50 protein-coding genes (2 of these 50 cut by a window edge) are annotated in these 56514 nt (G+C 67.2%); 23 read left to right on the forward strand and 27 right to left on the reverse strand.

The features are described 5' to 3' along the window. The 7 genes from ASE66_RS23360 to ASE66_RS23390 all read left to right on the forward strand — a co-directional run. A protein-coding gene (locus tag ASE66_RS23360; protein WP_057192165.1) for a DMT family transporter crosses the window boundary here: on the forward strand, nucleotides 1–667 show its 3' portion. 218 nt of this gene lie to the left of the window's left edge; 667 of the gene's 885 nt are visible here — the last part of the coding sequence; the start codon falls outside the window, past its left edge; the stop codon is at nucleotides 665–667. Nucleotides 668–780: 113 nt separating this feature from the next. Further along, nucleotides 781–1548 carry a fumarylacetoacetate hydrolase family protein gene (locus tag ASE66_RS23365; protein ID WP_057192166.1) on the forward strand — a complete coding sequence of 256 codons (768 nt, stop codon included), beginning with the start codon at nucleotides 781–783 and terminating at the stop codon, nucleotides 1546–1548. A gap of 196 nt (nucleotides 1549–1744) precedes the next feature. Then, entirely contained in the window at nucleotides 1745–3715 is a 1971-nt protein-coding gene (locus tag ASE66_RS23370; protein ID WP_320409780.1) for an autotransporter assembly complex family protein, read from the forward strand. Continuing rightward, nucleotides 3715–8037, forward strand: coding sequence for a translocation/assembly module TamB domain-containing protein (locus ASE66_RS23375; protein WP_057192168.1), 4323 nt, complete (start codon nucleotides 3715–3717; stop codon nucleotides 8035–8037). The genes ASE66_RS23370 and ASE66_RS23375 overlap by 1 nt, the downstream gene beginning before the upstream one ends. Nucleotides 8038–8421: 384 nt before the next feature. Further along, nucleotides 8422–9861 carry a porin gene (locus ASE66_RS23380; protein WP_057192169.1) on the forward strand — a complete coding sequence of 480 codons (1440 nt, stop codon included), beginning with the start codon at nucleotides 8422–8424 and terminating at the stop codon, nucleotides 9859–9861. A gap of 211 nt (nucleotides 9862–10072) precedes the next feature. Then, nucleotides 10073–12427, forward strand: a complete 2355-nt coding sequence (locus tag ASE66_RS23385) for an OmpA family protein (RefSeq protein WP_057192170.1) — start codon at nucleotides 10073–10075, stop codon at nucleotides 12425–12427. A 9-nt stretch (nucleotides 12428–12436) separates the two neighbouring features. Continuing rightward, nucleotides 12437–13447, forward strand: a complete 1011-nt coding sequence (locus tag ASE66_RS23390; protein ID WP_057192171.1) for a helix-hairpin-helix domain-containing protein — start codon at nucleotides 12437–12439, stop codon at nucleotides 13445–13447. 5 nt (nucleotides 13448–13452) lie between these two features. On the opposite strand, the gene ASE66_RS23395 is transcribed toward ASE66_RS23390, so the two are convergent. The 5 genes from ASE66_RS23395 to ASE66_RS23415 form a co-directional block, all read right to left on the reverse strand. Beyond that, entirely contained in the window at nucleotides 13453–14340 is an 888-nt protein-coding gene (locus tag ASE66_RS23395; RefSeq protein WP_057192172.1) for an alpha/beta fold hydrolase, read from the reverse strand. A 96-nt stretch (nucleotides 14341–14436) separates the two neighbouring features. Then, on the reverse strand, nucleotides 14437–14889 hold the full coding sequence (locus tag ASE66_RS23400) for a MarR family winged helix-turn-helix transcriptional regulator (protein WP_057192173.1): 453 nt from the start codon (nucleotides 14887–14889) through the stop codon (nucleotides 14437–14439). Between the two features lie 24 nt (nucleotides 14890–14913). After that, nucleotides 14914–16209 carry an MFS transporter gene (locus ASE66_RS23405; protein WP_057192174.1) on the reverse strand — a complete coding sequence of 432 codons (1296 nt, stop codon included), beginning with the start codon at nucleotides 16207–16209 and terminating at the stop codon, nucleotides 14914–14916. Beyond that, entirely contained in the window at nucleotides 16206–17366 is a 1161-nt protein-coding gene (locus tag ASE66_RS23410) for an amidohydrolase (RefSeq protein WP_057192175.1), read from the reverse strand. Before ASE66_RS23410 ends, ASE66_RS23405 begins: the two co-directional genes overlap by 4 nt. Nucleotides 17367–17727: 361 nt before the next feature. After that, a complete protein-coding gene (locus ASE66_RS23415) occupies nucleotides 17728–19698 on the reverse strand; it encodes a lytic transglycosylase domain-containing protein (RefSeq protein ID WP_162262529.1) in 1971 nt (656 codons plus the stop codon). Nucleotides 19699–20045: 347 nt separating this feature from the next. Between ASE66_RS23415 and dapA the strand changes: the two genes are divergently transcribed. Both dapA and smpB read left to right on the forward strand, forming a co-directional pair. Then, nucleotides 20046–20939, forward strand: coding sequence for a 4-hydroxy-tetrahydrodipicolinate synthase (gene dapA / locus ASE66_RS23420; protein WP_057192177.1), 894 nt, complete (start codon nucleotides 20046–20048; stop codon nucleotides 20937–20939). Nucleotides 20940–20991: 52 nt separating this feature from the next. Continuing rightward, nucleotides 20992–21465, forward strand: coding sequence for an SsrA-binding protein SmpB (gene smpB, locus ASE66_RS23425; RefSeq protein ID WP_057192178.1), 474 nt, complete (start codon nucleotides 20992–20994; stop codon nucleotides 21463–21465). 18 nt (nucleotides 21466–21483) lie between these two features. On the opposite strand, the gene ASE66_RS23430 is transcribed toward smpB, so the two are convergent. The 6 genes from ASE66_RS23430 to lepB all read right to left on the reverse strand — a co-directional run bounded on the left by ASE66_RS23430 (nucleotide 21484) and on the right by lepB (nucleotide 25968). Next, nucleotides 21484–21873 carry a nuclear transport factor 2 family protein gene (locus ASE66_RS23430; protein ID WP_057192179.1) on the reverse strand — a complete coding sequence of 130 codons (390 nt, stop codon included), beginning with the start codon at nucleotides 21871–21873 and terminating at the stop codon, nucleotides 21484–21486. Nucleotides 21874–21934: 61 nt separating this feature from the next. Further along, entirely contained in the window at nucleotides 21935–22660 is a 726-nt protein-coding gene (locus ASE66_RS23435) for a superoxide dismutase (RefSeq protein ID WP_413814287.1), read from the reverse strand. A gap of 120 nt (nucleotides 22661–22780) precedes the next feature. Then, nucleotides 22781–23395, reverse strand: coding sequence for an NYN domain-containing protein (locus tag ASE66_RS23440; RefSeq protein WP_057192180.1), 615 nt, complete (start codon nucleotides 23393–23395; stop codon nucleotides 22781–22783). Between the two features lie 176 nt (nucleotides 23396–23571). Beyond that, a complete protein-coding gene (gene era / locus ASE66_RS23445; protein WP_413814288.1) occupies nucleotides 23572–24501 on the reverse strand; it encodes a GTPase Era in 930 nt (309 codons plus the stop codon). Then, nucleotides 24476–25207, reverse strand: coding sequence for a ribonuclease III (gene rnc / locus ASE66_RS23450; protein ID WP_244495040.1), 732 nt, complete (start codon nucleotides 25205–25207; stop codon nucleotides 24476–24478). The genes era and rnc overlap by 26 nt, the downstream gene beginning before the upstream one ends. Next, nucleotides 25204–25968 (reverse strand): signal peptidase I, encoded by a 765-nt coding sequence (gene lepB / locus ASE66_RS23455; RefSeq protein WP_057192183.1) that lies wholly within the window; start codon nucleotides 25966–25968, stop codon nucleotides 25204–25206. Before lepB ends, rnc begins: the two co-directional genes overlap by 4 nt. 338 nt (nucleotides 25969–26306) lie before the next feature. Here lepB and aqpZ point away from each other — a divergent pair, with 338 nt between their 5' ends. After that, nucleotides 26307–27038, forward strand: a complete 732-nt coding sequence (aqpZ, locus tag ASE66_RS23460; RefSeq protein ID WP_057192184.1) for an aquaporin Z — start codon at nucleotides 26307–26309, stop codon at nucleotides 27036–27038. 18 nt (nucleotides 27039–27056) lie between these two features. Here the strand turns inward: aqpZ and acpS are convergent, their stop codons facing one another. Further along, entirely contained in the window at nucleotides 27057–27461 is a 405-nt protein-coding gene (gene acpS, locus ASE66_RS23465) for a holo-ACP synthase (protein WP_057192185.1), read from the reverse strand. 111 nt (nucleotides 27462–27572) lie between these two features. After that, nucleotides 27573–28322 (reverse strand): pyridoxine 5'-phosphate synthase, encoded by a 750-nt coding sequence (locus ASE66_RS23470; RefSeq protein ID WP_057192186.1) that lies wholly within the window; start codon nucleotides 28320–28322, stop codon nucleotides 27573–27575. A 204-nt stretch (nucleotides 28323–28526) separates the two neighbouring features. Between ASE66_RS23470 and ASE66_RS23475 the strand changes: the two genes are divergently transcribed. Continuing rightward, nucleotides 28527–30233 carry an ATP-binding protein gene (locus ASE66_RS23475; protein WP_057192187.1) on the forward strand — a complete coding sequence of 569 codons (1707 nt, stop codon included), beginning with the start codon at nucleotides 28527–28529 and terminating at the stop codon, nucleotides 30231–30233. An 11-nt stretch (nucleotides 30234–30244) separates the two neighbouring features. Here ASE66_RS23475 and ASE66_RS23480 read toward each other — a convergent pair whose 3' ends face one another. After that, the gene (locus ASE66_RS23480) at nucleotides 30245–30955 is read right to left on the reverse strand and encodes an FMN-dependent NADH-azoreductase (protein WP_156412298.1); all 711 of its coding nucleotides are present in this window, start codon (nucleotides 30953–30955) and stop codon (nucleotides 30245–30247) included. A 118-nt stretch (nucleotides 30956–31073) separates the two neighbouring features. Here ASE66_RS23480 and ASE66_RS23485 point away from each other — a divergent pair, with 118 nt between their 5' ends. The 3 genes from ASE66_RS23485 to ASE66_RS23495 all read left to right on the forward strand — a co-directional run bounded on the left by ASE66_RS23485 (nucleotide 31074) and on the right by ASE66_RS23495 (nucleotide 34851). Beyond that, on the forward strand, nucleotides 31074–31961 hold the full coding sequence (locus ASE66_RS23485; protein ID WP_057192189.1) for a LysR substrate-binding domain-containing protein: 888 nt from the start codon (nucleotides 31074–31076) through the stop codon (nucleotides 31959–31961). Between the two features lie 123 nt (nucleotides 31962–32084). Continuing rightward, the gene (gene rpoZ, locus ASE66_RS23490; protein WP_057192190.1) at nucleotides 32085–32474 is read left to right on the forward strand and encodes a DNA-directed RNA polymerase subunit omega; all 390 of its coding nucleotides are present in this window, start codon (nucleotides 32085–32087) and stop codon (nucleotides 32472–32474) included. 172 nt (nucleotides 32475–32646) lie between these two features. Further along, the gene (locus ASE66_RS23495) at nucleotides 32647–34851 is read left to right on the forward strand and encodes a RelA/SpoT family protein (protein WP_057193305.1); all 2205 of its coding nucleotides are present in this window, start codon (nucleotides 32647–32649) and stop codon (nucleotides 34849–34851) included. 7 nt (nucleotides 34852–34858) lie between these two features. Here ASE66_RS23495 and ASE66_RS23500 read toward each other — a convergent pair whose 3' ends face one another. Beyond that, the gene (locus ASE66_RS23500; protein ID WP_057192191.1) at nucleotides 34859–35701 is read right to left on the reverse strand and encodes a LysR substrate-binding domain-containing protein; all 843 of its coding nucleotides are present in this window, start codon (nucleotides 35699–35701) and stop codon (nucleotides 34859–34861) included. Nucleotides 35702–35817: 116 nt separating this feature from the next. On the opposite strand from ASE66_RS23500, the gene ASE66_RS23505 reads away from it, so the two are divergent. From ASE66_RS23505 to parC, 3 genes are all read left to right on the forward strand, one after another. Then, entirely contained in the window at nucleotides 35818–36201 is a 384-nt protein-coding gene (locus ASE66_RS23505; RefSeq protein WP_057192192.1) for a tautomerase family protein, read from the forward strand. A 240-nt stretch (nucleotides 36202–36441) separates the two neighbouring features. Continuing rightward, nucleotides 36442–37170, forward strand: a complete 729-nt coding sequence (gene recO, locus ASE66_RS23510) for a DNA repair protein RecO (protein WP_057192193.1) — start codon at nucleotides 36442–36444, stop codon at nucleotides 37168–37170. Between the two features lie 155 nt (nucleotides 37171–37325). Continuing rightward, nucleotides 37326–39572, forward strand: coding sequence for a DNA topoisomerase IV subunit A (gene parC / locus ASE66_RS23515; RefSeq protein ID WP_057192194.1), 2247 nt, complete (start codon nucleotides 37326–37328; stop codon nucleotides 39570–39572). Nucleotides 39573–39740: 168 nt separating this feature from the next. On the opposite strand, the gene ASE66_RS23520 is transcribed toward parC, so the two are convergent. Continuing rightward, a complete protein-coding gene (locus tag ASE66_RS23520; protein WP_156412299.1) occupies nucleotides 39741–40346 on the reverse strand; it encodes an outer membrane protein in 606 nt (201 codons plus the stop codon). A gap of 87 nt (nucleotides 40347–40433) precedes the next feature. Next, the gene (locus ASE66_RS23525) at nucleotides 40434–41453 is read right to left on the reverse strand and encodes a DUF2336 domain-containing protein (protein ID WP_057192196.1); all 1020 of its coding nucleotides are present in this window, start codon (nucleotides 41451–41453) and stop codon (nucleotides 40434–40436) included. A 254-nt stretch (nucleotides 41454–41707) separates the two neighbouring features. On the opposite strand from ASE66_RS23525, the gene ASE66_RS23530 reads away from it, so the two are divergent. Then, nucleotides 41708–43345, forward strand: a complete 1638-nt coding sequence (locus tag ASE66_RS23530; RefSeq protein WP_244495041.1) for a glucan biosynthesis protein — start codon at nucleotides 41708–41710, stop codon at nucleotides 43343–43345. Nucleotides 43346–43410: 65 nt separating this feature from the next. On the opposite strand, the gene ASE66_RS23535 is transcribed toward ASE66_RS23530, so the two are convergent. The 6 genes from ASE66_RS23535 to ASE66_RS23560 all read right to left on the reverse strand — a co-directional run bounded on the left by ASE66_RS23535 (nucleotide 43411) and on the right by ASE66_RS23560 (nucleotide 48002). Continuing rightward, the gene (locus tag ASE66_RS23535) at nucleotides 43411–44337 is read right to left on the reverse strand and encodes a hypothetical protein (protein ID WP_057192198.1); all 927 of its coding nucleotides are present in this window, start codon (nucleotides 44335–44337) and stop codon (nucleotides 43411–43413) included. A gap of 64 nt (nucleotides 44338–44401) precedes the next feature. Continuing rightward, entirely contained in the window at nucleotides 44402–44764 is a 363-nt protein-coding gene (locus ASE66_RS23540; RefSeq protein ID WP_057192199.1) for a peptidoglycan-binding domain-containing protein, read from the reverse strand. Between the two features lie 88 nt (nucleotides 44765–44852). Further along, nucleotides 44853–46049, reverse strand: coding sequence for a UxaA family hydrolase (locus tag ASE66_RS23545; RefSeq protein WP_057192200.1), 1197 nt, complete (start codon nucleotides 46047–46049; stop codon nucleotides 44853–44855). Further along, nucleotides 46046–46363, reverse strand: coding sequence for a UxaA family hydrolase (locus tag ASE66_RS23550; protein WP_057192201.1), 318 nt, complete (start codon nucleotides 46361–46363; stop codon nucleotides 46046–46048). The genes ASE66_RS23545 and ASE66_RS23550 overlap by 4 nt, the downstream gene beginning before the upstream one ends. Beyond that, nucleotides 46363–47010 carry an RraA family protein gene (locus ASE66_RS23555; RefSeq protein WP_057192202.1) on the reverse strand — a complete coding sequence of 216 codons (648 nt, stop codon included), beginning with the start codon at nucleotides 47008–47010 and terminating at the stop codon, nucleotides 46363–46365. The genes ASE66_RS23550 and ASE66_RS23555 overlap by 1 nt, the downstream gene beginning before the upstream one ends. A gap of 245 nt (nucleotides 47011–47255) precedes the next feature. Then, the gene (locus ASE66_RS23560; protein ID WP_057192203.1) at nucleotides 47256–48002 is read right to left on the reverse strand and encodes an arginyltransferase; all 747 of its coding nucleotides are present in this window, start codon (nucleotides 48000–48002) and stop codon (nucleotides 47256–47258) included. 163 nt (nucleotides 48003–48165) lie between these two features. On the opposite strand from ASE66_RS23560, the gene ASE66_RS23565 reads away from it, so the two are divergent. Then, entirely contained in the window at nucleotides 48166–48996 is an 831-nt protein-coding gene (locus ASE66_RS23565; protein WP_057192204.1) for a class I SAM-dependent methyltransferase, read from the forward strand. Between the two features lie 7 nt (nucleotides 48997–49003). Here ASE66_RS23565 and ASE66_RS23570 read toward each other — a convergent pair whose 3' ends face one another. The 4 genes from ASE66_RS23570 to hemB all read right to left on the reverse strand — a co-directional run bounded on the left by ASE66_RS23570 (nucleotide 49004) and on the right by hemB (nucleotide 53265). Next, on the reverse strand, nucleotides 49004–49477 hold the full coding sequence (locus ASE66_RS23570; RefSeq protein WP_057192205.1) for an RDD family protein: 474 nt from the start codon (nucleotides 49475–49477) through the stop codon (nucleotides 49004–49006). Nucleotides 49478–49537: 60 nt separating this feature from the next. Next, on the reverse strand, nucleotides 49538–50782 hold the full coding sequence (locus ASE66_RS23575; RefSeq protein WP_057192206.1) for a threonine ammonia-lyase: 1245 nt from the start codon (nucleotides 50780–50782) through the stop codon (nucleotides 49538–49540). A gap of 17 nt (nucleotides 50783–50799) precedes the next feature. Then, the gene (locus ASE66_RS23580; protein WP_057192207.1) at nucleotides 50800–52131 is read right to left on the reverse strand and encodes a branched-chain amino acid ABC transporter permease; all 1332 of its coding nucleotides are present in this window, start codon (nucleotides 52129–52131) and stop codon (nucleotides 50800–50802) included. A gap of 135 nt (nucleotides 52132–52266) precedes the next feature. Beyond that, complete coding sequence (hemB, locus tag ASE66_RS23585; protein WP_244495091.1) at nucleotides 52267–53265, reverse strand: porphobilinogen synthase; 999 nt, start codon at nucleotides 53263–53265, stop codon at nucleotides 52267–52269. 275 nt (nucleotides 53266–53540) lie between these two features. Here hemB and ASE66_RS23590 point away from each other — a divergent pair, with 275 nt between their 5' ends. The 4 genes from ASE66_RS23590 to ASE66_RS23605 form a co-directional block, all read left to right on the forward strand. After that, complete coding sequence (locus tag ASE66_RS23590) at nucleotides 53541–54596, forward strand: enoyl-CoA hydratase/isomerase family protein (protein ID WP_057192209.1); 1056 nt, start codon at nucleotides 53541–53543, stop codon at nucleotides 54594–54596. A 1-nt stretch (nucleotide 54597) separates the two neighbouring features. Continuing rightward, nucleotides 54598–55044, forward strand: a complete 447-nt coding sequence (locus ASE66_RS23595; protein ID WP_156412300.1) for a DUF6163 family protein — start codon at nucleotides 54598–54600, stop codon at nucleotides 55042–55044. Between the two features lie 207 nt (nucleotides 55045–55251). Next, a complete protein-coding gene (gene ldtR, locus ASE66_RS23600; RefSeq protein WP_057192211.1) occupies nucleotides 55252–55764 on the forward strand; it encodes a transcriptional regulator LdtR in 513 nt (170 codons plus the stop codon). A gap of 287 nt (nucleotides 55765–56051) precedes the next feature. After that, nucleotides 56052–56514, forward strand: partial view of a L,D-transpeptidase family protein gene (locus ASE66_RS23605; RefSeq protein ID WP_082613685.1) — the 5' end (the start) only. It continues 779 nt past the right edge of the window; 463 of the gene's 1242 nt are visible here — the first part of the coding sequence; the start codon lies at nucleotides 56052–56054; the stop codon falls past the right edge of the window.

Below are 56514 nucleotides of genomic sequence, written 5' to 3' on the forward strand. Positions count from 1 at the left end.
CGCCGGCATCCTGCTGCATGCCATCTATCTCGGCGGCGTCTGGTGGGCGGTACGTCATGGCCTGCCGGCCGGCGTCTCCGGCCTGATCGCGGGGCTGCAGCCGGTGCTGACCGCGCTGTTCGCGCCTTTGATCGTGCGCGAGCATATCTCGCCGATCCGTTGGCTCGGCATCGTCTGCGGCTTTCTCGGCATCGGGCTGGTGCTGGAGCCGAAGCTGGTCGGCGTCGCGCCCGAGGCATTGTCCGCCATCGCACTGCCGATCATCGTCAACGTCATCGGCATGTTCGCCGTCACCATCGGCTCGTTCTGGCAGAAGGCGCGCATCGTCGAGGGCGATCTGCGCACGGTGACGGCTGTGCAGTACATCGCCGCCTTCCTGTTCACGCTGCCCTTTGCCTACATGCTCGAGCCGATGCGGATCGAGTGGAACCTGACCATGGGCCTGGTGCTGGCCTGGTCGGTGTTCGCGCTTTCGCTCGGCGGGATCGGGCTCTATCTCGTGCTGATCCGCCGCGGTCAGGTCTCGCGCATCGCGACTTTCCTCTATCTCGTGCCGCCGGCGGTCGCGGTCGAGGCCTGGCTTCTCTTCGGCGAGACGCTGACCATGATCCAGCTCGTCGGCATGGCGGTCGCCGTGCTCGGCGTCATCCTCGCCAGCCGGAAATAGCGGCGTTGAAGCGGGCGGGACCGATCCTGGGTTCCCGGAAGCCGGTCGATGCTGTAGCCAAAGAGGATCAGGCGGCGCGGTTCCGCCACGCTGAGGACGGGGACGAGACGACCATGGCTGCGACGACCGAGACTCTTGCTGGTGCCTTCATTGCCGCCCGCCGCGGCCACAAGCTGGTCGACATCGCGACCTTGCCGGTCCCCGCCGACGTCGATGCCGGCTTTGCCGCGCAGGCCGAGGTCAACCAGGGCATGGGCTATCCGCTCGCCGGCTGGAAGGTCTCGCTCGGCGAGGGCGGCCGTCCGATGGCCGGGCTGATGCAGGGCCCCTATCTCAAATCCGGCGACACCTATCGCGGCGTGCACGGCGCCGAATTGCGCGTCGAGATCGAGCTCGCCATCCGCCTCGGCCGAGACATGCCGCTGCGGCCCGGCCAGCCCTATACCCGCGAGGAGCTGATCGATCATTGCGACGCCGCTCTCGTCGGCATCGAGATCGTCGAGAGCCGCATCGCCGACTGGACCAATGTGCCGTTCCCGCTCTGGCTCGCCGACGCGATGGGCCATGGCGGCTATCTGCTCGGCCCCGAGGTTCCCTTCAGCATCTTCGACGACGTTCCGGCCCTGACCTGCACGGTCGAGCTCGATGGCGACGTGCTCTATGACCGCCAGGCGCTGCACGCCAATGGCGACCCGCTGGTCACGGCGCTCGCCTGGGCCAACCGGTCGGTCGAAGGGCCGCTCGGCCCGCTCAAGGCTGGCCAGATCATCACCACCGGCAGCCTCTGCGGTGGCGTCCTCGCGCCGACGGTCGGCCCTGTGATCGCCCGGCTCGACCCGGTCACCGCGATCTCCTTCGCGCTGGCGGAACAGGGCGACTGAGGACTTTCGTCAGCGGGCGACAAGCCAACGATTCGTTCAGGTTTTCGGCTGATGGTGCGCTAATTTCGAGCGTCGAATTGTGATCAACTGGAGGCGCGATCACAAAATCAACGCATTCGCTGCGTTCTAGTTGGGTTGCGTTGGAGGTTTGATGCGGTCATGGCGAAGGGGCAGGATCGGCATTGCCGGCGGAGGCTTGGTTGCTTTCGCGGCGATGCTTGTCGGTGAGATTTCGCCGGCGCGCGCCTTCGACCTGTCATCGCTCGACGTCTTCAACCTCTTCGGCAGCAAGGACAAGCCGCCGCCGGTCAGCGCGTCGACGCTGCCCTATGAATTGAAGTTCGAGCTCGGCGATGTGCCGGGTGCCAGCGCGCTGAAGCGCAGCCTGCAGGACGCCTCTCTGCTCTACCGCCTGCGCGAGGATGCGCCGCCGGACGGCGAGACCTTGGCCCGCCGGGCTGCCGCCGACATCAACCCGCTGATCGATGCGCTCTGGGCCCAGGGCTATTTCAACGCGCAGGTCGCGATCGCGGTCGATGGCGTTGCGGTGACGCAGGCCGGCGAGCCGCCGCCGGGCCTCGCGCGGACGGCCGAGGCCTATCGCAATCGCGCGCCGGCGCCGATCGTGGTCACGGTCGATCCGGGGCCTTTGTTCTCGCTGCGCAATGTCGACATCATCCCCGGCAGCCGCCGTGATCCGACTGCGGTGATTTCCGACCCCGGCAAGGTCTCCGGCCTCGTCCCGGGCGCACCAGCCACCTCGTCCTCGATCCGCGCCGCGCAGGCCGCGCTGGTCGATTACTGGCGCGGCAAGTCCCGGCCGCTCGCCCGCGTCGTCGAGGTCCGCCCCGTCGTCGACCACGCCGCCAAGACGATGGACGTCTCGCTCGTGGTCGATCCCGGTCCCGTGGCCGGCTTCGGCGATGTCTCGGTCAACGAGACCGGCGACATTCCGACGGAGGTCATCCGCTCCTTCATCTATCTCGAGCCGGGCGATCCCTATTCGCCCAAGGCGCTTACCGATACGCGCAAGTCGATCGCGACGATTCCCGCCGTCGGCTCGGTGCGCATCCGCGAGGGCACGAGCCTCGACAAGGCCGGCAATCTGCCGGTCTTCGTCGAGGTCAACGAGCGGCCCAAGCGCCTGCTCGGCTTCTCGGCCCGCTATTCGACGATCGATGGCCCGGCGGTGAAGACCTATTGGGAACACCGCAATCTCTTCGGCGGCGCCGAGAGTCTGCGGCTCGAGGCCTCGATCTTCCTGGCGCCGCGCATCGACGGCACCAAGATCCAGAGCTTCGGCGATTTCGAGCGGAGCGATCTCGGCGGCCGCTTCTCGGCGAGCTTCATTAAGCCGGCGCTCGGCGGCAGCCGCAACGACCTGCTGATCGACGCCTCCGCCGTGCGTGAGCGCGTCGGCACCAACCGCTATGGCGGCTACACCGCGCGCTACGCCAACGTCACCACCGCAATCCGCCATCGCTTCAGCGACGTCTTCTCGATCCAGGCTGGCATCGAGGCCGAGCGCGGCCAGACCAGCGACGTGCTCGGCCAGGTCGACTACATGCTGGTCGGCGTGCCGCTGTCGCTGCGCTACGATTCGACCGACAATCAGCTCGACCCGACCCGCGGCATCAGGGCGACCGCCTCGGTCACGCCCTTCGCCGCCTTCGGCGACAATGACGCCCCCTTCGTCCAGAGCAAGGCCTCGATCTCCGGCTATTATGCCCTCGACGAGGACGCCCGCTACGTGCTCGCCGGCCGGATCGGGCTGGGCTCGGTCGCCGGTGCCGATCTCGACGAGATTCCGGCGACGCGGCGCTTCTATGCCGGCGGCGGCGGCTCGGTGCGTGGCTATGCTTATCGCTCGCTCTCGCCGCTCGGGCCGCTCTTCCGGCTGACCGGCGGGCGCAGCCTGTTCGAGGCCTCGGTCGAGGCGCGCATCAAGATCACCAATACGATCGGCATCGTGCCGTTCTTCGATGCCGGCATGGCCTTCGAATCGCAATTCCCGAACTTCAAGGAGAAGATGCAGTACGCCGCCGGCCTCGGCCTGCGCTACTATACGCCGATCGGGCCGATCCGGGTCGACGTCGCAGCCCCGCTCAACCCGCGCAAGGGCGACAAGCCGGTCGCTCTCTATATCAGCATCGGGCAGGCCTTCTGATGGGCACGTTCCGCATCTCCCGACTGCTCGCCGGCCTCGCGGCGCTGGTCATCGCCGTGGCGCTGGTCCTCGTCACCGGCCTCGGCGGCTTCGCCCAGAATGCCGGCGAACGCGGCGTCCTGGCCGATCTGATCTCGAAGGCGCTCTCCACCGACGGCAGCCAGGTCTCGATCGGCGCCGTCGATGGCGCGCTCTCTTCCGATGCGACCATCCGCGACATCGTCATCTCCGATCGCGACGGGCCCTGGCTCCGGCTCGACCGCGCCCGGCTGATCTGGACGCGCTCGGCGCTGCTGCTGCGCCGGCTCGAGGTCAACCGGCTCGAGATCGGCAAGCTCGAAATCCTGCGCAAGCCGGTATCGGAGCCGGGCGCCCCGCCGCCGGCCGACAACGCGCCGATCCTGCCGGAATTGCCGCTCAAGGTGATCATCGAGGCCTTCCAGCTCGGCGAGCTGGCGCTCGGGCCGACCGTGATCGGCGCGCCGGCGCGGTTTTCGGCGACCGGCTCGGCGCGCCTTGGTCCGCCGAACGAGGGTCTCGATTTCCGACTCGCCGGGCGCCGGCTCGACATGGGCGGCAGCCTCGACGTCAATCTGCGCTTCGTGCCGCAGTCGACGCAGCTCCAGCTCGCGGTCAAGCTCGACGAGCCGGCGGGCGGCCTGATCTCGACCATCGCCGACTTGCCGGATCGGCCGCCGGTCAAGCTCGATCTCACCGGCGACGGCCCGCTCGACCGTTTCCGGGCGACGCTCGCCTTCGCCGCCGGCCCGACCATCGGCGCCAACGGCACGGCCGATCTCAGCCGCCAGGGCACGGCGCGCCGGCTGCTGCTCGCGCTCGATTCGCGCATCGCCGGCCTGGTGCCGCCGCCGGTCGCGCCGGTGTTCGAGGGCTCGACCCGGCTCGACGGCACGGTTGCCTTCGCCGATAGCGGCGCGATCTCAGTCGACCAGATGGCGCTGGTCTCGGCGCTGGCGCGGCTCGACGTGAACGGGCTCTACGGCGCCGACAAGAATCTCGACTTCAAGATCACCGCCGCCGCCCGCCCCAATGCCGGCGGCCGCACCGTCGCCTCGGGCGCCGAGATCGCCAAGCTTGCCTTCGATGCGACGATCCGGGGACCGGCCGCCGGCCCGCGCGTCAACGCCAGCCTGCAGGCGGAAGGCGCGAGCGTTCCGGCCGGCAAGCTCGGCAAGCTCGATTTCACCTTCACAGCGACGCCGACCGGCGCGCTCAACGATCCGAGGACGCGCACCGTGCTGGTCTCGGATGGCGAGGCCTCCGGCGTCGCGCTCGCCGATCCCGGTTTGGCGCGCTTCATCGGCGACCGCCTGCGCTTCACCTTGCGGGGCACGGCGTCCGAAGGCGGTGGCGGCGAGTTCGAGACGCTGAAGCTCGCCTTCGGCGGAGCCGAGCTCGGCTATGTCGGGCAACTTGGTCCCGCCCGCATCCTCGGCAAGGTCGAGGCGCGGTTGCCCGACCTCTCGCGGCTCAGCACGCTTGCCGGCCGCTCGCTCAAGGGTTCCGCCGCGGTCACCGCCAATGTCGACGCCGAGCCGAAGAAGCGCCTCTATGCCGTCAAGCTCGACGGCGGCGCCGAGGCGCTGGCGCTCGGCCAGGAGGCACTGGACCGCCTGCTCGCCGGCAAGCTCGCTGTCGGCGGCGAGATCCGGGTGCCCGGCAGCGGTGGCCTCGTCGTCAACGGATTGCGCATCGCCGGCACCCATGTCGCGGCGACCGCCGACGGCGCGCTCGGTGCGCAAGGCTCGAGCCTGCGCGCCAATATCGCCATTCCCGATTTGCGCCGCGCCGATCCGAAACTGTCGGGGCAGGGCGCTTTCGACATGGCGCTGACCGGGCCGCTCGACAAGCTCGACGCGACGCTCAAGGCCGGGATCAGCAATGCGACCGCACTCGGCCGGCCCGTGCCGCGCCTCGCCCTCGATGCGACCCTACGCGATCTGCAGGGCGCGCTCTCCGGCGACGTCAAGCTTTCCGGCGAGGTCGATCGTCGGCCGGCGACCGGTGCCCTGCGCTTCGCCAAGCGCGATCCGGGCGGTTGGATCCTGCCGCAGCTCGACATCGCCATCGGCTCGGTCACGCTGACCGGTGCGCTCGATCTCGACGCCGCCAATCTCGCCGAGGGCAATCTCAAGCTCGCGGCCCGCAATTTCGACGATCTCTCGGCGCTGGCGCTCGCCAAGCTCGGCGGCCGGATCGAGGCCGATGTGAAACTGGCGCGCCCGACCGGCGGCCAGAATCTGGATCTCAAGGCCAGCGCGCAGAAGCTTGTCGCGCCTGGCATTTCGCTCGATCGGCTCGATGCCGATGTCGCCATCGTCGACGCGCTGCGCAAGCCGCTGATCAATGGCACGATCCAGGTCGACCGTGCTGTCGTCGCCGGCGAGCCGGTGAGCGCGATCCGCCTCGTCTCCAAGGGCGGGGCGGACGCCAGCGACATCAGTCTCGACGCGACGGCGCGCGGCTTCTCTCTCGCTTCGAAGGGCCGGCTCTCGGTTGCCGATCCGCTGCGCTTCGATCTCGCCAGCTTCACTGCGACGCGCGATGGCCGCCGCATCGCGCTGGCCAAGCCGGCAAGCTTCACCGCGATCGATGGCGGCGTCGCCATCCGCGATCTCGCCATCGCGCTCGACGGTGGCCGCATCACGCTCGATGGCGAGGTCGGCAAGGCACTCGACCTGCGCTTTGCCGCGCAGAATGTGCCGCTCTCGGCCGCGCGCCTCGCGTCGCCGACGCTCGATCTCTCCGGCACGCTCGACGCCGAGGCGACGATCAAGGGCACGCCCGAGGCGCCGACCGGCCCGTGGCGTGTCCGCATCGCCCGTCTCGTCGCGCCGCAGACCCGCTCGGCCGGCCTGCCGCCGATCGAGATTTCGGGGCAGGGCGCGCTCAACGGCCGCCAGACCAGCCTCGACGCCAGCCTGAACGCCGGCCGCTTCGTCAGCCTGACCGCCAAGGGGACTGCGCCGCTCGGCGGCGAGGGCGCGCTCGACCTCTCCGTACAGGGCCGCGCCGATGCGGCGCTCGCCAACACCCAACTCGCAGCCGATGGCCGGCGACTGACCGGCCAGCTCGCGCTCGATCTCCGCGCCGGCGGCACGCTTTCGGCACCGCGCCTCTCCGGCGGCGCGACGCTGTCCGGCGGCAGCTTCAACGACGCGCTCCAGGGCGTGAAGCTGACCGGGCTCGAAGCGCGCGTCACCGCCAACGGACCCGAGCTTGTCATTGAACGCTTCGGCGCGCAGACGCCGGGCGGCGGCACGCTCTCGGCCCGCGGCAACGTCAAGCTCGACCCCGAGGCCGGTTTCCCCGGTACGATTCGCATCGAGGGCAAGCGCGCCCAGCTCGTCGACAGCGGGCTGGTCCGGGCGGTCACCGATCTCAATCTCGATCTCGCCGGGCCGCTGGCGCAACGGCCGCGCATCGCCGGGCGCGTCGATGTCGTCACGGTCGAGATCACGGTGCCCGATCGCCTGCCGTCGAGTTCGCGGCCGGTCGACGGCATCCGCCACATCAATGCCAAGGGGCAGGCGGCGGCCCGCCTCGCCGCCGAGCGCAGGGCGCGCGCCGTCGCGAGTCGCAAGGGCGCGCGGGCGCCGGCTTTCGACGCCGTGCTCGACATCGCCGTTTCAGCGCCTGGGCGCGTCTTCATCCGCGGCCGCGGCATCGATGCCGAACTCGGCGGCGATCTGCGCGTCGGCGGCACCTCCGGCGCCCCGGCGCTGACCGGCGGCTTCGATCTCAGACGCGGGCGCCTCAGCCTTGCCAGCCAGCGTCTCGATTTCAGCCGCGGGCGCGTCACCTTCTCGGGCGACGTCATGCCCACGCTCGATTTCGTCGCCGAGACCCGCGCCGCCGACGTCACCGCCAGGATCATCATCTCCGGCGAAGCCTCGGCGCCCGAATTCACCTTCACCTCCTCGCCGGAGCTGCCGCCGGACGAGGTGCTCTCGCGCCTGCTCTTCGCGCGCGCCTCCGGATCGCTCTCGCCCTTCCAGGCGCTGCAGCTCGCCCAGACCGCGGCGCAGTTCTCCGGCGCAGGCGGCGACGACGTCTTCGAGAAAATCCGCCGTTCGCTCGGCGTCGACAACCTCGATGTGCAGATGGGCCCGGGGGGCCCGACGGTCGGCGTCTCGCGCGCGATCTCTGACAACATCACGCTCGGGGTGAAGGCCGGTGCCAAGCCCGAGGATAGCGGCATCTCCGTCGGAGTCGACCTGACCCGCCGTCTGAAGCTCCAGGCCGAGACCAATGCCGACGGCAGCGCCGCGGTTGGCGTCGGCGCCGAGTGGGAATACTGAGCCCGCGACTCAACGCGCCCAGTACCTCAACAGATTCGCCCCCTAAGGCCGGGGAATGGGGCTTTCGGAGCCTTCGCCGGCCCGGTTCGGTTAACGCTCTCCTAAGTTCGGCGGTCAAAGCGTGGCTCGGCTGCAACACCGGGGGGCAAAGCGGGTCTGTGGCGGGGACTGTGGCGTGATCGTGGTTGATCGGCGGCCGGGCATTCGTAATGGTGACTGTGCGGCGGGACGTTCCCGGTCGCTGTTTTTCGTCTTCGCCTCCGAACGGTTCGGGGACGCGGGCGAAAGACCGGGATAAGCGGGTTCGCTGGGTAGGTCTCCTGGGGCTGCCAGATGGAACGCGCCGACGCCCGAGGGTCTCGAAACTCTTTTGGAGGTTATCAAATGAAGCTCGTAAAGAGCCTCCTCCTCGGTTCCGCCGCCGGCATCGCCGCGGTTGCCGGGGCTCAGGCCGCCGACCTTCCCTCGCGGAAGGCCGCACCGGTCGAATACGTTCGCGTTTGCTCCGCCTACGGCGCGGGCTTCTTCTACATCCCGGGCACCGATACCTGCCTGCGCGTCGGTGGTCGTGTCCGTGCTGAGTACACGGTCGGCACCCGCTTCGGTAACGGCATGGACGCCTACGGCACCCGCTCGCGCGGTCGCCTGAACGTCGACGCCCGCACCGCGACCGCCTACGGCACGCTGCGCACGTTCTTCCGCTACGAGCTGACCGTCAGCTCGGGCTTCTACGCCGGCACCATCGGCGGCAACCAGGGCATCGTTCCGCCGGGCACCGCCCGTATCGGTTCCGGTGGTCCGGGCACCGCTTCGAACCTCGATCTGGCCTTCATCCAGTTCGGTCCGATCACCGCTGGTCGCGCTCAGTCGTTCTTCGACTTCTATGCGAACGACTACACCTTCTCGACGTTCCGCACGGCTGACTCGCGCCTCAACCTGTTGGCTTACACCGCCACCTTCGGTTCGGGCTTCTCGGCCACGGTTTCGTTGGAAGATCGCAACACCGGCACTGGCCAGCGCGAGAATGGCGCCTTCGGTCGCTTCGCCGGCAACGGTCTGGTTCTCGCTGGCCAGGACTTCCCGGACGTCGTCGCCTCGCTGCGCGTCGATCAGGGTTGGGGCTCGGCTCAGCTGTCGGGTGCTCTCACCCAGCGTAAGGTTGTTGCGTCCAACGCTGCTGCTGGCGTGTTCGCGGTCAACCCGGTCACCGGCGCGATCGTTCAGGGTGCCGCTGTCGGCGCTCAGAACGGTGCGGACGAGTACGGTTGGGCCATCCAGGGCGGCGTGAAGATCAACCTGCCGATGCTTGCGGCTGGCGATGCCCTGTTCCTGCAGGCCGCCTATGCTGACGGCGCGCTCGGTTACCTCGGCTGGGGTGGTCAGTTCGGCTCGGGCCGGATCACCTCTTCCGTGGCTGGCAATCAGCTCGTGATTGGCGATGTTGGCGTGACCCCGCTTGGCAACGTCAAGAACTCGACCGGCTGGTCGTTCGTGGCTGCCCTGCGTCACTTCTGGACCCCGACCCTGCGTTCGGAGCTCGTCGCTTCGTACTCCGAGCTGAAGCTCGGCTACGCCGCTCCGGCCGGTGTCTACGCTGCTGGCGCTCCGATCCGCTCGCTTGATCCCAAGGAGCTGATCGTTGCTGGTAACCTGATCTGGTCGCCGGTTTCGGGCCTCGATATCGGTGTGGAAGTGCTCTACACCCGCACCGAGCTCGCCTCGCGCGTTCTGCCTGTCAACGATGCGGGTGCCCGCGTTGCCGGCTTCGGCATCAAGAACGACGACGCCTGGGCTGGTCGCCTTCGCATCCAGCGCGACTTCTGATCGATCCTCTGATCGCTCAAGGAAAGCCCCGGGGAAACCCGGGGCTTTTTTCGTTTCGGCCGGCCCTTGCAGTGTGGAAACCTTGCCTGATGCTCACAAGGGCCGGGCGGTCCCTTGCTTGACTTGCGGACACGATAGAGCGTGATTGGAGCGGGTCGCGGACGTCGGGATTCGACGTGAGCGATCCCTGGGACGAGGCGGGGATTTCGGCATGGCGCGGCAGGCCGGTTGGCTCTGGGGGCTTGTTCCGCTGTCCTTGATCTGGGCGGCTGCCAATGCGCTGAACACCGAGCCGGTGCGCCGCGACATCGAGGCCAGGGCGCTCGCGTCGAGTGCAGTGGCTGGAGCCGCCTCAGGCGCGCGCAGCGTCTCGGTCCGCGTCAGCGGTCGCGACGTCTACCTGGATGGCGAGGCCGTCACGGCCGACGGCGCCAGCAAGGCGCTCGCTCAACTTCAATCGGAATTCGGCGTCCGGCGCGTGCTCGGCGGACTGACGCAGGTCATCGCCCAGAAACCCTATAGCTGGTCGGCGACACGGCGGGGCGACGTCCTGACGCTGTCCGGTTTCGTGCCGGACGAGGCGACGGCCACGGCGACTCTGTCGGCGGCGCGAGCGCTCGGCCCGCAGCTCAAGGTCGACGATCAGCAGAAGGTCGCCTTCGGCGCACCGGCGGGGTTCGCCGAGCTCGCGGCCGTGCTGATGCGCGATCTCGGCCAGCTCTCCGCCGGTAAGGTCGCCCTCGACGATTCCCGCTATTGCGTCGAAGGCACTGCCGCGACGCCGCAGGGCTTCCAGACTCTACGAGAGAGTGCTTCAGCGGCCGCCCCGAAAGGTTTCACACGCGTCGATTGCGCGCTCAGCCCGCCGACGATGGCGCCTTATCGCTGGAGCGCCGAGAAGAGCGCCTCCGGCTCCGTCACGGTCACGGGCTATTACCCTTCCGACGCGATGCGCCGTGAGATCGGAGCGTTGCTGGGCCGGGCCTTTCCTGCCTCTGGAGCGGTGAGCGACCGTATGCTGCCCGCCGTCGGCGAGCCGCCCGCCTTCGCCGCCAGGGTGGCGCGCGCCATCGCCGATCTCGCTCGCCTGCGCAGCGGCAAGGCCGAGATCGAGGGCGACGCCTATCGCATTTCCGGACAGGGGCCGGATCAGCACGAGGCCTGCGAGACGCTGAAGCTGAACATCGCGCAGGGCGATGGCCCTGATTCGGTGGCGCTCGCCAGCATCGTCTGCCCGCCGCCTCCGCCGCCGGCCCCGAAGAGCGAGCCGGCGCCTGCTCCATCGACCGATTCTGGTTCGTCCGTGCCCGCGACCCCGAATGTGCCTGCTGCTCAAACGCCGGTGCCGGTCGACCCGTCTCCCAGCGCGTCGAGCCGGGCTGTGACCGCCGAGCCGCAACCGTCCCCGCAACCCTCGCAGCAGCCTGTACCGCCCGCCGCGCCGCGACCGCTGCAATGGCGCGCCGAGAAATCCGAGACCGGCATTGTCCTGTCCGGCGCCGCGCCAGACGCCGCGGCCAAGGCGGCGGCGCTCGAGGCGGCGCGTGCCGCGCTGTCGGGCGGTGAGGTCGTCGACCGGACCGTGATCGAGCCTGGTCCGCGCGGCGGCCCTGACTATGGCGATGCGACCCGCTTCGCGCTCGGCCTCCTCGGCAGGATGGCGCAGGGCAGTGTCTCGCTGGCCGGGTCGGCGCTCGGCCTCGCCGGCGCCGCGGCGGACAAGTCCGGCTGGCAAGCTTTGGAGGACGCGCTGAAGGGCAAGACCCTGCCGGCAGGCCTCACGCTTTCCGGCCGGCCGGCGCTCACCTTGCGCAGCTATGGATTTACGGCCTCGATCGACAAATCGGGCGGCTATCTCAACGGCTATCTGCCTGACGCGGCGGCCAAGGAGGCGATTGCGGCGCTGATCGAGGCTTCGCCTCTGCGCGGTCGCGTCAGCGACGAGACCGAGATTCTGCCAGCGGCTCCGACCGGCTTCGGCGTCGCTGCGCGCGAGGTGGTGCAGGATCTGCTGCGGCTCGACCTCGGTTCTGCCAGCCTGGTCGACCGTGAGGTCACTGTGCGCGGGTTGACCTGCCGCGCGCTGATCCGCGACGAGGTCGAGACCAATCTGGCGAGCGGCCTGCCGCAGGGCTTTTCCGGCAAGGCGGAGGTCGGCATGCGCCAGACCGGCTGCGTCATCGACCCGCCGAGCAATTGCCAGAACGAGCTCGATGCCTTGACCCAGCGTTATTATGTGATGTTCGGCCAGGGAACCGCGGTGGTGACGCTCGATCCGGTGACAGAGCGGGCGATGACCGAGGGCGCCGCCATCCTCAAGCAATGCCCGACCTCGCGCGTCACTGTCGAGGGCCACGCCAACCTTGATGGCGAACGCAGCGGCTTCAACAATCTCGATCTGTCGGGCCGGCGCGCCTTGCGTGTTCGCGAGGAGCTGATCCGCCGTGGCATCGGCCCGGCTCAGGTCGAGGTCAAGGGTTACGGGACGGAGCGGCCGCTGGTCGCCCATGGCGACCCGGAGGCGCGCGTGAAGAACCGCCGCGTCCAGTTCACCGTGGCGAAGTAGGAGGCGGCGATGCTCTATCTCGCGACCCAGTTCGCCTGGTTTCTCCTCGCCGCCTTTGTGATGGGCCTCGTTTTCGGCTGGCTGACGGGCCGGGGGGACCCGCGCGGCTTCGCCAGCGGCCCGGTGATGGTCCTTGCAATCCTCTGGGCCGCGCTGGCGGGGCTGGTCTGGTTCCGGCTGGTCAACGACCAGGCGGCGTTCTGGATCGAGACCGCGTTGCTCTATCTGCTCGCTTACGCCGCCGGCTGTCTGATCGGCAGCCTGTTCGCCGGAGAGGGCGAGGCATTGCCCGCGCTCGCCGCGCCGGCGCCGCGTCTTGCTCTTCCTCAGCCGGCGCCGGCTCTGCCGTCACCGTCCATGCCGGTGGTTGCCGCCGGCACGCAGGCGGCCGAGCCGGCGCCCATGCCCAAGGTCGAGGGCGAGGATGCGATCTCCGGCAAGCGCCCGGCCGGTTTCGCCGCCGCCCGTGGCGGGCAGGCCGACGATCTCAAGCTGATCAAGGGCATCGGGCCGCAGAACGAGCAGCGCCTGCACGCGCTCGGCATCTGGCATTTCAGCCAGATCGCCGGCTGGACGCCTGCGAACGTCGAATGGGTCGGCACCTATCTCGCTTTCCCTGGCCGCATCGAGCGCGAGGACTGGGTGGCGCAGGCGGCCGGGCTGGCACGGACCGCGACGACGATCGAGATCGCGGCGGCGCCGTTCTCCGGCGTGGCGCTCGAAGGCAAGCGCCCGGGCAATCTCCTGCCCGGCGCGCGCGGCGGCAAGCCGGATGATCTTGGCCTGATCGACGGCGTCGGCCCGGCGATCGCCGAGAAGCTGAACAGCCTCGGCATCTGGCATTTCGACCAGATCGTGGCGCTGGGGCAAGATGAGTTGCGCTTCCTCGCCCATCACACCGGCTTTTCCGGCCGCGACATCGCCGAGCAATGGCAGGCCGAGGCGAAGATCCTCGCCGCTGGCGGCGAGACCGAGCATTCGCGGGCCGTCAAGGCGAAGAGCCGCAAGAAGAAGCGCTGAGCGGTTCAGGCCGCCTGCTTCTCGGCCTTCGCGATCAGCTTGCCGATGCGGCGGACCATGTCCTTGCTGCCGAGCAGCGGAGCATGGCCCTGGCCCGGCGCCGTGAAGATCTCGCAGCGCGGATGGCGCTGCCCCATCTCCTCCAGCGTCTTCTCGGCCAGCAGGTCGGAATTCTCGCCGCGGATCGCCAGCACGGGGACATGGTTCAGTGCCGCGAAATAGGGCCAGAGTTCGGGCAGCGGAGCCTCGAGGTCGAGTTCCTCCAGCGTCTTCAGCAGGCGTGGATCATAGTCCGGCACCAGCGCGCCGTTGCGCTCGGTCCAGGTCCGGCGCGCCATGATCTCCCATTCAGCCGCGCCGAAGAGTGGGAATTGCTGGTCCGAAAGCCGCTTCAGGATCTCGGCGCCCTCGGCGAAGCTGCGCGGCGTCGGTAGCTTGCCGACATAGCCGCGGATGCGCAGCAGTCCGCGCGCGTCGATCACCGGCCCGACATCGTTGAGCACCACGCCCCGGATCGCCGCGGGTCGCGCCGCCCCGAGCGCCATGGTCAGGAGCCCGCCGCGCGAGGTGCCGACGAAGACCGCTTCCTCGACGCCGGTGGCGACGAGCACCTGCATGAGATCGTCGAGTTCGACGCGGATGTCGTATTCGTGCCAGTCCTTGGCATAGTCGGAGCGGCCGCGGCCGCGATAATCGAGCGCCAGCACCCGCCGCGGCCCGTCCTCCGAGAGTGCGGCTGCGAGCTCGTGGAAATCGGCTGAGGTACGGGCCAATCCCGCCAGGCAGACGACCGGCAGTGCGGGCGCCGCTTGCGGTCCATATTCACGCACGTGCAGCTTCAGCCCGTCGCGGGCGCTGATGAACAGGGAGCGGAAGCCGGTATCGGAATTCATGCGGGGTCTCGGGGCAGCAAGGCGGTACACCCCAGCTAACCATGGCCATGCCGGCGGCGAAAGCCGGGCTTCGTTCAGCGGTCCGGCCGGACGGTGCTATGACGCACCCCAGCCCTTCAGCTTGGTGATGCAGCGGTTGAAGACCTCGAGCTCCTCCGGCGTGAGGGCGGAGAGAAAATCGCGCTCCATCACCTCGCCGAGCCGGTCGGCCTCCCGCCTGACGGTCTCGCCTTTCGCCGTCAGGCGCAGCGCCACGCGCCGCGCATCGGCGCTTTCGAGGTCGCGGCGGATATAGCCCTCGGCTACGAGCTTGCGCAGATGCTTGGACACCAGCGTCTGTTCGATGAAGCTGGCCTCGGACAGGGCCTTGGACGACATGCCGGGCTCATCGCCGATCGTCCTGATCACCCTGAGCTCACGGATGTTCAGGCCGAGCTTCTCCTTGTAGACCTGCGAGGCCTTCGCCATCGCGGCCTGGTTGACCTGATCGATCCGGAAGGTGAGGAACGGTTCGGGCAGGTCGAAGCTCCTTCTCGCGAGGCTGACCATTTTAGCTGGTCATTGGGCCGCGTTTCAACGCCTGACCTCGCCGCGATCGGCCTGCCAGAGCGCGATCAGCGCCAGCGCCGTGCAGGCTAGCAGGTAATAGGACGGCATCAGGTCCGAACCCGTCTTCGCCACCAGCCAGGTCAGTGTGAAGGGAGCGAGCCCGCCAAACAGCAGTACCACCATGTTGTAGGAGATCGACATGCCGGTCGAGCGGACATTGGTCGGGAACATCCCGGCCAGCAGCCCCGGTGTCGGCGCCCAGATCGCGGCGATCGGCAACGCGCAGATCGCCTGCACGATGAGAAGACGCTCGAAGCTCGGCACCGCCACGACATAGGAGAGCAGCGGATAGGAGAGCAGCGCGAAGGCAAGGACGCCGCACAGCCAGACGCGGCGCGGATTCCAGCGGTCGGCGAGCTGGCCCATGATCGGCACGAAGAGGAAGAGCAGGATGCCGCCGATCAGCGAGCTCAGCATCGCGCTGGTGAAGGGCAGCTTGAGCTGCCGCACCACATAGCTCGGCAGGAAGATGAACCAGACATAGTTCGAGGCTGTGCCGGGGATCATGATGCCGCAGCTCCGCAACAGCGCGCTGCGATGCTTGGCTAGCACTGTCCGGAACGGCGTGCTCTGGGTCTTGGGGCCGCTGTCCTTCTCGTATTCCGGCGATTCGTCGACGAAGCGGCGGATGTAGAAGCCGAGAGGCGTGATCAGCGACCCCAGCAGGAAGGGAATGCGCCAGCCCCAGTCCTGCAGGGTCGCGGGCGTCATCAGCGTCGCGAGCGCATAGCCGGAGAAGGCCGCCAATGCGAGCGCCAGCGCCTGCGAGCACATCTGGAAGCTGCCATAGAGCATCTTCCGGCGCGGCGGCGCGTATTCGACCAGCATCGCGGTCGCGCTGGCGAATTCGGCGCCGACCGAGATGCCCTGCAGGATGCGCGCGATGATGACCAGGATCGGCGCCAGCATGCCGATCGTCTGATAGCTCGGCGTCAGCCCGATCAGCACGGTCGAGAATCCCATGATCAGGATCATCACCGTCAGGATCGGCTTGCGCCCGAAGCGGTCGGCATAGGTCGAGAGCAAGACGCCGCCGACTGGCCGCACCAGGAACGAGATCGCGAAGGTCGCTGCCGTCAGCAGCGCCGAGACCAGCGGGTCGGAGCTCGGGAAGAAGACCTGCGCGATGATCGTCGAGAAGAAGCCGTAGATCAGGAAGTCGTACCATTCGAGCCCGTTGCCGATCACCGAGGAGATCACGGCACGCCGGACCATCGCCGGCGAGCGGGGCTGGGCAGTTGCGATGGCGGCGGCAGTCATGCGCTCACCCCTTCCATGGCCTGGCGCGTGGCGATGCGGGCGAGGATGCTGGCCCCGATCGGCAGCAGGCGGTCATCGAAATCGAAGGTCGGGTGGTGGCACATCGCGCCGGGCTGGCCGAGGAAGATGTAGGCGCCCGGCCACTCGTCCAGCATCAGCGCGAAATCGTCGGAGAAGGGCAGGGGCTTCATGTCGGTGCGGACATTGCCTTCGCCGAGCACGGTGCCGGCCGCTGCCGCAGCGGCTGCGGCGGCGCGCGGATCGTTGACGCAGGGCAGGCAGCTCGCCGCTTGCGTGCAGGAGATCGTGCAGCCCGACATCGTCGCGAAGCCCTGGCAGATCGCGTCGAGCTTTTTCAGGATCAGCGCTTCGGTCGCCGGATCATAGGTGCGGATCGTGCCGCTGAGCTCGGCCGAGGCCGGGATGATGTTGGGCGCGGTGCCGGCCGAGAGCCGACCGAGGCTGATCACCGCCGGCTCGAGCGGGTCGACATGCCGGCCGACGATCGAGGAGATCTCGGTGGCGAGCCTTGCCGCGACCTGCAACGGGTCGATCGTGGTGTGCGGCGCGGCGCCATGGCCGCCGACGCCGTCGACCCTGATCTCGAAGGCGGCGATGCCACTCAGCGTCGGACCCGGCCGGACCGCCGCCGTCCCTTCGGCATAGAGCGGGATGGTGTGGAGCGCGTAGACCTCCGAGCAGGGGAAGCGCTCGAACAGCCCGTCCTCGATCATGCGCTTGGCGCCGAGCCCGACCTCCTCGGCCGGCTGGAAGATCAGATGCACCTTGCCGCGCTTGGGCGGATTGGCGGCGAGATGCCGGGCCGCGCCGAGCAGCATCACCGTGTGGCCGTCATGGCCGCAGCCATGGAAGCGACCGGACGCGGTCGAGCGGTAGTCGGCTCTGGTCTCCTCGGTCATCGGCAGGGCGTCCATATCGGCGCGCAGGCCGATGGTCGGACCGGGCGCGGCGCCTTCGATCACGCCGACGAGGCCGGTGCCGCCGAGGCCGCGATGCACGGCGATGCCGAACGAGGCGAGCGTCTCCGCCACGAAGGCCGAGGTCCTGACTTCCTCGAAGGCGGTTTCGGGATGGGCGTGAAGATCGCGGCGCCAGGCCTGCAAGGTCGGCGCATACGCGGCAATATCCGGCAGCATTCGATGTCCTCCCGATTTTGGGAGTTAGGTACTTGAAAGTTTCAAATATTGCAAATTGCAGGAATGATCATTGCGGATAGCTCGCCTGTGGCGCAGCGAAGCGCAAGGCGTTGTTCAGGAAGTGAGGCGTGACGGGGCACGCGCGGGGAACCCCTCTCCCGAATGGGAGAGGGGCAGGGGTGAGGGACTGCCGCTGATTGTTTGGGTATGGCGGCGCTGTTGCGCCTACTGTGGATGGGGCGGGCCCTCATCCCTGCCCTTCTCCCACACGGGAGAAGGGTTCCTCGCGCACGTCAATGACGTTGTGCGCGATCCAGACCGGTAACGCTGGCCTACGGCAGTGCCGGTAGGGACGCGCCCCTCACTCCCGCTTGCCGCCGCGCTTGAGATCGTAGTCGATCATGTAGGCGGTGCGCTGGTTGAGGCGCTGGCGGTAGACCTGCAGGTTCTCCATCACCCGCTGCACATAATTGCGCGTCTCGGTGAAGGAGATGCGCTCGACCCAGTCGACCGCATCGACCTCGGGCGAGCGCGGGTCGCCATAGGCGGCGATCCACTTCTTCACATTGCCCGAACCGGCATTATAGGCGGCGAAGGTCAGGATATAGGAGCCGCGCCAGTCGCCGAGCAGGTCGTTGAGATGGGCCGCGCCCATCTTCGCTGAATAGAGCGGGTCCTTGGTCAGTCGGTCGAGCTCGAAGGGAAATTGCGCCCGCCGCGCCGTCTCGCGCGCCGTTGCCGGCATCATCTGCATCAGCCCGAGCGCGCCGGCATGCGAGACCGCGGCCGGGTCGAAGGCGCTTTCCTGCCGGGCGATGGCATGGACGATGGCCCGCTCCATCGGATCGCCCACCGACGGGAAATCCGGCACGCCGAAGGTCGGGAAGGCGGCCTCGTCGAGCGGGAAGCCGCGCTGCAGCGCTATCTTGCCGATGGTGAGCAGGGTCTTGGCGTCGCCGCGCTGGCGGGCAATGTCGGCGATGGCCTCGAGCGCGGCCGTATCGTGCAGGCGCTGCGACAGGTCGATCAGCAATTGGCCGGCGAGATCGGGCGCCTCGATCGCATAGAGCAGCTTCGCCGCCTTGAAGCCCGGCAGATGCGCCAGCGGCGCCGCCATGGTGCGCCGGACCGGCAGATCGGTGAGGCCGAGCCGGGCGCGGGCGAGCTGGCCGTAATAGGCGACCGGGTGCTCGGCGGCGCGGGTGTAGTAGGTCTTCGCCTCATCGGCCTTGCCGAGTGCGTCGGCGGCGCGGCCTTGCCAATAGGTGGCGCGCGCCACCGAGATCGGCGTCTCCGCGATCTTGGCCGCCTCGGCGAAATGCTTCGCCGCCCGCTCGGCATCCTTCTCGAAGCGCAGCGCGATCCAGCCGGCATGCCATTCGGCATCGATGCGTTCGGCCGTATCCTCTGCACCATGGCCGGACGTGACGGCATAGGCGCCCTTGGCGTCGCCCTCGTCGAGCAGCTTGCGGGCGATTAGCCGGCGCTCTTCCCACCAGCCATCGCCGTCGCCGAGCAGGGCCGGGTCGCGCGGGACATCGGCGATCGCCTTCGCGGCATCGGCCGCTTTGCCGGAGCGGCGCGCCTGCTGCGCCTGCAGGAAGGCGAAGGAGATGTCCTTCTTCGCGGCCGCCGGCACGGCGTCGATCTGCTTCTGCGCGATCGGCCCCTTCGCCTTGGCGCTGGCGAGCCGGACCTTGGCCAGGGCGACATAGTCCTGCGAGACGCGGGCCGCATTGCGCAGCGCCTCCTCGCTCTTCCCGGCGAAAAGATAGCGCTCGGTGCGCAGGCGATGGTCGGCAGTGGTCAGCTTGTCGCCGAAATTGTCGAGCACGATCTTCTCGAGCCCGGCGCCGAGATGGTCCTTGAGCCAGGTCCGGCGGGCGAGCGCGATTGCCTCGTCCTGGCGGCCCTCGGCGGCGAGGGCGCGGGCGAGCGCGATGCGTCCGGCCGGGCTGATCGGCTCGCGGCCGTGGAAGAAGGCGCGGACGGTGTCGGGACTGCGCCGGTCGGTGACCAGCGCCGCTTCGGCGCGCCGGCGGAACGGCGTCGTGCCGGGATAATTCGGGAAGGCGTCGAGGAATTCGGCGATGCGCTCGAAGCTCACGACATTGGACAGGCTGCGCAGCGCCACCCATTCCAGCATGCCGCGCACCGCCTTGTCGTCGATGCTGCGGGCGATGGCGTCGCCATCCTCCAGCTTGCCGGCGCGATAGGCCGCGACCACCTTCTTGAGCGGTTCGAGGTCGATGCGCTCTTCCGGCCGGGCAATCTCGGCCGGCGGCACGGGCGACGCGGGCGGCTCGGTCTGCGGGGCAAGCGAAGCGGTCACGCCGACATCGACGCTCGCAGGTCCGCTATCGACACCCGTATCGACCCTAGCCAGGCGCTCGATCTGCAACGGATGTGAGCCGTCAGGGCCCGCAGAGCAGGGTCCGGCGGTCACCAGAATGAGCGTCAGGCCGGCTCCAAAGAACCGTCGGCCCGGCGATATCGCCATCAAGGGGTCCCCCCAAGCAAGCCGGATGGTAGCAGTAGGCCATGCTCCCGCAGGGAGCTTTATGAAGTCCTAACCATGCCGCCACGATTTTTGATGGTTTGGCGGCTTTGCGGACTGCGGCTGAAAGGCTATGTCTGTCGCCCGTTTCACGCCGAACTTTGTCGTTTTCAGGACCGTCCATGACCAAGCATGCGCCCCTCACCGGTTCGATGCCCGCGCTGGTGACGCCGTTCAAGGGCGGAAAGATCGACGAGACGACGCTGCGTGCCCTGGTCGACTGGCAGATCGAGAGCGGCTCGACCGCGCTGGTTCCGGTCGGCACCACCGGCGAGAGCCCGACACTCAGCCATGAGGAACACGGCCACGTCACCGAGATCGTTCTCGACCAGGCCAAGGGCCGGGTGCCGGTCATTGCCGGCGCCGGCTCGAACAACACCACCGAGGCGATCTCGCTGGCGAAGCACGCCGAGAAGGCCGGCGCCCAGGCCGTGCTCGTGGTCACGCCCTACTACAACAAGCCGACCCAGGAGGGCATGTATCAGCACTTCAAGGCGGTGAACGATGCGATCGGCATCCCGATCATCATCTACAACATCCCGCCGCGCTCGGTGGTCGACATGTCGGTCGAGACCATGGCTCGGCTCTATGAGCTCAAGAACATCGCCGGGGTGAAGGACGCGACCGCCAATCTCGCCCGCGTCTCGCAGCAGCGCCATGTGCTCGGCCCGGACTTCATCCAGCTTTCGGGCGAGGACATGACGGCGCTCGCCTATATGGCCGCCGGCGGCCATGGCTGCATCTCGGTCGTCGCCAATGTCGCGCCGAAGCTCTGCGCCGATCTGATGACCTGCGCACTCAAGGGCGACTATGCCGGGGCCCTGAAGCTGCAGGACCGGCTGGTGCCGTTGCACGACGCCATCTTCAAGGAGCCGGGCCTGGCCGGTGCCAAGCATGGGCTGAAGCGCCTCGGCCGGATCGAGGAAGAGCTCCGCCTGCCGCTGATGCCGGTCACGCCGGCGACCGGGGACGTCATTCGCAGCGCCATGGTTCACGCCGGCCTGCTCAATGCTTAAGTGAGGTGATCGGCGTCGCGGCCTCGCGATCGCCGGTTGCCGGAGAGTTTCGATGAGCAAGCCAGATCCAGAGCGCTACAAGCTTGCGGCCGATAACCGCAAGGCGCGCTACAACTATGCCATCACCGAGACCTTGGAAGCCGGCATCGCCCTGCAGGGCACCGAGATCAAGTCGCTGCGCGGCGGCAGGGCGACGATCGGTGAGAGCTATGCCGGGCCGATGGGCACTGAGCTCTTCCTGTTCAACGCCCATATCCCAGAATATCTCGAAGCCAACCGCTTCAACCATGATGTCCGCCGGCCGCGTAAGCTGCTGCTGCACCGCCGCCAGATCGACAAGCTGATGGGTGCGATCCAGCGCGAGGGCTACACCGTTATCCCGCTCAAGGTCTATTTCAACGAAAAGGGCCGGGCGAAAGTCGAGCTTGGCCTCGGCAAGGGCAAGAAACTGCACGACAAGCGCGAGACCGAGAAGGCCCGCGACTGGAATCGCGACAAGGCGCGGATCCTGAAGACGGGCGGATAGAGCGCCAAAAACCTGCGCTTATCCGGAGGTCAGCCCGTCAGGCTCGACGAAGCCTCCCTCCGGCGCCGGATGGGGCAGTGACCAGCCGAAATAGACTTCCACCTCGACGATCTTGCCGTTCCTGATCGTCATTAGCTCGGTATTGCGGAATCCTTTCCCGCCTACGGATTCGCCTTGGTATGTGACGAAGACCGTCTCGCCCATCTCTATGAGGTGCTTGATCGTGCAGGAACGGATGCGCTCGCTGTTTGGCCAGCAACGCTCGAAATAGGTCTCGCGATCAAGCCGATTGTCGAGAGGGCTGCTGAAATGGAAATCCTCGGCGATGAGGACCTCCAGCGCCGCCCGATCCTTGTCGACATAGGCCTGATAGCAGGCGCGCGCGATCTCGCTGACATCATCCGGCATTCGCCACCCCAGGCTTTCCCATTACAACCGTAACGGGAGAAGCCAAGGGAAGTTCCGCCGGTCAGGCCATCGCCTTCTTGAAGTTCTCGTTCGCCTTGTCCCAGTTCACCGTCTTCCACCAGGCGGCGAGGTATTCCGGCCGGCGGTTCTGGTATTTCAGGTAATAGGCGTGCTCCCAGACATCGACGCCGAGCACCGCCTTGGCGCCGAGCTCGAGCGGCGTGTCCTGATTGGCCGTCGAGACGATCGCGAGCTTCTTGTCCTTGTCGACGACGAGCCAGGCCCAGCCCGAGCCGAAGCGGGTCGCGCCGGCCTGGTTGACCTTCTGCACCAGCTCCAGCATCGAGCCGAAGGCGCCATCGATCGCGCTCTTCAGCTCTGCGCCGGGCTGCTGTGCTCCGCCCGGCGTCATCAGCTCCCAGAAGAAGCTATGGTTCCAGTGGCCGCCGACATTGTTGCGGACCGCGGTGCGGACATTGTCGGGGGCGACGCTGAGATCGGCGAGCACGGTCTCGATCGGCGTCGTCCGCAAAGCTTCCCATTGGCCGGCGGCGGCGTTGGCGCCGTTCACATAGGCCTGATGATGCAGCGAATGGTGGATGCGCATGGTCTGCGCGTCGATGACCGGCTCCAGCGCCTCATAGGCGTAAGTCAGCTTCGGCAGCGTGAAGACCGGCGGCGGCGGCGCGGCCGGAGCTGGTGCTGTCTGCGCCAGCACCAGCGCCGGGCGGGCAATCACGAAGGCGGAGCCGGCGGCGAGGCCGGTGAGAAAGCTGCGGCGTTCCAAGATATGCCCTCCGGGTGTCGTTGCGGAAACAGAGCTTGCCTGCTGCGCACGCCGCGTCAAGCGGCCGGACGCGGGTAAGCCCGGCCGTTGCTGGCACAACGCGAGAGGGGAGGCTTCGGTTCAGCCTTCCGGCGGCTCGTCGCCCTGGCGGATGCCGTAGCGCCGCTCCAACCCCGGATTGCCGGCGGCCGGCGTGCGTGCGGCCCGCTCGGACGGGTCGCGCCCGACCTTCGGCATCAGGGTGGCGAGCTCGACGAATTCGTCGCATTGCCGGCGCAGATCGTCGGCCACCATGGGCGGGTTGGTGTTGATGGTCGAGACCACCGAGACCTTGACGCCCTTGCGCTGCACCGCCTCGACCAGCGGACGGAAATCGCCATCGCCGGAGAACAAGTAGATGTGGTCGAGATGGGGGGCGAGCTCGAGCATCTCGATGGCGAGCTCGATGTCCATGTTGCCCTTGACGCGGCGGCGGCCGGTCGCGTCGGTGAACTCCTTAGCCGCCTTGGTGATGACCCGGTAGCCGTTATAGTCGAGCCAGTCGACCAGCGGCCTGATCGAGGTGTACTCTTCGCTTTCCACCAGTGTCGTGAAGTAGAAGGCCCGGATCAGATTGCCGCGGCCCTGGAATTCCTTGAGTAAACGTCGGTAATCCATATCGAAGCCGAGTTGCTTCGACGTCGCATAGAGGTTGGCTCCGTCGATGAAGAGCGCAATGCGCGGTTCACCTGCCATGTAATGGCTCCTGGCTAAAATCGGGTCGATCAATAAGAATCGGCGCGGATCAAGGTTGAATAATGTCGGGGCGGTGCTCCAAATCGAGCACCCTTCGGGGTTTATGTGGTGAATGCGGTCACATACGCAAGATTGTGATCGAATTTTGCCATTTGCGCGTGCGGGCGCACAGGTATTCAGCTTTTCGGAAAGTCCAGCCCCATCTCGCGATAGCGCTCCGGATCGTCGCTCCAGTTCTCACGGACCTTGACGAACAGGAAGAGGTGTACCTTCGCCTCGGCCGCTTCGGCGATCTCGACGCGCGCCTTCTGGCCGATCGCCTTGATCGTCTGGCCGCCTTCGCCGAGCACGATCTTCCGCTGGCCTTCGCGCTCGACATAGATCGTCTGCTCGATCCGGACCGAGCCATCCGGACGCTGCTGCCAGCTCTCGGTCTCGACGGTCGAGCGATAGGGCAATTCGTCGTGCAGCCGCTCGAAGATCTTCTCGCGGGTGATCTCGGCGGCGAGGAAACGCAGCGGCGCATCCGAGATCTGGTCTTCCGGATAGAGCCAGGGACCGGGCTTCATCCGGGTCTCGAGCCAGCCCAGGATGTCCTTGACGCCATAGCCGGTCAGCGCCGCGACCATGAAGGTCGCCTCGAACTTGGACTGCTCGTTCACGGCCGTGGTGATGGCGAGCAGCTTCTCCTTCGGGATCGTGTCGATCTTGTTGAGGATCAGGAACTTCGGCTGCTTCAGCTGGACGAGCTTCTCCAGCAGGGCGGTGTTCTCTTCGTGGTCGAAGCGGCCGACATCGATCAGCACGCCGATCAGGTCGGCATCGGTCGCCCCGCCCCAGGCACTCGTCACCATGGCGCGGTCGAGCCGGCGCTTGGGCGCGAAGATGCCGGGCGTGTCGACGAAGATGATCTGCGTCTGCCCGGTGAGCGCGATGCCGCGCACCTGGGTGCGGGTCGTCTGCACCTTGCGCGAGACGATCGAGACCTTGGCGCCGACGAGCTGGTTCAGCAGCGTCGACTTGCCGGCATTGGGCGCGCCGATCAGCGCGACGAAGCCGCAGCGGGTTGCCTCGTTAGGCTCAGCCATGCTCGCCCTCCATCGCATTGTTCCACAGGCCCTGCCGGCGCAGGAAGGATTCGGCCGCCGCCTGCTCGGCCAGCCGCTTCGAGCGCCCCTCGGCTTCCGCTTCCGCCAAGGTGCCTATGCGCACGATGATGCGGAAGATTGGGGCGTGATCCGGGCCGGAGCGGCCGCTCTCGGCATAGGTCGGGGTCGGATGGCCCTGGCCCTGCGCCCATTCCTGCAGCGCGGTCTTTGCGTCGCGTAAGGGGGTCGCCGGCTTCAGCAGACGCTCGCCGAAACCGGCCTCGACCAGCTTGCGCGCCGCATCATAGCCTCCGTCGATGAAGACCGCACCGATGATCGCCTCGCAGGCATCGGCCAGGATCGCCTTGTTCTTGCGCGCGCCCGAGAGGATCTCGCCCTCGCCGAGGCGCAGATGCGGGCCCACATCCCAGGCCGCAGCGACTTCGGCGCAGGTTTCCTTGCGCACGAGGTCGGCGAGGCGGCGCGACATGTCGCCTTCCTCGGCCTGCGGATAGGTGGTGAACAGCATGTCTGCAACCGAGAGGCCGAGCACCCGGTCGCCCAGGAACTCGAGCCGCTGATAGCTGGCGATCCGGCGCGGATCCGCGCTCATATGGGTGAGCGCCGTCTCCAGCAGGGCCCGGTCGCGGAAGCGGTGGCCGAGCCTGTCCTCGAGCCGCGAGAGCTCGGGCAGCTTGCGGCCGCTATCGCTGGTCTTGCTCACTTGATTGTCGAGAACATGCGGTTCCAGCGTACCGTCCAGGGCCATTCCCAGATGCGCCAGGCGGACGCGCCCTCGTCGATCGAGAAGAAGATGATTTCGGCGCGGCCGACGAAGTTCTCGAACGGCACGTAGCCGACGCTGCGATCGCGCGAATCGAGCGAGTTGTCGCGATTGTCGCCCATCATGAAGAAATGACTGGCCGGTACCGTGAAGACCGGGGTGTTGTCGAAGGTGCCGGTGTCGCCTTCGCGCTCGATGATCTGGTGGCTGACGCCGTTCGGCAGGGTCTCGCGGTACTGGATCGCATTGGTGGCGCGGCCCCAGGCATCGGTGGTGACGAAATCGGCGATGCGCTCGCGCTTCACCGGCTGGTTATTGATGTGCAGCACGCCGTCGATCATCTGGATGCGGTCGCCCGGCAGGCCGATGACGCGCTTGATGTAGTCGGTCGAATTGTCGCTCGGCAGCTTGAACACGGCGATGTCGCCGCGCTTCGGCTCGGCCGCCCAGACCCGGCCCTGGAAGAGCGGCGGGCTGAACGGCATCGAATGCTTCGAATAGCCGTAGGTGTATTTCGAGACGAACAGATAGTCGCCGATCAGCAGCGTCGGGATCAGCGAACCCGAGGGGATGTTGAAGGGCTGGAACAGCAGGGTCCGGATCACCAGGGCGATCAGCAGCGCCTGTACGACGACCTTGATGGTCTCGAGGATGCCGCCTTCGTCCTTGGTCTTGCTCTTGATCTCGGCGTCGTTGGCCACACGGGCCTCCTGCTGGCTACGTTTCGAGTGCGCGGTCTAGCCGACTATCGGGCTCCGGACAACGCAGGCGCGATACGGGAAGGCCGGCCGTTGCACGGCCGGACGCTGTCGTGCCGATACTCTGAGAGACGGGCGACGAAAAGCCCTTCGTGGTGCCCGCAGCGCAGGGCGAACCTGCGAGCGCTGCCGGGATGGGGCTGGGGTGCGGCCCGGTCGGCAAAGAACCGAGGATCGCCTCGGCTTGCGCTGGCAGCTCTGCCGACCCGCATCTGCGCCAGATTGACGCTGGGTTGCGCCGCGATCACAGTCCTGTGATCGCAACCAAAGGGCGAATCGACATGAGCACGAAGAAGTATGCCGCGGAAGCCATCGGTACCTTCTGGCTGACCTTTGCAGGCTGTGGCAGCGCCGTCATCGCCGCCGGCTTTCCGCAGGTCGGTATCGGCCTGCTCGGCGTTTCCCTCGCCTTCGGCCTGACCGTCGTCACCATGGCCTATGCGATCGGTCACATCTCCGGTTGCCATCTCAACCCCGCCGTCACCGTCGGCCTTGCCGCAGGCGGCCGTTTCCCGGCAGGACAGGTCGTTCCCTACATCGTCGCCCAGGTCGTCGGCGCGATCCTCGGCGCCACCGTGCTCTATTTCATCGCCGTCGGAGCGCCGGGCTTCGATGTCGCCAAGGGTTTCGCCTCCAACGGCTTCGGTGAGCACTCACCCGGCAAATACGGGCTGGCTTCCGCCTTCCTGACCGAAGTCGTGATGACCATGATGTTCCTGTTCATCATCATGGGCGCGACCCATGGCAAGGCGCCGGCCGGGTTCGCCCCGCTCGCCATCGGCCTCGGGCTCTGCCTGATCCATCTCGTCAGCATCCCGGTGACCAACACCTCGGTCAATCCGGCGCGCTCGACCGGCCCAGCGCTCTTCGTCGGTGGCTGGGCGCTGCAGCAGCTCTGGCTGTTCTGGCTGGCGCCGATCATCGGCGGTGCGCTCGGCGGCATAGTCTATCGCTGGCTGAGCGAGGAACCGCGCGGTGAGGTCACCGGCGTCACGCCGGCCCCGGCCGAATAAGGACGAACGCTTCCGAGGTCAGGCCCGGATGGGCCTGGCCTCGATCACCACGAAGGCCTGCGCCAGAGGCGGATCGTCGGTCAGCGAGACATGCACGACCGTCTCATGGCCGGGCGGCGTCATTTCGGCGAGGCGCGCCGCCGCGCCGCCGGTGAGCCGCATGGTCGGCCGCCCGCTCGGCAGGTTCACCACTTCCATGTCGCGCCAGAACACGCCGGACCTGATGCCGGTGCCGAGCGCCTTCGAGCAGGCCTCCTTGGCGGCGAAGCGGCGGGCGTAAGAAGCGGCGCGCGTGGCGCGGCGATCGGATTTCGCCTGCTCGCCTGCCGTGAAGATACGCTGCGTGAAGCGCTCGCCGAAGCGGGCGAGGGAATTCTCGATGCGGCGGATGTCGCAGAGATCGGAGCCGATGCCGAGGATCATGCCGTCGATTTAGAGCATCGGACCGAAAAGTGGAATCCACTTTTCGGATCAAGCCGATGCTAAAACAGCGAGCTGGATCGCACTGCCCCGGCCGGAAGGCGGCAGGGCGATCTAGCCGGCGCGGCCTTCGTCCATCGCCCGCCGCATCACGGCGATCGCGGTTTCGAAGCCGACGAAGATCGCCTCGCCGACCAGGAAATGGCCGATGTTGAACTCGACGAAGGCGGAAACGCTCGCGAGCTTGCGCGCGGTCTCGTAGTCGAGCCCATGGCCGGCATGGACTTCCAGCCCGAGCGAGGCAGCGAAGGCCGCGCCATTCGCGAGTCGCTCGAACTCGGCTTGCGCCTTGTCGGCGTGGCCGTCGGCAACGGCATGGCACCAGGTACCGGTATGGAGTTCGACCACGGGCGCGCCGAGCTTGGCCGCCATCGCGATCGGCGCCTCGTCCGCCTCGATGAACAGCGAGACGCGGCAGCCGGCAGCTTTGAGCTGTGCGATCGGCGCGGCCAATGCGCCCGCCTGGCCAACCACGTCGAGCCCGCCCTCGGTGGTACGTTCCTCGCGCTTCTCGGGCACGAGGCAGGCTGCGTGTGGCTTGAACCTCTCGGCGAGGCCGATCATCTCCGCTGTCGCGGCCATCTCGAAATTCAGCGGCTTGCTGAGCTCGCTCGCGAGCCTTTGCATGTCGGCGTCGCGGATATGGCGCCTGTCCTCGCGCAGATGGGCGGTGATGCCGTCGGCGCCGGCAGCCACCGCGAGAAGGGCGGCGCGCACCGGATCGGGCAGGGCGCCACCGCGCGCATTCCGCACGGTCGCGACATGGTCGATGTTCACGCCCAGGCGCAAGCGGTTCTTGGTCATCGTCGCCCCCCTTGTCCTTTGCCCTCTACGCCGCGTTTGGCATGGGTTCAAGGCAAGGGATGTGATCGACGCCGTCAGTATTCTTGATCGATCAATGCGCGTATAGCGTGCGATGTCTGATGACTTCGCGAAACATGCGGCGTGGCTGTTGTTAAGCCCCGGAATTTAGCCTTGGCGGGCTTCCGGAGACGTTTCGACGCCATCATGCAGCTTCCTGCGAACAACAGTCAGTTCGAAACCAAGATCGCGCCCGACCGGCGCGACGTGACCCAGCCGGCCGACCGCGCACTTGGCCGCGTGATCGCCTGCGCCGGCTCGCGCGCCACCATCGTGGCGAGCGCATCCGGGGCTGCGCCCGGTGCGCAGGATGGTTGCGCCATCGGTCGCCTCCTGTCGATCAACCTCGGGAAAAGCCGCATCGTCGGACTGGTCTACGAGATGCGTGCGCTGGAGCCGGTCTGGAACGAGGCCGGAGCCAATGCGGTGGCGGTCGAGGTCGAGCTGCTCGGCGAGGTCGTCGACGGCGAGAGCGGTACCGCACGTTTCGAAAGCGGCATCACCACCTATCCGCCGATCGGGACGCTGGCGCATCGCATCCGCTTGCGCGATCTGGAGCACATCCACGATCTCGGCCACCGCAAGGGCGTTGTCGTCGGCTGCCTGACCCAGGATGCCGGCGTCGCGGCGAGCGTCGACATCGAGCGCCTGCTCACGCGCCATTTCGCCGTGCTCGGCACGACCGGCGTCGGCAAGTCGAGTGCCGTCGCGCTGATGCTGCGCAAGGCGGTCGCGGCCAAGCCGAATCTACGCGTGCTGATCCTCGATCCGCACAACGAATACGCCCACGCCTTCCCGGAGAACTCGGCCCGGATCGATGCGAGCACCGTCGATCTGCCGTTCTGGCTGTTCCGCTTCGAGGAGTTCGCCGACATCGTCTTCCGCGGCCGCCCGCCACTGGAGGACGAGGCCGAGATCCTGCGCGAGGTCATCGCCGTCGCCCGCAGCCGCTACCGCGTCGTCTCCCCCCAAGACATGGCGCGCGATCTCGGCAGCAGCGTACTGAAGCGGCCGCTGGACCTTGGCTCCGCGCGCAAGCCCGGCGAAACCGGCGGAACGGCCGAACTCGCGGCGCCCTATCGTCTCGCCGACCTTTTCGCTGCGATCGACGAGCTGATCGGCTTGCACGAGTTGCGCTATCCTCGCACGACCCTGCGGGCGCTCAGGGTGCGGCTCGAGGCACTGCACGGCGATCCGCGCTATGGCTTCCTCTTCGCCCATGCCAACAGCATGGAGACGATCGCGCCGGTGATCAGCCAGATCTTCCGCGTGCCGCATCGGGGCCGTCCGATCACCGTGTTCCAGCTCGCCGGGCTGCCGTCGGAGGTGGTCAACGCGGTCGCCTCCAGCCTGGCGCGGCTCGCCTTCGATCTCGCCATGGCGAGCCACGGCAGCTACGAGATCCTGCTGCTTTGCGAGGAGGCCCACCGCTATGTGCCGCAGGACCCGGCGCTCGGCTTTGCGCCGACGCGCCAGGCCATCGCCCGCATCGCCAAGGAAGGGCGCAAATACGGCGCCTATCTTGGCATCGTGACGCAGCGCCCGGGCGAGCTCGACCCGACCATCCTGTCGCAATGCTCGACCGTCTTCGCCATGCGCCTCGGCAATGACCGCGACCAGGAGATCATACGCGCCGCGATCGCCGACGCCTCGGCCAGCACCATCGCCTTCCTCTCTTCGATCGGGAACCGCGAGGCGATCGCCTTCGGCGAGGCGGTGGCGACGACGATGCGCATGCGCTTCCTGGAACAACGGCCGGAGGAGCTGCCGGCCATGGCCGGCCGTCTGCCCTCGGAGGCCGACCGCCGCGAGCCCTTGGTCGAGGAACTCGTCGCACGCATGCGCGGGCTCTGACGCTCCGATCGTCAGGCCACTGCCAGAGCCGGCGCTGCTGCGTCTATCGCGTCGCGCGCAAGTTTCCCGACCAGCTCATCGACCGCGCTCTCGGCCGCGGAGATCGACGCCCGCAGGCGCTCATCGGCGAACTCGTCATATTCGATGGCGATCGAATGCGTGTCGGTCAGGCCGAGATAGGCCATCGGTACGGTGAGGCCACGTTCGACCAGGTTGATCTCTCCCAGGCGGCCGCCGGGATCGTAGCCGTAGTCGCCGCGCGAGGAGAGGATGACGAGCCGTTTGCCGGGCGACAGCATCGGCCAATAGGGCTCGCCCTGCCGGCTGCGGTCGAAGCCGAAGGTGACGCCGACGCGCACGACATTGTCCACCCAGGCCTTGAGCTGGGCGGGAAGACCGAAATTGTACATCGGTGCGCCGATCACGATTAGGTCGGCGCGCAGAAGCTCGTTGATCAGGGCGTCGCTCTCGGCGAGCTGGGCCCGCGCTGCCTCGCTCCGCCGCTCGGGCCGGGTGAAGGCTGCCGCGATCCAGTCGCCGCTGACCGGCGAGGGCGGCTGCTGCCCGACATCGCGATAGGTCACGCTGTCCTGCGGCCGCGCAGCCTGCCAGCGCTCGATGAAGCGACTTGTCAGGCGGCGCGTATGCGATCCGCGAGGGTCGATCCCGGACAAGCCGGGGCGGGCGCTGGCGTCGATCTGGAGGATGTGAAGGGCCTGCATAACGATCTCCATGAAACCGAGTAGCTCATGCGAAGCTCTCGCTTTCCATCAGATAGGTCGCTATTCACCGCAACGACAAAGGCGAATTCCTCAGCTGATAGGTGAGGTCGTTTCATCTATGACGAGCCCTCGCAAGCTTCCGCCATTGGCGTCGCTCCGTGCGTTCGAGGCGGCGGCCCGGCATCTGAGTTTCCGGAAGGCCGCTGACGAACTGGCCGTGACGCCGACTGCGGTCAGCCACCAGTTACGGCTGCTGGAGGCGACACTCGGCCTGCCGCTGTTCGAGCGGCATATCCGGCGCGTCTCGCTGACGCAGGCGGGCGCGCAGCTCTATCCCGTGCTCAGGGAGGGGCTGGACAGTTTCGCGCGCGCCATCGCCGAGCTCTCTCTACAGCCCCAGCGCAGCGCGGTGACGATCAGTGCGACTACGCTCTTCACCGCCCGCCGCCTGATTCCGGCGCTGGGGCTCTTCCAGGCGCAATGGCCGCAATTCGCCTTGCGGCTGCATGCCTCGGACGAGGCCGTCGATCTGGCGAGCGGCGCCGCCGACATCGCTGTGCGGTACGGTGCAGGACCGTTCGTGGGCCTCACGTCCGAGGTCCTGTGCCAGGACCGCTTCGGCGTGGTCTGCAGCCCCGCGCTCGGCCTGCGCGACCCTGCCGATCTCACCGCCGCGACGCTGATCCATTCGGAGTGGTATCGCCAGGATTTGCAGCCGGATTGGCGGCGCTGGCAGGCCTTGGCGCAGGTGCCGGGGCTGAATGTCGATGCTGGCCTGCACATCACCGACGAAAGCCATGCCATCCAGGCGGCGGTTGCGGGGCAGGGCGTCGTCATCACCAGCCTGTTCCTGATCGAAGACGAGCTGGCGCGCGGCGTGCTCGTCCACCCGTTCGGCCCGGTGATCGAAGGGCACCATTATCACCTGGTCGCCACCGAGCGGAACATGGCCAGCGCCGATGTCGAGGCCGTCCGGCAGTGGCTGAAGGCGGTGGCGGCGTCATGATCCGGGCGAGGTGTATCGACGCTGTCAGCAAGCCGGTTCAAAACCTTGCATCCGCAGCGCGCAGCCTGTATGAGCGCCGTTCAACCTTTCCATCGCATCGCGCACGATCAGAAGGAGCCGCGAATGGCTCGCGTCACCGTTGAGGACTGCATCGACAAGGTCGAGAACCGCTTCGAGCTGGTTCTGCTCGCGAGCCATCGCGCCCGCATGATCGCTTCGGGCTCCTCGATTCTCGTCCAGCGCGACAACGACAAGAACCCGGTCGTCGCCCTGCGCGAGATCGCCGACGAGAAGCTCACCCCCGAGGATCTCAAGGAAGACCTGATCCACTCGCTGCAGAAGCATGTCGAGGTCGACGAGCCGGAGGCCGACACTGTGCCGCTGCTGACCTCGCAGTCGCATGTCGCCACCCCCGATTCGGAGGTTCAGTTCGACCGGATGAGCGAAGACGACCTGCTGCGCGGCCTCGACGGCCTCGTGCCGCCGACCGAGAGCGCCGACGACGAGGATTGAGCCTTCGGAAAGCGTTGACGATATCTGCTAAAGCCCGGCTCTGCCGGGCTTTTTTCATGCCCGACACGCGTCGATACGTCTTGCCGCAGGGCCGATGACATGGCGATACTGAATGAATTCAATTGAACACGAATCCCCCTGAACTGAGCGTCGGAGTACGGCCCGCATGGGCATGATGCGGCAATATGAGCTTGTCGACCGGGTCAAGCGCTACAACCCGAACACCGACGAGGAGCTGCTCAACCGCGCCTATGTCTACGCCATGCGTGCGCATGGCACGCAGAAACGTGCCTCGGGCGACCCGTTCTTCGCCCATCCGCTCGAAGTCGCGGCGATCCTGACCGAGCTCAAGCTCGACGACGCCACCATCGTCGCCGCCGTCCTGCACGACACGGTCGAGGACACCGAGGCGACGCTGGAGGAGATCGAGACCCTGTTCGGGCCCGATATCCGCCGCCTCGTCGACGGGCTGACCAAGATTAAGAAGCTCGACCTCGTCTCGAAGAAGGCGGCGCAGGGCGAGAACTTCCGCAAGCTACTGCTCGCCATCGTCGACGACATCCGCGTGCTCCTGGTCAAGCTCGCCGACCGGCTGCACAACATGCGCACGCTGCACTATGTGCCGCCCGAGAAGCGCCTGCGCGTCGCCGAGGAGACGATCGAGATCTATGCGCCGCTCGCCGGCCGTATGGGCATGCAGGAGCTGCGTGAGGAGCTGGAGGAGCTCGCCTTCCGCCATATCAAGCCGGAAGCGCACGCCACCATCACCAAGCGGCTGGAAGAGGTGACGCAGCGCGAAGGCAAGGTCATCGGCGAGATCGAGAGCGACCTCAAGACCAAGCTCGCCGAGCGCGGCATCGAGGCGCAGGTCTATGGAAGGCGCAAGCGGCCCTATTCGATCTGGAAGAAGATGGAGCGCAAATCCGTCTCCTTCGAGCAGCTCTCCGACATCTTCGGCTTCCGCGTCATCATCGACAAGCCGGAGGACTGCTACCGCGTGCTCGGCATCGTCCACATGACCTGGCCGATGGTGCCGGGCCGCTACAAGGACTACATCTCGACGCCGAAGCAGAACGACTACCGCTCGCTGCACACCACCGTCGTCGGCCCCGGCCGCCAGCGCGTCGAATTGCAGATCCGCACCGACGGGATGGACCGTGTCGCCGAATTCGGCATTGCCGCCCATGCCCGCTACAAGGACGGGCGCACGGCCGGTGTCATTGCCGCCGCCGATGAGAGCCGCGCCTATCAATGGCTGCGCCGCACCGTCGATCTGCTGGCCGAGGGCGATAATCCGGAGGAGTTCCTCGAGCACACCAAGCTCGAGCTCTTCCACGATCAGGTCTTCTGCTTCACGCCCAAGGGCCGCCTGATCGCTCTGCCGCGTGGGGCGACGCCGATCGATTTTGCCTATGCCGTCCACACCGATGTCGGCAACACCGCCGTCGGCGCCAAGATCAACGGCCGGATCGCGCCGCTGCTGACCGAGCTGCAGAACGGCGACGAGGTCGAGATCACCCGCGCCGAGGGCCAGGCCCCACCGGCTGCGTGGGAATCGCTGGTGGTGACCGGCAAGGCCCGTGCCGCCATCCGCCGCGCCACGCGTGTCGCCGTGCGCCGGCAATATGCCGGGCTCGGCCGCCAGATCCTCGAGCGCGCCTTCATGCGGGCCGAACGGGTCTTCTCCGATGAGAAGCTGAAAGCCGCGTTGAAGCGGCTCGCACGCACGGCCGTCGACGACGTCTTCGCCGCCGTTGGGCGCGGCGAGATGTTCTCCGGCGACGTGGTGCGGGCGGTCTATCCCGACCTCGAACCGGAGAAGCGCAGCTCCGGCGACGTCAAGACGCCACCGGGCAAGGGCTGGTTCGAATTGCGCCAGGGCGAGAACCTCAAATTCAAGCTCCCGGACGAGGCGCCGGGCAGCGACGCCATCCCGATCCGCGGCCTCGGCGGCGACCTGCCGGTGCGCTTCGCGCCGGGCGGCGGCGCCGTCCCGGGCGACCGCATCGTCGGCATCCTGACGCCGGGCGAGGCGGTGACGATCTATCCGATCCAGTCGCCCTCGCTCGCCGCCTTCGACAACGAGCCGGAACGCTGGCTCGACGTGCGCTGGGACCTCGACGACAAGCGCCCGCAGCGCTTCCCGGCGCGCATTCAGCTCAACTCGATCAACGAGCCCGGCTCGCTCGCCCAGATCACCACCACCATCGCCGAGCACGATGGCAATATCGACGCGGTCTCGATGATCCGTCCGACGCCGGACTTCACCGACGTCACCATCGACCTGACGGTCTGGGACTTGAAGCACCTCAGCGCCATCATCAGCGAACTGCGCGAGAAGCGGGTGATCAGCCGGGTCGAGCGCGTGGTGGCGTAAGGAAGCGTCACCCCGCCCGGAACGCCGCCGCGAGCTCCCTGACGAAGGCGTTGGCGCGCGGCGTCGCGACATTGCTGCGCAGCACGACCTCGAAGCTGTCGAGCGCCGGCAGTCCCCACTCCGGCCCAAGATCGACCGCCCCGCGCGGCGCGATCCGCGCCGCCAATGGCGAGACGCCGAGCCCGCCTTCGACCGCCGCCAGCACCGCCGCCATGCCGCCGCCGATGAAGGCCTCGCGCCAGGGCAGGCCGGCGCTGTCGAGCGCATCCATGGCGTGGCGGCGCAAACGGCATTCCGGCATCAGGCTGACCAGCGGCACCGGCCCGTCTGGCTTCGCCAGCGAAGGCGCGCCGAACCAGCCGAAGGCGTCGCGCCGCAGCACCTCGCCGGTACGTCCAGAGCCCAGCCGGCGGATCACCGCGACATCGAGTTCGCCGCGCTCGAATGCCGTATCGAGCGCTGCCGATGGCTCGATGCGTAGCCCGATCACCAGCGAGGGGTCGTGCTTGGCGAGCCGCGCCAGCAGGGCGGGGGCATCGGCCCCGACAGCCTGCTCGCTGATGCCGATGGTGATCTTCTCCTGGACCTGCTGGAAGGAGGTGAGCGCGCGCTCATGCGCCGCCATCAGCTCGCGCGCCGCCGGCAGGAAGCGCTCGCCCTCGGCGGTCAGCCGGACGAGGCGCGGATGCCGCTGCAGCAGCAACTGGCCGAGCGCCTCTTCCAGCTTCTTGATCCGTGTGCTGATCAGGGATTGCGCCGTGCCGAGCGCCTCGGCGGCGCGGGTGAAGCTGGAGAGTTCGGCGGCACGCAGGAAGGCGCTGACGCCGTCGAGGTCGAGGGTGCTGCTCATGATAGATCGCAATTTGAGATCACTGATATCATCAGAGATAGTATTTTCAGATCCAATGAACAAGCCTAGCTTCAGGACGTCGGCGGCAGAGACCGCCCCGCCCTATGGAGCCTGTCATGCCTCTGATCCGGATTTCGATGCGTCGTGGCCGCCCGGCCTCGCATCCCGCCGCCATCGTCGATGGCGTCTATCGCGCTTTGCGCGCTACTTATGAGGTGCCGGAGAACGACCTCTTCGCCGTGGTGCACCAGCACGAGGCCGAGGAGTTCATCTTCGACAACAACTATTTCGGCTTCAACCGCAGCGACGCTTTGGTGATCATCCAGCTTACTGTCGCCAATACCCGCGGCGTCACCCAGAAGAAGGCGCTCTACGCGGCCATTGCCGAGAATTTGCAGAAGGAGCCGGGGTTGCGGCCCGACGACATCTTCATCAACCTCGTCGAGGTCAAGCGCGAGGACTGGTCGTTCGGTGGTGGCGTCGCGCAATACGTGGCGTAATTACTGGGCGAAGAACCGCGGGGAACCCTCTCCCATAGGGAGAGGGCAGGGTGAGGGGTAGGCCCTGTGACCAGTTCCGCGAGCGCCCAACGCGCTGACGAGTTCAAGCTCACGATTCCCCTCCCGAACACCTCACCCCTACCCCTCTCCTTCCAGGAGAGGGGGTCCCGCGCTTTTGCTGACATCCTTCAGCGCGGAGGCACTGGAAACTCACCCCTCATTGCCCCTAACTCTCCCCGCATGGAGTGGAGCGACGAAGGCACCATCATCGGCGTCAGGCGGCATGGCGAGAGCGCCGTGATCCTGGAGGTGATGACGCGCGAGCATGGCCGCCATCTCGGCCTCGTTCGCGGCGGCCGCTCCAGCAAGCAGCAGCCGGTACTGCAGCCCGGCAATCTCGTCTCGCTGACCTGGCGAGCGCGGCTCGACGAGCATCTCGGCGAATACAAGATCGAGCTCCTGACCTCGCACGCGGCGCGTTTGATGGCCCAGCCGGTCGCGCTCTACGGGCTCGCCAATGTCGCCGGCCTGCTGCGCCTGCTGCCGGAGCGCGATCCGCATCCCGGCCTCTATGAGGGCCTGGCGGTGCTGCTCGCCCATCTCGACGAGATCGCGATCGCGCCGGCGCTGATGGTGCGCTTCGAGCTCGCCATGCTGTCGGAACTCGGCTACGGGCTCTCACTTGAACGCTGCGCGGTCACCGGCCTGCGCGAGGATTTGAGCCACGTCTCGCCGAAATCCGGCAAGGCGGTCAGTCGCAAGGCCGCCGAGCCCTATCTCGACCGGCTCCTCGCTTTGCCGGCCTTCCTGAGTGAGGGGCAGGGCGCGCGCCAGCCGGTGCCGGCCGAGATCGCCGCCGGCTTCGCATTGACCGGCTTTTTCCTGCGCCGCGACCTCTACGAGGCGCGCGGCCTGCAGGAGCCGCCGGAGCGGGCCCGCCTGCTGGAGCTGGCGGCGAGAATCCACTGATTTCCGCTGGTTTTCGGGCGCCGGCGCTTTGCGCCGCTTGCATCCGGACGGCATCGTTGCATCAAGTGATTCGTGTCCTTATTCCCTCGTCTCGAGAGGTCTGGACCAGTGCCGGCCTCAAGCAGGGCCGCGTGTCGAACTAGGTTGGTAGAAGCATGGGCAAACCCGTCGAGCCGCCTCCGGAGGAGGAAGCCGAACGCGTCGATCTGAAGAGCGCGCTCGAGGAGCGCTATCTCGCCTATGCGCTGTCGACGATCATGCACCGCGCCTTGCCGGATGCGCGCGACGGGCTGAAGCCCGTCCATCGCCGCATTCTCTATGCGATGCGCCTGCTGCGCTTGAACCCCGACGTCGTTCACCGGAAATGCGCGAAGATCGTCGGCGACGTCATCGGTGGCTTTCACCCGCATGGCGACCAGTCGGTCTACGACGCTCTGGTTCGCCTCGCTCAGGATTTCGCCCAGCGCTATCCGCTGATCGACGGGCAGGGCAATTTCGGCAATATCGACGGCGATAACGCCGCCGCCTACCGCTACACCGAAGCGCGCATGACCGAGGTCGCGCGCCTCCTGCTCGACGGGATCGAGGAGGATGCGGTCGATTTCCGTCCGACCTACAATGCCGAGGACGAGGAGCCGATGGTGCTCCCGGCCGCCTTCCCGAACCTGCTCGCCAACGGCTCGCAGGGCATCGCCGTCGGCATGGCGACATCGATCCCGCCGCACAATGCCGCCGAACTCTGCGACGCCGCGCTCTATCTGATCCAGCATCCGGAGACGACCTCCGAGCAGTTGATGACCTTCGTGCCGGGGCCCGACTTCCCGACTGGCGGCATCATCGTCGAGAGCCGCTCGTCGATGGTCGAAACTTACCGCACCGGCCGCGGTGGCTTCCGCACGCGGGCACGTTGGCATGTCGAGGACCAGGGTAGGGGCACCTGGTTCGTCGTCGTCACCGAAATCCCCTACGGGGTCCAGAAGGGCCGGCTGATCGAGAAGATCGCCGAGCTCCTGAACGACCGGAAACTACCGCTGGTCGCCGACCTGCGCGACGAGTCGGCCGAGGATATCCGCGTCGTCATCGAGCCGCGCGCCCGCAATGTCGACGCCAACCTGATGATGGAATCGCTGTTCAAGCTCTCGGAGCTGGAATCGCGCATTCCGATGAACATGAACGTGCTGACCGGCGGGGTGGTGCCGCGCGTGCTCAGCCTCGCCGAGGCCTTGCGCGCCTGGCTCGACCATCGCCGCGAGGTTCTGATCCGGCGCTCGCGCTTCCGCCTCGGCCAGATCGAGAAGCGCCTCGAAATCCTCGCCGGCCTGCTGATCGTCTATCTCGATCTCGACCGGGTGATCAAAATCATCCGCGAGGAGGACGAGCCGAAGCTCGAGCTGATGAAGGCCTTCGGACTCAACGAAGTCCAGGCCAACGCCATCCTCGACACCCGCCTGCGCGCCCTGCGCAAGCTCGAGGAGATGCAGCTCAAGACCGAGTTCGAGGAACTGACCAAGGAGAAGGGCCAGATCGAGGGCCTGATCGCCTCGGAAGCCCAGCAGTGGAAGACCATCTCCTGGGACATCCGCGAGGTGAAGAAGCTGTTCGGCCCGGAGACGGCGATCGGCAAGCGCCGCACCACCTTCGCCGACATGCCCGACACCACCGATATCGACCTGGCCCAGGCCATGGTCGAACGCGAGCCGGTGACGGTGGTGATCTCGAAGAAGGGCTGGATCAGGGCGCTGAAGGGCCATGTCCAGGACCTCTCGACCCTGTCCTTCAAGGGCGACGATGCGCTCCGCACCGCCTTCTTCAGCGAGACCACCGCGAAGATCCTGGTGACGGCGACCAACGGCAAGATCTTCACGCTGGAGGCGTCGAAGCTCCCGGGCGGACGCGGCTTCGGCGATCCGATCCGGCTGATGATCGAGCTGGAGGAGAGCGCCGAGATCGTCGCGGCCTTCCCCTACAAGGCTGGCCTGAAGCTCCTCGTCGCCACGACCGAGGGGCGCGGCTTCGTCGTCGGCAGCGATGACGTCGTCGCCAACACCCGCAAGGGTAAGCAGGTGCTCAACGTCGATGCGCCGGTCGAGGCGATGCTGGTCGTGCCGGCCGAGGGCGACCATGTCGCGATCATCGGCCAGAACCGCAAGCTGCTCTGCTTCCCGCTCTCCGAAGTCGCGGAGATGAGCCGCGGCAAGGGCGTCAGACTGCAGCGCTACAAGGATGGCGGCCTGTCGGACGCCAAGACCTTCAAGCTGGAGGACGGGCTGACCTGGCTCGATTCCTCGAACCGGACCTGGACGGTGGCGCAGGCCGAGCTGATCGAATGGCTCGGCCATCGCGCCGAGGCAGGCCGCCTGCCGCCCAAGGGCTTCCCGAAGAACAACAAGTTCGGGGGCTAGTGAACTGCGTCATGCTCGGGCTTGACCCGAGCATCTCAGGCCGGGGGGCTGCGATAGCCTTCTCGCCGAGAGGTTCTCGGGTCTGCGCTTCTCCCGAGAATGATGCTGGTTGATCAGAGACTTGCGCCGATACGCTGAATCAATCCGCCAGCGCCTTGAATCGCGTCCTCAGCGGATTTCCGCCCCGATGACGCCGACCTCTAGCCCGAGCGTGACATTGTTGGTCACCGCCCATGCGACGCCGGCGCGCGCCTCCGGTCTGACGGCGATGTCGGAGCGCGAGAACGGCGTCGAGAACGCGGTCGCGCCATAGCGGTAGGTCTCGTTGGCCGCGGCCAGGCCGACCGTAGTATAGAGCAGCACGTCGGGCGTCGCGAAGACGCCGGCCTTGAGCTGGAAGGCGCCGGCGATCTCGCGGCTATAGGTCGCCCGGTTGAAGCCCGGATTGTTGTAGCCGCCGAAGCTCGGCGCGAAGTCGAGCACGCCGGCGATCCCGTAGATGAAATCGCCGTCGCGCCACATCTTGCCGGCTTCCAGCCCGATCACTGGGCCGGCCGAGGTGCCGAAATGCTTCGAGCTGGTGACCTGGAAGCCGCTCGAAATGCGGGCATAGGAGCCTTCCCATTGGACGCCGCCGGGCGACAGGGTCGGCGGCGACCAGGCGAATGAGGGCAGCATGCCGAAGCCGGAGAGCGGCAGGAAGGCCTGCGCCTGCGCCGGGGCACCGGTCGCCATCAATGCGGCCAGGGCTGCGCCGGCTGAAAGAAGTCTCATGCGTGCGGTGCCGACGGCCAGGATCATGCTCATGGCATAGCAGATGAGGGCCGGATTGTCGCGCTTTTGTGGCGCTATGCCTACCAACTAGCTGAGCTTGGTCTTGAGGCGCAGGAAGCGCATCGTCCGTTCGGCGGTCGCGGTGTCGAGCCCCTCATAGGCTTTGAGGTCGTCCTCGATGTCCTTGGCCTTGAAGTAGAGCCGGCGCCCGCGCAGGGTTAGGATGGCCTGGAAATTGTCCTTGCCGAGCCCGAGCATGCGCGCCAGCACGGCGATGCCGCTGACATCGCGCTGCATCAGGACGCGCAGGGCCTGCTCGCTGGTGATCTCGGCGCTGATCGCGATCACCTGGGCGAGGTGGAAGGCTCGGTCTTCCTCCGCCAGCATGTCGACGATCTCGCCGATACTGCGCGTGCCGGCCTGGAGGTCGGCGATCAGCAGCCGGACCTCCCGGCGCTGCTGCCGCGCCTGCCGCGCCATCGTCGCGGCCTGGTGCGAGCCGGTCTCGCTGCTCGGATCGGACATCTGCCCGACGATGCGCAGCACGCGCTCGGCCCGTTGCGGCGACAGATCGGAGCGGCGCGCCAGCGCCTCGCCGACCGCCGCATCGTCGCCGCCGCGCTGCAGCAGCCGGTCGAAGCCGCGATCGGAGAACTGCGCGCCTTCATTGACCGAGACGCTGCGCAGCACCGCGTTGTCGCCGCGCTCGACCAGGATGTCGGTGACGCCCTCCGACAGGCGGGCCCGTTCGGCGATGGCGACGAGATGCGCCTGCGTCTGGCTGATGGCGATGGCGGCGAGGTCCGTATCGGTCAGGACCGGGGAGAGCTTGAGCACGAGTCGCGCCACGCCGGCATCGGCATCGTTCGCCAGCGAGACTGCGACGCGATGCGGCAGCGTTTCGGTCGCGGCGACGTTGTCGGCGTAGTGACGCCGGCCTTCGGTGTCGAGATGGGGCAGCGAGCGCAGCGCGATCTCGCCGTAATGCTCCTGAGCCACCTCGCTCGGCTCGGAATCGAGCAGGAACAGGTCGGTCACCGCATTGAGCAGCTTGCGCCGGGATTCGGACGACATGTCGGCCGGCATGCGGGTCAGGGTATGGAGCATCGGCGCGACTTCCGGCGGGCATCACGTTTACGGCTATAGCCGGACGCTACCGACCTCCATTTGATTTAGTCTTAAGCCGGCCGACGATTCTTCAGTGTTTTCAGTACTTCTTTATGCAACTATAGATTGCAGTGTGTCGGAAATCTCCATTTATTGGATGATACAGCATCCTGCGCAACGGAACTTCGCCCTCAACATCACGTTGGCAGGTCGCCGCCCTTTTGCGGCCATCGAGCCGACAGACGATGCGGAGCATGATGAAAAACCGATCCGACGCGCAAAGCCGCCCCTTCGTCGACGAGCCGAGATCTGCAGCGGCCGGATTGTCACGCCGCGCGCTGCTGGCTGCCTTGGGCTGGATCGGGCTCGCCGCGCCCCTCCACGCTCAGGACGGCCGTCCGCCGGCGGCTGCGCCGCCCGCCGAGCCACGGCGTGGCACGTTCGGCTATGAGGATGTCGTCCGCCAGGCCCGCGAACTCGCGGCCCGTCCGTTCGACACGAGCGCTCCCGCCATTCCCGATGCCCTGAAATCACTGAGCTATGACAGCTATCGCGAGATCAGGTTCCGCCGCGACAAGGCGCTCTGGCAGGATGGCGGCTCGGATTATCGCCTGCACCTGTTCCATCTCGGCTTCCTGCACGACAAGCCGGTGCCGATCCATGTGGTCAGCGACGGTACCGCGATCCCGCTGCCGTTCAACATGGCGTTGTTCGAATACGGCAAAGCGCAGGTGCCGCAGAAGTTGCCGGTCTCGCTCGGTTTCGCCGGCTTCGCCGTTACGACGACGCTGAACGACCTGAAGCTGCAGGACGAGGTGATCTCGTTCCTCGGCGCCAGCTATTTCCGCTTCCTCGGGCGTGGCCATCGCTATGGCCTCTCGGCGCGCTCGCTCGCACTCGATGTCGGCGGCGAGCAGGCCGAGGAGTTCCCGTTCTTTCGGGCGCTCTGGCTGGACAAGCCGCAGCCCGACAGCGTCGACCTCGTCATCTACGGGCTGCTCGATTCGCCCTCGGTCAGCGGCGCCTTCCGCTATGTCGTGACGCCCGGCCAGCAGACCAGCGTTGCCGTCACGGCGACGATCGTGCCGCGTCGGACGATCGAGCGCATCGGCATCGCGCCGCTGACCTCGATGTTCCTCGCTGGCGAGGGCGACCGCGAGCAGCGAACCGATTTTCGACCCGAGGTCCACGATTCCGACGGGCTGATGCTGAAGACCGGCGCGGGCGAGTGGATCTGGCGGCCGATCCGCAATCCGCAGGCGCTGACGATCTCGTCCTTCCACGACCGCAATCCGCGCGGCTTCGGCCTGATCCAGCGCGACCGCGAATTCGGCCACTACCAGGATCTGGAGGCGCATTACCACGCCCGACCGGGCTACTGGGTCGAACCATCCGGCGACTGGGGCGAGGGGCGCGTCGACCTGATCGAGATCCCGACCCAGGGCGAGGAGTTCGACAACATCGTCTGCTGCTGGACGCCGAAGACGCCCTTGCCGAGCGGCCAGCCGACCGAGCTGAGCTATCGCATCACCACGGTGTCGACGACCGAGACGCTGCATGCGATGGCGCAGGTCCAGAGCAGCATTGCCGCCCGCGAAGAACTCGACGCGGCAGCAGGTCTCGCGAAGCGGCGCTTCATCGTCGACTTCAACGCCGGCGACCTCGAATATTATCTCTCCGATCCCAAGCGCGTCTCGGTGGTCGCGACGGTCTCGGCCGGCACCGTCGCCAGCGCGACACTCGACCCGAACTTCGCGGCGAAGGGCTTCCGGGCGATCGTCAATGTCAGCGTGCGCCCGGGCGAACGCACCGACCTGCGTGTCTTCCTGCGCACGGCCAGGCACACGCTCAGCGAGACCTGGACCACGTCCTGGACCGCGCCGACCACCTAGGCGGCCGTGTCACCCCGGCCACTGAACCGACGGGGCAGCCGTGGCAGCTTTGGGGGAGAGCTGACTCACGGCGTCGGGAAGAAACCGCTCGGCAGGTTGCTGGGCCGTGTGGTCGACTCCGCCCGCACCGACGCGCTCGCGGTCGGGCCGTAGCCCCTGTCGAAGGCGGTGCCGTCCTGCTCGTTGCAGGTTGGACGCTGGGGGTTCTTGGCGATGGCGGCCGAACGCGGAAAGGCGGTGTTGTCGACCGCGTCGGTGGTAGGCTGGCCGATATCGATGCGCGAGGTCACCATGCTGGCCGTCGGCTTGGCGGTCGGCGAAGTCCAGCCGAGCGTGCCGTGCCAGATGACGTGCCAGCCGATCCGCGCCAGGTGATGGACCGTCCTGCCGCCTTCCCTGGCGACGAAATAGGCGATGAAGCCCTCGTCGCGTCGCGCTGTGTGCAGGAAGTTCGGTGAATGCGCCACGGCATTGGTCTGGCGCAGGGGAAATGGATTGTTGGGGTGGTCGCCGAACTTGTAGGTTACCAGGAAGCCCTTGGTGCCGGTGGTCTGGTCAGTGATGATCTGGTTGCTCGGATCGAAGATCATCTCGTCGACGGTCGGCAGATCGCCGTCGCCGTCCAGCGAGGGGTTGGTACCGAAGGCCGATTTGAGATTGACGACGATGCTGCCCTCATTGGCCATCCGCCCGGCATACTGTGCCTCGTAGACCAAGAGGTCTGAGACCAGGATCATCCCGAACTCCCAATTGGTCATCAGGTCGACCTTGTCCTGCCTATTGGCCGGATCGCCCGACATCAGCACGGTGCCGGTGCAGGTGATCATCGGGCCGGTATGACCGGGATGCCCAGCCGCCTCGTCAGCGGCGGTGCGGCGGGCCTTGGTCGTGCAATGAAGCAGAGCGTGTTCGGTGCCGACATGGATGTCGGTGCGCGAGCCGCCCTTGTTGGCGGTGATCGTGGCGCTGCCGGGAGCGATCGCGATAACCATGGCTACTCCTGCTGATAGCGGATGGCCCGGTTTCACCCGGGTCTTCGAGGCGGGGAGCGTCGATCTAGCGAACCGCGGCGCTGTGCGTGCGTGCCTTGGCGGCGTCGGCGCGGCGGTTGATGGCGCTCTGCGCGATGATAGCGCGCTCCAGCGCGGCCATGGTCAGCGGGCCGACGATGGCGTCGGCGACGAGCCCGTTGGCCGTCTGGAAGCTGCGCACGCGGCTCTCCGTCTCCGGGCCGAAGATACCGTCCGGCAAAGAGCGACCCTGATTGTTCGAATTCGGCATCGCCAGGCCAAGATCGATCAAAGCCAGCTGGATGATGGCGACGGCCTGGCCGCGCTCGCCCTGCTTCAGCGGCGGCGCATTCTCCGAGGCCTTCCTCAGGCGGTCATTGGCGGAAAAGCGAGGCGAGATGAGCGCCATGATCTTGGTCCTGCCCGTCCCTGATGACCCAAGGTTAGTGCCGGGTCAGGGGAGGGGTCAAGGACGGCTGCGTAGCGCTCGGATCTCATCACGCCGGCAGGCAGGCAGGGCCGAGCGGCTCGAAGCTCTTATAGGTAAGGATGAACTCCTGATGGCCGAGTTCCTCCGACTTCGTCCGCCCGCCTTGCGCGAGCGAGACGACGAGATTGCGGATCTCGGTGCCGACCTCGTCGAGACCAGCCTTGCCTTCGAGAATGCGGCCGGCATCGACGTCCATGTCGTCGCTCATCCGGCGATAGGTCTCCGGATTGGCGCAGATCTTCACGACGGGCGAGATCGCCGAACCGACGACCGAGCCGCGGCCGGTGACGAACAGCACGCAATGCGCCCCGCAGGCGATCAGTTCGGCGATCTCGGCGTTGTCGTTGATGTTCGGGAAGCCGAAGCGGACCTCGCCATCTGGCACCACGTCGAGCAGATAGAGCCCGCCGCGCGGTGGCACGTCGCCCGGCTTGAGCAGGCCGGAGATCGGCGATGCGCCCGATTTGGCATACGCGCCCATCGACTTCTCCTCGATGGTCGAGAGCCCACCCGCGGCGTTGCCGGCGGCGAAGGAGCCGTAGCCCAGCGTCGCATAGTAGCGCGCTGCCTTGGCGACCGACTTCTCCAGCTCGAGCCCGAGCTCGGGCGTGATCGCGCGCGCCGCCATGATGTGCTCGCAGCCGATCAGCTCGCCGGTCTCCTCGAAGATGCAGGACGCGCCCTCGGCGATGAGCTGGTCGAAGGCGCGGCCCGCCGCCGGGTTGCCGGTGATGCCGGAGGTGCCGTCCGAGCCGCCGCAGACGGTGCCGATCACCAGCTCGCTGACCTGCATCGGCACGGTTTCGACGCTGTCGAGCGCGATGCGCTGCTCCTCGACCCAGGCACGGCCTTCCTTGATCGAGGCGCGGGTGCCGCCCGTACCCTGGATCACGATGGTCTTTACCGGCCGGCCGCTGGCATGCACCACCCGCTCCAACGCGTATTTGTTGAAGCTCTCGCAGCCGAGCGAGACCAGCAGCACTGCCCCGACATTCGGATGCGTGCAGAGCTGCTCCATCATCCGCTCGGCATAAGGGTTGGGGTAGCAGCCCGGAAAACCGATGGCGTGGACCTCGTGCTCGCGCCAGGGCAGGGCGATCTCGCGCGCGACATGGTGGGCGCACTCGACCAGATAGGCGACGGCGACGACGTTGCGGATGCCCTTGCGCCCGTCGCTGCGGAGGTAGCCTTGCAGCTTGCTCATTGCGCTGCTCCTGCCTTGCGCTCGTCCTCAAGATGATAGGTCGGCGTGTAGTCGCTCTTCATGTTCTGGACATGGACGTGATGGCCGGCGGCGATGGCGATCGTCGCTACGCCGATCGGCGCGCCGTATTTCAGGATCTTCTCGCCGGGCGCGATGGCGCGCCGGGCGATCTTGTGGGCGAGCGCGATGTCGCGGTCGATCACCGCCGGACCGGTTCCGGTCTCGATACGCTCGCCGGCCGGCAGGCGGGTCCGGGCGACGAAGACGTTGTCGCGCGGATCGAGCAGGATCAGGCGGGGATCGTGCTGGGACATCAGAACTTGCCGAACTGCAGATAGGCCTGCTGCGGGTCGGTGCCGGCGAGGATGGCGTTGCGGACCTTGTTCTCCGCCGAGATCGCGGTCTCGGATTTCTCCAGGACCTCCTCGATGATCTCGACTGGAATGCGCACGACGCCGTCGCGGTCGGCGAGGATATAGTCGCCCGGCCTGATCCAGACATCGCCGATCTTGATCGGCTCGTCGACCGCCTTGGGCAGCCAGAAGCCGACGATGTCACGCGGCGTATAGGCCTTGAAATAGGCCTGGAAGCCCATCTCGACCATGAACTCGGTGTCGCGCGACAGGCCGTCGATGACGCAGCCGCGCACGCCCTTGTTCTTGAGGGTCTCGGCCGAGAGCTCGCCCATCAGCGCGACCTCCTCGGTGTTCGGCTGGCAGACCCAGACATGGCCGGGCTTGGCGGCCGATAGCAGGCCGGTCCAGCCGAGCAGGGTCTCGTGCGCATCGAACTCGCCGGTCTTGCCCTCGACGGTGAAGGCGGGGCCGGCGAGCTTCACGCCGGGCAGCAGCGGGCGAAGCGCCGGCGGCAGGGTGAAGTCCTTCAGGCCCATGGAGCGCATCGTGTCGTGGATGATGCCGGTGTAGCAGCGTTCGAGGCGCTCGGTCAGCGTATCGGTCATATTTCCTCCGGTGCGGTCGCTCCAGCGACCTTGCGGGCACCTTGCGCAGAGGGTAGCTCAAGGGGCAAGTGCAGATTCTGCAGCGCTGGCGTGCGTATTAAACGATTTAAATAGGGGTTTCGTCATCCTCGGGCTTGACCCGAGCATCTCATGCCGGAGGGGCTGGGTCGGCGCCTTCTCGCCCGGAGATTCTCGGGTTTGCGCTTCGCTTCGTCCCAGAATGACGTGCGACTGGCACCGCCCGCTCAGCCCACCCGTTCCCAGCCCTGCGGCATCAGGCGCTCCTGCGGCAGGAAGCGGGCCTTGTAGGCCATCTTCGGCGAGCCCTCGACCCAGTAGCCGAGATAGACGTAAGGCAGGCCGAGCTTGCGGGCGCGCTCGACATGCTCGAGCACCATGAAGGTGCCGAGCGAGCGCGCCTCGAGGGCGGGGTCATAGACCGAATAGACCATGGAGAGCCCGTCGCTCAGCCGGTCAGTCAGGGCAAAGGCGAAGAGGTCGCCCTGGCCGCGACCGGTGAAGCCGCTGTCGGGGCTACGGCGACGGTATTCGATCAGGCTGGTCTCGACATGGGTGTCCTCGACCATCATGGCGAAGTCGAGCGCCGACATCGTCGCCATGCCGCCCTCGGGGTGGCGATCGTCGAGATAGCCGCGGAACAGCGAATAATGCTCCGAGCGCGGCTGCGGCGGCAGCGCCTCGCCGATCAGGTCGCTGTTGTGCGAGGTGATCTTGCGGAAGGTCCGCGAGGGCCGGAAATCGGCGACGACGATCCTGACCGAGATGCAGGCCCGGCAGGTCTCGCAGGCCGGCCGGTAGGCGATGCTCTGCGAACGCCGGAAGCCGCCTTGCGAAAGGACATCATTGAGGTCGCGCGCCCGTGCGCCAACGAGGTGCGTGAACACCTTGCGCTCCTCGCGGCCCGGCAGATAGGGGCAGGGCGTCGGCGAGGTCAGGTAGAATTGCGGGGCATCCCGCAAGGGGCGCGTCACGTCAGCCAGGCTCCGGAACCGCCAAGTTCAAGGTGAGTTTAGCAGTCGGCGCGGCGGCAACAAGCGGTAAGCCTGCGGCGACCGCACCGCATGGGATAACCCTCGTGCCGGTGCTAGTCTGACCGCGTGAGAATAGCGGGGGTGCCCGGAGCAGGGGGATCGAATGCAGACCGAGACGGTCGCGTTGACCCACGAGAAGGAAACCCTGCTGATCACGCTCTGGGCCAAGGCCGGCGAGAGCCGGCTGCCCGATTCCCTGCTCAAGGACCGTTTCGCTGCCGAGGCTGCTGCCCGCATCGACTACGACTTCGCCAGGCTCAAGGTCGACCGCAACATGATGATCGGCCTCGCCATGCGCGCGAGCACCCTCGACGGTTGGGTTCGCGATTTCCTCAAGCGGCACGCGAACGCGATCGTGTTGCATCTCGGCTGCGGGCTCGACAGCCGGGTCTTCCGGATCGACCCGCCCGCCGGCATCGATTGGTACGACGTCGACTATCCGGACGTCATCGCGCTCAGGCAAAAGCTCTACCCGGCTCGCGACGGCTATCATCTGATCGGCTCGTCGGTGACGGAGCCGGGCTGGATCGCCGAGCTGCCGCGGGATCGCCCGACGATGATCGTAGCCGAGGGGCTTTTGCTTTATCTGCCGGAAGGCGAGGTACCGCTGCTGCTGGAACGGCTGGTGCGGCATAGCCCGGCAGGCGAGATCGTCTTTGATGCCTACAGCGCGTTCGGCCTGCGCCTGATTGCGCTGCAGCCCTCGATCAAGGCGACCGGCGCGGTGCTGCACTGGGCACTCGACGATCCCGCCGAACTGGAGCGGCAGGTGCCGGGCCTGACCCTTGCGACCGAGCTGACGGCTTACGATCCCGACGGCTACGACCCGGCGCAGATCGCCCGCATGTCCTGGCAGGCGCGGCTGGCGATCCAGTTCTTCTCGCTTATCCCGCCGCTGGCGCGGCTCGGCCTGCTGCTGCGCTATCGCTTCTGAAGCCGGCTCAGGCGCGCACCACCACGAGCCCGGTCAGGATATCATGGCCGAGGCGCCGGTCCTCACGTACCAGCCCGCAGGCGATATCGAGGAACCAGAGGCCGACCGTACCGGCTGCGACATAGAAGAACAGCGCGTGCACGGCGGCTGCGAGCGCGTCCGGCCGGCCGCCCGAGGCGGTTTCGACCCGAAGGCCCGCCATGCGCATGCCGAGCGTCGCCTGCTTGCGTCCGCCGATGGTGATGGCGGCGTAGCCGAGCGCGACGGCGATTGTCGCCCCGCCCATCAGCAGCCAGGTCAGCCCGAAGGTGATGATGCCGAGAATACCAAGCAGGAACCAGACGATGCTGCCTAGAATGAACAACACGACGACGTCGCCGATCCAGGCGAACAGGCGCGAGCCCAGCACGCCGCGCGTATCCTGCAGCGGCCGGTCCTCCAGCGCGACGATCGGCGGCTGGCGATAGGACGGGTTCGACATCGACGTTGAGTTCCTCGTTGTTCCGGAGACCGGGATGGCCCACCGGCCAATAATGTTTGATCAGCCCGCCGGTTCCGCAAGACCCCGCGGATAGATCCGGCGCGGCGCGAAGCCTTCCTGGCGCAGCGCCTCCTCGATCGCGGCGGTGTGCGCCTCGTCGCGGGTCTCGATGGTGACGTCGAGCATCACGCCTTTGGCCGGCACGTCGAGGAAGAGCCGGCCATGGCTGACCTCGAGGATGTTGGCGCCGAGCGCGCCGAACAGGCTGGCGACCTTGCCGAGCAGGCCGGGCCGGTCGCTGGCGGTCAGGCGGAAGGCGGCGATGCGCTGTTCGCGCTCGAGCTCGCGCACCATGATCGCCGCCAGCAGGCGCGCATCGATATTGCCGCCCGAGAGCACGAGCCCGACCTTGCGGCCGCGGTAGCGCTCCGGCTCCTTCAGCATCGCCGCGAGTCCGGCGGCGCCGGCGCCTTCGGCGAGCGTATGCTGCAAGGTCGCGCAGGCGTTGACCGCGCGCTCGATCAGGTCCTCGCTGACCAGCACGATGTCGGAAACCAGCTCCTTCACCACCGGCAGGGTCTGCGTGCCGACGGTCTTGACCGCGATGCCCTCGGCCAGCGTCGCCCCGCCGATCGGCATCTGCGCGCCATGCACGGCATTGTGGAAGGAGGGGTAGAGCGCCGCCTCGACGCCGATCATCTCGATCGATGGCTTCAGCGCCTTGGCGGCGATGGCGTTGCCGGCCATCAGCCCGCCGCCGCCGAGCGGGATCAGCAGCGCGTCGAGCTCGGGCGCCTCCCGCAGCATCTCCAGCGCGACCGTGCCCTGGCCGGCCATCACCGCCGCATCGTCGTAAGGGTGGACGAAGACCAGGCTCTTCTCCGCTGCGATGTCGCGCGCCTTCTGCGCCGACTCGTAGAGCGTCTCGCCGAACAGCACGACCTCGGCGCCATGGGCGCGGGTGTTCTCCACCTTCACCAGCGGCGTCGTCTCGGGCATCACGATCGTCGCCGGGATGCCGAAGCGCCTGGCGTGATAGGCGACCGCCTGGGCGTGGTTTCCGGCCGACATGGCGATGACGCCGCGGCGCTTCTCGTCCCCGCTCAGGCTCAGCAGCTTGTTGACCGCGCCGCGCTCCTTGAAGGAGGCGGTCGCCTGCATGTTCTCGTGCTTGACGAAGACCTCTGCGCCGGTCAACGCCGACAGGCGCGGTGCCGGCATCAGCGGCGTCTTCAGCACATGGCCTGCGATGGTCTGCGCAGCCGCCTCGATATCGGCGAAGCTGATCGCGAAGCCGCTGCCCATCCGGTCCCCCAAATTATTCAGACTTGGCGCGGCGTCAGCGCGCCGTCGCCGAAGAAGCCGCCGGGGCGCAGGATCAGCGTCACGGCGAGCAAGCTATAGACCGCGATGTCCCGCTGTTCGAGCGGCATCGTGGCCGACCACAGCACTTCGAAGGCGGCGATGACGAGCCCGCCGAGGCAGGCGCCGGGCACCGAGCCGATGCCGCCGAGTACCGCCGCGACCAGCGCCTTGAGGCCGAGCGTGAAGCCGCCTGAAAAGCCCATGCCGCCATAGATCACGGTGACGATGACGCCGGCCGCGCCGCAGATCGCGCAGGCGATGATCAACGCCCGGTCGTGCACCGCGCCAGGATCGATCCCGAACAGGGAGGCGGTCTTGGCATCGTCGGAGACCGCGCGCCAGGCCCGGCCGTAAGACGAGCGGGCGAGATAGAGGATGAGGCAGGTCGCGGCCGAGAAGCCGAGCCCCGCCATGGCGAGCGAGACCGGCGTCGCGGTGACGATGAACTGCTCGGCGCGCGCGAGCTGCACCGGCTCGTTGAACACCGGCGGCAGCCAGCGCAGTTCGGGGCCTTGCGCGAGGCGCAAATATTCAGAGAGCGCGATGGCGAGCCCGATCGTCGCGATCAGCACCTGCTGGCCGTTGCTCTTGTCGAGATGGCGCAGCACGAAGCGCCCCATGGCGAAGCCGTGCAGGGCGCTGACCGCGATCGCGACGGCGAAGGCGATGAACAGGCCCGAGACCGGCGTCGAAACCGAGAGTGACAGCGTCAGCGCCACGCCGACCACGGCGGAGAGTGCCCCCAGTGCCGAGAACTCGCCGAAGGTCAGGAGGATGCGGCCATTGAGCCCGTAGATCAGCGCATAGGCGCTGGCGAGCAGGGCGTAGATCGCGGCCGAGGGCAGGGCGGCGAGGCCTTGCTGCAGGCCGTAGGCGAGGCCGGGCGACAAGGTGATGAGGTTGGCGCCGGGTGCGGCACCCGGATCGACCGGCGGCTCCGCCTTGTATTCGAGATAGAAGCGCCGCAGCAGCAGGAAGCTTGCGTCGGTCATCGGCACGCCATCGGAGGCCAAACCCGCCAGCGCGCCGCGTTGCAGCGTGGTGCCTTCGCCGACGAAGATGCAGTCGATGATGCGCCGGCGTGGCTGGGCGTCCGGCGCTTGCGCCCGGTAGCTGATGCGCAGGATGTCGGCGCGCGGGCCGGTTCCGGTGCCCTCGATGGTGATGACGGTGTCGGTGGGGTTCAGCGCCGGGATCGCCAGCCGGCAGGCGCGAATCTGATCGGTGTCGAAGCGCCCGCAGGCAGCGAGCACGAGGCAGAGCAGAATCGACGTGAGCAGGGCGCGCATCGCGGCGCACGCTAGCCTGCTTCACGGCGGGGCGGAACACGGCTTGTGCAGAGCGTCATGCTCGGGCTCGACCCAAGCATCTCTTTCAGGAGATTCTCGGGTCTGCGCTTCGCTTCGCCCGAGAATGACGGCGTGTTATGCGCGCTCCTTCAGCATCTTCGCGACCTTCGGTGCGAAATAGGTCAGCACCCCATCGGCGCCGGCGCGCTTGAAGGCGAGCAGGCTCTCCAGCATCGCCTTGTCGCCATCGAGCCAGCCATTGTTGGCCGCCGCCATGATCATCGCGTACTCGCCGGAGACCTGGTAGGCGAAGGTCGGCACCGAGAAGGTGTCCTTCACCCGCGCGATCACGTCGAGATAGGGCAGGCCGGGCTTGACCATCACCATGTCGGCGCCCTCTTCGAGGTCGAGCGCGACCTCAGCGATCGCCTCGTCGCTGTTGGCCGGGTCCATCTGATAGGTGCGCTTGTCGCCGATGAGCGTGGCGTTGGTGCCGATCGCGTCGCGGAACGGTCCGTAATAGGCCGAGGCGTACTTGGCCGAATAGGCCATGATCTGCACGTCCTCATGGCCGTCGGCGTCGAGCGCGGCGCGGATCGCGCCGACGCGCCCGTCCATCATGTCGGAAGGCGCGATCACGTCGGCGCCGGCGTCCGCCAGTGCCAGCGCCTGCCGGACGAGGATACCGACGCTGGGGTCGTTCAGGACCTTCTCGCCCTCCATCACGCCGTCATGGCCGTGCGAGGTATAGGGGTCGAGCGCCGCGTCGCAGATGATGCCGAGTTCCGGCACCGCCGCCTTGATCGCGCGCACCGCCCGGCACATCAGGTTGCGGCCGTTGAGCGCTTCCGAGCCGGTCTCGTCGCGCAGTGCCTGGTCGACGTAAGGGAAGGGCGCGATCGCAGGGACGCCGAGCCTCGCCGCAGCTTCCGCCTGGCGCACGGCCTCGTCGATATTGAGCCGGTCGACGCCCGGCATCCAGGCGACCGGCGAGACGGCTTCAGCCGAATCGATCAGGAAGATCGGCCAGATCAGGTCGTCGGTGGTCAGGCGGTTCTCGCGCACCAGCCGGCGTGACCACTCGGCCTTGCGGTTGCGGCGCATGCGGCGGGCGAGCCCGAGCGCGTCCGTCATGGCGGCCGCAGCCTCAGCCTGCCGCACTTGAGGTGCCGAGAACGGGCGCACAACCTTGGATGCCATCAACGCCTCCGCTTCGAACGCGATACTTGCTTGCTGGCGCTGCTTTAGCACATCGGAACCATTCCAAAACAGTTGCGATGGTCGCATGGCGACGCGCTCTTTTTGCGGGTGCTTCGCCAAGACGCACCGTGCGGTTGCGCGCTGCCCGGCGCGTTGACAGGCCTCCGGCCAACGCCCAAACACGGGGCCGGACCAGACGAAAGAGCACCATGTCGGACGAGCCGGACATCATCTGTGAAATCCGCGGCAACGCCGGCTTCGTCGTGCTCAACCGGCCGAAGGCGCTGAACGCGCTCAATCTTCCCATGGTCCGTGAGTTGGCCAAGGCGCTCGACGCCTGGGAGCATGATCCCGCCGTCACGCGCATCGTCGTCACCGCCGCCGGCGAGAAGGCCTTCTGCGCCGGCGGCGATATCCGCAGCCTGTACGATCTCGGCAAGGCCGGCGAATTCGAGGAGATGCTCGCCTTCTGGCGCGAGGAATACATCCTCAACGCCCGCATCCAGAGCTATCCCAAGCCTTACATCGCGTTGGTCGACGGCATCGTCATGGGCGGCGGCGTCGGCCTCTCCTTGCATGGCAATCATCGCGTCGCCGGCGAGCGCTGGCTCTTCGCCATGCCCGAGGTCGGCATCGGTTTCTTCCCGGATGTCGGCGCGACCTATGCCTTGCCGCGCCTGCCGGATCACGCCGGCACCTATCTCGCGTTGACCGGCGACCGCGTCGGCCAGGCCGACGCGCTGGCGCTAGGGCTCGCGACGCATGCGGTGCCCTCGGCGCGCATGGCCGAACTCGCCGAGGCCCTGACCGGCCCCGAACCGGTCGACGCCGTGATCGCGCGCTTCGCCGGGGATCCCGGCCCCGGCAGGCTCGCGCCTGAACGGGAGACGATCGCGCATTGCTTCGGCGCGGCGACGCTGCCGGAGGTGCTCGGCCGGCTCGATGCCAGGGCGGCCGCTGGCGATGCCTTCGCCGCCAAGGCGCTCGCCACGATCCGGGCGAAGTCGCCGACCAGTATCGCCATCACCTTCGAGCAGATGCGCCGCGGCGCCTCCCTCGGCTTCGCCGAGGCGATGCAGCTCGAATTCCGCATCGTCTCGCGGATTTCGCATGGCCATGACTTCTACGAGGGCGTCCGCGCCGCGGTGATCGACAAGGATCAGGCCCCGTCCTGGCGGCCCCGGACGCTGGAGGAGCTCGATCCGGCGGCGGTGGCGGGCCATTTCGTGCCGCTTGGCGAGACCGAGCTGGTGTTGGGCAACTGAGATGGCGGCAATGCGCGACGGCGAGGTTCTGCGCGGTCCGGCCCAGGCGGGCGAGGCCAAGAAGCGCGGCATACGCTGGCGGCTGATCCTGGTCTGGCTGCTGCGCCTGCTCTCGGTGATCTGGATCGGCAAGGGCCTGATGCACTGGGCGACGATCCTCGGCCTCGGGCTGGTCTTCGAGCCCGGCCCCGCCTTCGAGACGCGCCCGCTGACCTTCCAGGCGATCACCGTCTATTTCGCGGTCTTCGATCTCGTCGCCGGCGTCGGTCTCTGGCTGACCGCGACCTGGGGCGGCGTGCTCTGGCTGCTCGCCGCCGTCAGCCAGCTCCTGCTCGGCTTCTTCTTCCCGCGCTGGCTGACGCTTTCGCCCGCCTTGATCGGCACCTATGTCGCGCTGATGCTGACCTATTTCCTCGCCACCTGGGCGGCCGAGAACCAGGATAGCTGAGCCCGCCGGCTTGCCGCGAATACGGTGGGCCGCGGTAAGAATCGCTTTAGCTTAAGAGACTTGCGGTTCATTTTGGATTCACCCAAATGGGTAAATCCCTGATTCATCCTGATATTTAAACTCGTTTTCATCCGCCCCGCCTATGGTGTCTCTCAGAAGCGGACCGGGAGACAATCCTGGCCGGTAATCAACAGGCGGGATATTACCATGAAGAGCAATGTAAAGACTGTGGAGCCGGCTGCGTCCGATGAGGTTCAGCTCAAGGTGAAGCCGCTTTACCTTGAGTCCCTCACCTTGGTCGAGCGGCTGCATCGCCGGCTGCTCGACGTGATCAAGGACGAGTTCGAGCGCCGCAACCGTGACGACGTCAACAGCGTACAGGCGCTGCTCCTCTACAATATCGGCGACGCCGAGCTCTCGGCCAGCGAGCTGCGCACCCGCGGCTACTATCTCGGCTCGAACGTCTCCTACAACGTCAAGAAGCTGGTCGAGCTCGGCTTCCTGCACCACGCCCGTTCGCGGATCGATCGTCGCTCGGTGCGCATCAGCCTGACCGACAAGGGCCGCGAGGTGCATCACATCGTCAAGGGCGTCTACGACAAGCATGTCCGCACGGTCGAGCAGATCGGCGGCATCGCGGCCGACGACTTCGAGCGGATGAACAACGCCCTGCTGCGCCTTGAGCGCTTCTGGACCGACCAGATCCGCTACAAGCTCTGAGGAACGGGCCGCTGGCCCGTTTCAAGAAGAATATCCCGCAGCGCGCTTCGGCCTCCCGGCCGGGGCGCGTGCGCCTGTTTCTTTCTGGCAACAGCGATTTCCTTCCGGCCACAGCGATCAAACTCGCGTGAGCGCGACGCATCGCCGCCCTAAAAATGCCGCGCTCATCATGAGCTGTTAACTGTGGTAAGGGATCGTCCCCAGCGACCGGCCGAGGCGATTGCCAGGCCGAAGGGGCGGGTCGCGTCCCGCTCCGATGATACGCGAAGTCCAAGGGGTAACGATCGATGCCGAATATCCGCCTGACCCGCCGTGAGACGGTTCTGGCCATGCTCTCGACTGCTGCTACGGCTGCGAGCCTTCCGGCTTTCGCCCAGCAGGCCGAGTGGCGCCAGAGCTATGATGCCGGCTCGCGCAATGCGGTCCTGCGTTCCTCGACGCCGATGCTCTCGCCGGCCGCCTTGGCCGCGACCGAGCAGGCGGTCGAAGCCTACCGGGCGCTCGCCGCACGTGGCGGCTGGCCGGTCTTGCAGGTCAGCGAGCGGCTGTCCGTCGGCTCGCGCGGCCCGAGCGTCGTCGCGCTGCGCCAGCGGCTGATCATCACCGGCGATCTCGATGCCTCCGCCGGCGACAGCAACATCTATGATTCCTATGTCGAGGGCGGCATGCGCCGCTTCCAGTCGCGCATGGGCCTGTCGACCACCGGCAGCATCAACCGTGCGACGCTGGCTGCGCTCAACGTGCCGGTCG

The organism is Allobosea sp. Root483D1 (assembly GCF_001429505.1).
Classification (GTDB): Bacteria; Pseudomonadota; Alphaproteobacteria; order Rhizobiales; family Beijerinckiaceae; genus Allobosea.

Excerpts from the sequence above, each read along its gene's own strand:
- ASE66_RS23365 (WP_057192166.1), top strand. The coding sequence starts at position 781 with ATGGCTGCGACGACCGAGACTCTTGCTGGTGCCTTCATTGCCGCCCGC.
- ASE66_RS23375 (WP_057192168.1), top strand. The coding sequence starts at position 3,715 with ATGGGCACGTTCCGCATCTCCCGACTGCTCGCCGGCCTCGCGGCGCTG.
- ASE66_RS23380 (WP_057192169.1), top strand. The coding sequence starts at position 8,422 with ATGAAGCTCGTAAAGAGCCTCCTCCTCGGTTCCGCCGCCGGCATCGCC.
- ASE66_RS23385 (WP_057192170.1), top strand. The coding sequence starts at position 10,073 with ATGGCGCGGCAGGCCGGTTGGCTCTGGGGGCTTGTTCCGCTGTCCTTG.
- ASE66_RS23390 (WP_057192171.1), top strand. The coding sequence starts at position 12,437 with ATGCTCTATCTCGCGACCCAGTTCGCCTGGTTTCTCCTCGCCGCCTTT.
- ASE66_RS23395 (WP_057192172.1), bottom strand. The coding sequence starts at position 14,340 with ATGAATTCCGATACCGGCTTCCGCTCCCTGTTCATCAGCGCCCGCGAC.
- ASE66_RS23400 (WP_057192173.1), bottom strand. The coding sequence starts at position 14,889 with ATGGTCAGCCTCGCGAGAAGGAGCTTCGACCTGCCCGAACCGTTCCTC.
- ASE66_RS23405 (WP_057192174.1), bottom strand. The coding sequence starts at position 16,209 with ATGACTGCCGCCGCCATCGCAACTGCCCAGCCCCGCTCGCCGGCGATG.
- ASE66_RS23410 (WP_057192175.1), bottom strand. The coding sequence starts at position 17,366 with ATGCTGCCGGATATTGCCGCGTATGCGCCGACCTTGCAGGCCTGGCGC.
- dapA (WP_057192177.1), top strand. The coding sequence starts at position 20,046 with ATGACCAAGCATGCGCCCCTCACCGGTTCGATGCCCGCGCTGGTGACG.
- smpB (WP_057192178.1), top strand. The coding sequence starts at position 20,992 with ATGAGCAAGCCAGATCCAGAGCGCTACAAGCTTGCGGCCGATAACCGC.
- ASE66_RS23430 (WP_057192179.1), bottom strand. The coding sequence starts at position 21,873 with ATGCCGGATGATGTCAGCGAGATCGCGCGCGCCTGCTATCAGGCCTAT.
- ASE66_RS23440 (WP_057192180.1), bottom strand. The coding sequence starts at position 23,395 with ATGGCAGGTGAACCGCGCATTGCGCTCTTCATCGACGGAGCCAACCTC.
- era (WP_413814288.1), bottom strand. The coding sequence starts at position 24,501 with ATGCGATGGAGGGCGAGCATGGCTGAGCCTAACGAGGCAACCCGCTGC.
- aqpZ (WP_057192184.1), top strand. The coding sequence starts at position 26,307 with ATGAGCACGAAGAAGTATGCCGCGGAAGCCATCGGTACCTTCTGGCTG.
- acpS (WP_057192185.1), bottom strand. The coding sequence starts at position 27,461 with ATGATCCTCGGCATCGGCTCCGATCTCTGCGACATCCGCCGCATCGAG.
- ASE66_RS23470 (WP_057192186.1), bottom strand. The coding sequence starts at position 28,322 with ATGACCAAGAACCGCTTGCGCCTGGGCGTGAACATCGACCATGTCGCG.
- ASE66_RS23475 (WP_057192187.1), top strand. The coding sequence starts at position 28,527 with ATGCAGCTTCCTGCGAACAACAGTCAGTTCGAAACCAAGATCGCGCCC.
- ASE66_RS23480 (WP_156412298.1), bottom strand. The coding sequence starts at position 30,955 with ATGCAGGCCCTTCACATCCTCCAGATCGACGCCAGCGCCCGCCCCGGC.
- ASE66_RS23485 (WP_057192189.1), top strand. The coding sequence starts at position 31,074 with ATGACGAGCCCTCGCAAGCTTCCGCCATTGGCGTCGCTCCGTGCGTTC.
- rpoZ (WP_057192190.1), top strand. The coding sequence starts at position 32,085 with ATGGCTCGCGTCACCGTTGAGGACTGCATCGACAAGGTCGAGAACCGC.
- ASE66_RS23495 (WP_057193305.1), top strand. The coding sequence starts at position 32,647 with ATGATGCGGCAATATGAGCTTGTCGACCGGGTCAAGCGCTACAACCCG.
- ASE66_RS23500 (WP_057192191.1), bottom strand. The coding sequence starts at position 35,701 with ATGAGCAGCACCCTCGACCTCGACGGCGTCAGCGCCTTCCTGCGTGCC.
- ASE66_RS23505 (WP_057192192.1), top strand. The coding sequence starts at position 35,818 with ATGCCTCTGATCCGGATTTCGATGCGTCGTGGCCGCCCGGCCTCGCAT.
- recO (WP_057192193.1), top strand. The coding sequence starts at position 36,442 with ATGGAGTGGAGCGACGAAGGCACCATCATCGGCGTCAGGCGGCATGGC.
- parC (WP_057192194.1), top strand. The coding sequence starts at position 37,326 with ATGGGCAAACCCGTCGAGCCGCCTCCGGAGGAGGAAGCCGAACGCGTC.
- ASE66_RS23520 (WP_156412299.1), bottom strand. The coding sequence starts at position 40,346 with ATGAGACTTCTTTCAGCCGGCGCAGCCCTGGCCGCATTGATGGCGACC.
- ASE66_RS23525 (WP_057192196.1), bottom strand. The coding sequence starts at position 41,453 with ATGCTCCATACCCTGACCCGCATGCCGGCCGACATGTCGTCCGAATCC.
- ASE66_RS23530 (WP_244495041.1), top strand. The coding sequence starts at position 41,708 with ATGATGAAAAACCGATCCGACGCGCAAAGCCGCCCCTTCGTCGACGAG.
- ASE66_RS23535 (WP_057192198.1), bottom strand. The coding sequence starts at position 44,337 with ATGGTTATCGCGATCGCTCCCGGCAGCGCCACGATCACCGCCAACAAG.
- ASE66_RS23540 (WP_057192199.1), bottom strand. The coding sequence starts at position 44,764 with ATGGCGCTCATCTCGCCTCGCTTTTCCGCCAATGACCGCCTGAGGAAG.
- ASE66_RS23545 (WP_057192200.1), bottom strand. The coding sequence starts at position 46,049 with ATGAGCAAGCTGCAAGGCTACCTCCGCAGCGACGGGCGCAAGGGCATC.
- ASE66_RS23550 (WP_057192201.1), bottom strand. The coding sequence starts at position 46,363 with ATGTCCCAGCACGATCCCCGCCTGATCCTGCTCGATCCGCGCGACAAC.
- ASE66_RS23555 (WP_057192202.1), bottom strand. The coding sequence starts at position 47,010 with ATGACCGATACGCTGACCGAGCGCCTCGAACGCTGCTACACCGGCATC.
- ASE66_RS23565 (WP_057192204.1), top strand. The coding sequence starts at position 48,166 with ATGCAGACCGAGACGGTCGCGTTGACCCACGAGAAGGAAACCCTGCTG.
- ASE66_RS23570 (WP_057192205.1), bottom strand. The coding sequence starts at position 49,477 with ATGTCGAACCCGTCCTATCGCCAGCCGCCGATCGTCGCGCTGGAGGAC.
- ASE66_RS23575 (WP_057192206.1), bottom strand. The coding sequence starts at position 50,782 with ATGGGCAGCGGCTTCGCGATCAGCTTCGCCGATATCGAGGCGGCTGCG.
- ASE66_RS23580 (WP_057192207.1), bottom strand. The coding sequence starts at position 52,131 with ATGCGCGCCCTGCTCACGTCGATTCTGCTCTGCCTCGTGCTCGCTGCC.
- hemB (WP_244495091.1), bottom strand. The coding sequence starts at position 53,265 with ATGACGGACGCGCTCGGGCTCGCCCGCCGCATGCGCCGCAACCGCAAG.
- ASE66_RS23590 (WP_057192209.1), top strand. The coding sequence starts at position 53,541 with ATGTCGGACGAGCCGGACATCATCTGTGAAATCCGCGGCAACGCCGGC.
- ASE66_RS23595 (WP_156412300.1), top strand. The coding sequence starts at position 54,598 with ATGGCGGCAATGCGCGACGGCGAGGTTCTGCGCGGTCCGGCCCAGGCG.
- ldtR (WP_057192211.1), top strand. The coding sequence starts at position 55,252 with ATGAAGAGCAATGTAAAGACTGTGGAGCCGGCTGCGTCCGATGAGGTT.